This window comes from Micromonospora sp. NPDC047740, assembly GCF_043204735.1.
Taxonomy (GTDB): domain Bacteria; phylum Actinomycetota; class Actinomycetes; order Mycobacteriales; family Micromonosporaceae; genus Micromonospora.
The window spans coordinates 1-56,294 of the sequence record NZ_JBIDCT010000026.1 but is presented as its reverse complement, the minus strand read 5'-3'; the positions used below and the strand labels follow the sequence as shown (position 1 = coordinate 56,294).

Genomic DNA, 56,294 nt, shown 5'->3' with positions numbered 1-56,294 from the left:
GCCGACCGCCCGTGCCGATGAGGGGCCGCTCGGTCGAGCTAGGGCCACAACCTCAAGGAGCGGCTCAGTCCGCAGGCGACGGCCGAGCTCGGCGGGTCACGGTCTGGTCGAGTTTCTCAGGGCCGGTTGTGCACGAACCACGCGTCACCGGCGGGCAAGGCAACGGCGACCTCCCACCTGCTCAGGTCGAGGTTCGAAGCGAGCGCCTTGAGCTGGCCGGCCGCGGTCCATGCCTCGTCACCCGGTGCCGGGCGACGACCCACCTGGAACTGCAGCATGGTGCCCCACGACGCGACCAGGCGGGCGTCCCACCGGCGACGCCACTGCGCCAACACCTCGGCGAGCCTCCGCTGATACTCCCGGGTGGGCGCACCGAAGAAGTCCACCCAGTACCCCGAGCTGCGGACGTCGCTGGTGGGCAGCAACATGAGTAGGACGCTGTTGGGCGTGTACCAGTAATCGGTCTGCGTCACGAACCGCACTCTGCTAAGCACCCGGGCGTGCAGGTCAGCGTCGGCGAGCAGCCGGTCGTACAGCGCCCGCTCCAGCGCCGGGCGCGGAGTCGGCAGCGCCACATCTGACACCAAGGCCGCCAGGTCGACGCCGGCAATGCCACGCGCGTAGTACTCGACCTCGTCCTCGTCGACCTCGTCGTCCTCGCTGTAGTGGCGGTAGGTCAGCCAGGGTTCGGAAGACTCGGCGGCCTGGGCGAATGCGCGCAGCTCCGACTCCGGCGGGCCTGGCTCGGGCTCGGGCCGGATCCTCCGCGTGTCGTCGAAGTCGTCGGTGACCATGACGGGCCGCCGTCCAATGGCCGGCACCAATGCGTCGGCAGCCTGCCAGGCCTCGTGCAGGCGATTGGGGTCGATGTCGGCGACGAGGATGGTACCCGACGGGCCGTGTCCGATCGGAAGGCCGGCCAGTGGCGTGCCGACGAACGCTGCTTCGATCTGGTCGAGGTCGTTTCGCACGGTGAAAGTGTCTCCGATCATCGACGCGACGCGGCGTGGAGGTGGTCCGGGTGCACATCAGGATCCGGAGAGCAACGCATGCAGCATCCCCAAGGTCTGGTCGAGAGGTTCCTCGCCGTGATCGGATGGCTATTACCGCCCTGATGCCACCCGCAGAATCCTTCTTGACCAGACCCTGACCCGTGAAGCTCGGTAATTCCCTGACATGCCAACCAGCTGGCGAACGACTGGTCGTTCCTATCTGGTGCACCCTAAGTAGCCGCGATCCGAGCGTACGGTTGCGGAGCGACTGTGCCGGCGACATCTGAACCTGCCGAAGAACTGGCTCCGAGTCGGGCTGGAGGCGCCCAGGTTCGAGCGCCAGCGATTCCCGTCGGCCGACTCAGCTACCGGCTGCCCGGCTTGGTCTGAAACCACAGGATCACGGTCGCGGCGAAGACCAGCAACACAAAGAACGAGCACGGGCACAGCAAGAGCCACGCCATTCCTTCCATGGCGCACAGCTTCCCTGATCAGCTTTGCGATCCTGTGTCGGATGCGGTTTCCGGGATCGTTTCCCATCGTGGTGGGCTCGCGTGGGCGTTCAGGTGGAATCCTGCGCCCAGTGCGGCTCCTCGTGGCTGGTGGCCGGTGGCGGTGGGTGTGCTGGTCGTGGTCACGCTGTCGGTGGGCTGCGCGGGGCAGCCTCCGGTTCGTTGGTGCATGTCTCTCCGGACGCTTGCCCGCTTGGTTGTGGGGCCGGGCGGGGAGGGTGCCCTACGTCGCGTGGGCGCGGGCGTGGTGGCTTGTGCCGGGTGGGGCTGGTCTTCGACCGGTCCCTCCGACTGGTCTTGGAGGTGCTGGGGGTGACGACGGCTGCGGCTTCGAGCGTGTCCAGGGCCGCGCGGATCACCATCTGCCCGCTGGTCTTGTCGAGTTGTCGGGATGTCACCCTCGCCTTTCAGACTGGCGGAGCATCGCGTCTTGTTCGGGGTCGGGCATGAGTTCCCGGACCTCTTGCGCACAGCGGCAACCGGCGGCAATCTTGGCAGCCCAGGCCAGCGCCTCCTCGCGTGAGGCCACGTCGACGACCGAGAACCCGCCAATGACTTCCTTGGTCTCTGGGTAAGGGCCGTCGGTGACCGTCCCGTCCGTGGCCACGACGCTCGCCCTCTGGCGTTCGAGTCCGGCGCCGAACACCCACACGTCGGCGTTCACGGCCTCCTGGACCACCGCGTGCGAGGCCTTGCCCACGTCAGCCCACTCCTCGTCGGGGATGTGGTCCATCGCGCCGTCATTGAACGAGATCAAGTACCGGGTCATCCCACGACTCCCTTGTCCCGGCGGCCCTCTCCGGCCGCCTCACCTGTTCTACGAACGACTCGCCCCGGATCCGACGCTATGCCAAAAGAATTTCTCACGGGACCCCGCCGCTCAGCGCCTGCGGGCGTCATGTCGCCCTTGTTCGCGGGGATCATTGCCGCCGGCACCGGCTACGAATAGTCCCACACACGCATCTGGCCGCCGACCGGGCGCCGCGCTCCGTGACAGGCGCGCGATGTGGTCGAACCATCGGTGGTGCCGCGATCCCGCCGCCATGATCTTCTAGCCAGGGAACTCCGCGATGCCGAAAGCATCGCGAGGATTCCGCCACTGAACGAACCAGGGCTCTCTTCAAGTGCGGTCGCGACTCGATCGGCGCTGGCGGAGGCCAACGCAGCGGAGGAAGTCGTGACGCTCCTCGTCGCGGGCCTGCCTGACCCGGCAGCGTCTTCCTGATCCGACGCATTGATTGCGCTGCGGCGCGCCCGCGATCGTCACGCTCCGTGCGTTGCTCTGGCGACCCGATCTGCGGAATCGGTGCGCGATCGTGCCGATGTGCGCGCACCGTCGCGCCGGTGTGGCGGAACCCTGCCGATGGCCACGGGTGCTTCACCGGCTAGGTGGGCTGCGTGTCCCACCAGCGTGCAAGATCGATGCCCGGCGCTTCCGGGCTAGCGAAGTGGAACGGGACACCGACATGCTGGGCGACGGCCTGCCCCTGCTCGGTCGCCTGCCGCGCCTCCGGCCAGGGCGGCACCTGGTCGTTGAACAGGCGGATGTCACCGCTGTGCCGCAGCACCGTCAGCGGCACCTCGTCGAAGCGGTCGTGGTGCCGGCCCGGCCGCCGCACGATCGCGACCAGGTCGACGGACCAGCCATGCGTGTCACCGTCCCACAGTGCTTCGACGGCGACGACCGGTGCGGTGATGGCGGCCGCCTTTTCGATCAGCTTCGCCGTCGTCGGTGGCACTGGCTCCGCCTCGACGAGGCCCCGCCGGTCCAGTTCAGCGCGGCGCTCGATCAGCAGATCCTGCGCCTGGCACAGATCGGGCGGCGGCTCCAGTCCGCCTTCCCGACGCAGGAGGACGACAGCCGCGATCAGCCGACGCGCACACAGGAACTCGTCGATCCGGTCCCGTACCTGCGGGCTCAGCGCGTCCCACCAGGCGCCGTGCACAGACATGCCGCCATTGTCGCCGATCATGCCGGCGGCAATTCATGAGCGGAAACTCGATCAAGACAGCAGCAATCGCTTGCTCCTCACGCGGCGTCATGCCACATAGTCGGTGGCGTGGAGGAGCACCTGACCGTGGGGCGTGTGGCGGAGTTGGCTGGCGTCAGCGTCCGCACACTGCATCACTATGACGAGATCGGCCTCCTGGAGCCGTCCACGCGGACTGCGGCTGGGCACCGGGCCTACTCCGCAGGCGATGTAGAGCGACTCCGGGAGGTGCTCGCCTACCGGCGGCTCGGCTTCGGATTGCGGGAGATCGCGGATCTGGTTGACGATCCGACCACCGACGCAGTCGCGCACCTGTGCCGGCTGCGTGGCCTGCTGATGGACCAGCGCGACCGCGCTGCTGCCATGGTGACGGCCATAGACAGGGAACTGGAGGCACGAGCAATGGGAATCAGGACGACGCCAGAGGAGCAACTGAAAGTGTTCGGCGCGCAGTTGTACGACGCCATCGGATCCGCTTACCCAGCGACGCGGCGCACCGAGCCACGGATCGCCGCGCGCATCTGGGATGCGCTGGGGGACGCACGAACGGTGCTGAACGTCGGGGCTGGCACCGGCTCCTACGAACCACCCGACCGCGAGGTCACGGCGGTAGAGCCGTCGGCGGTCATGCGGGCGCAGCGTCCCGTGGGCGCGGCGCCGTGTGTGGCCGCCGCGGCGGAGAGTCTGCCGTTCGAGGACCAGTCCTTTGACGCCGCGATGGCGGTCAGCACCGTCCATCACTGGCCGGACCCGGTCGCCGGGCTGCGTGAGATGCGGCGTGTGGCCCGCCGCGTGGTGGTGTTCACCTACGACGCCGCTGACACCGGCTGGCGTCAGCGGTTCTGGCTCACCCGCGACTACTTACCTGAGTTCGCAGACCTCCTCGTCGGCTGGCCGTCCTTGGCCGACCTGACCCGCGCGATCGGAGGACGCGCGGAGCCGGTGCTCGTCCCGTGGGACTGCGCTGACGGCTTCTTCGAGGCATACTGGCGCCGGCCTGAGGCGTACCTGGACGAACATGTACGCCGCGCGGTTTCGGTATGGACCAGAGTCGGACCGCAGGCTGAGCAACGCGCAGTCAGCACACTCCGCGAAGATCTTTCCTCAGGCCGGTGGGCCGAGCGCAACCGCGACATCGTCGCCCTCGACACGGCAGAGCTCGGCCTCCGCCTGCTCGTAGCGTGAACCACCGTGTGCGAGAACGCCGCCAGGAAGCTGACCGGCGGGATCCTTAGATACTGCCGCGGCGGCGCTTGGCCTCCGTGGCGCGCTTGACCTGCAGTCCCTGCTGTACGGGTCGAGGTTGGACCTGTCGGTCCAGTTCATGGGCTGCATGAGGGAGCGACGCGCAGAGCCGGTGCACGCTCATAGTGGCAGAGCGGACCTACGCAGCGTCACAGTCGTCTGCGCGATCGGCGCCCGGACGTAGCAGATGAGCGGATGCTGGTGGCGCCACCGGCCTGCGGCGTTGGGCCTGTTGCCGTTGCGTGGCGTGGTGGGGTCTGTCGACAACCCCGTCAGGTTCAGTTCAAGGGGTGAGTCGCCTGCACGAAGGTGACCCGGCCGAACCTGTGGTCGGCGTGCGCGACCTCCCGGGCGTCGCCGAACCCGGCGTCGGCCAGGAGCGTGACGATGCCATCGCCGTGGTTACGGGCCACGACCGGGCTGTGCGCCACCCGGGAACGCATGAGCCGGGTCAGGTGCCAGAGGGCGTGGACAGGGCTGTGGCCATGGCGGTGTGTGGGGTGCCCGGCGTCCTCGACGTTGGATGCTGGGCCGCCGAAGTCGACGACGGTGACCCTTCCTCCCGGCCGGAGAGCACGCAGCGCGTCGCGCGCGAACCCGATCCGACCGTCGTCATCGACGTGGTGCAGGGCCAACGACGAGACCACATGGTCGAGCGAGGCGTCCTCGGCGGGGATCCGGTCGGCATATCCCTGAACGAGGGTAAGAGCGACGCTGCGGCGGCACGCCTTGCGCGCTGCCCTGCGCAGGGCGTCTGCGTCGGGGTCGAGGCCGGTCACCCGCGCGCTCGGCTGGGCCGCGAGCACGGCGAACGACAGGTTGCCCGTGCCACAGCCGACGTCGACCACCGTCTGGCCGGGCTCGATGCCGGCGAGCTCGACAGCACGTTCGTGCAGTGCGCGGACGCCGGCCACCCGGGTGAAGGCGTCGTAGAAGGGGAGAAGCCAGGTCTTTCCCGCGCCCGGCAGGAACGGGCGGTCCCGCTCCTGCGGAGTTCGCTGGTCGAGGATGCGGACGTGGGTCGAAGCTGCCATGGATGCCTCCTGTGCACGCGGTCGCGGGTCTGCCTCGCTGGCCCCTGACGGACCCGGTGTCGTCACCTCCAAGTCTTGGATATTCTGCGGTTACCAAGCAGGATTTAACGTGGGAACCATGGGACATTCTTCGGTCAGTGACTCGCCGGGAGTCCCGTCGAGGCTGCGCACGGTACGACCCGACGGGACGCCGGTCTACCGCTACCGGCAGCGCCCCGGCCTGCCTCCTGTCTCAGTGACCCGCTTCGACACCGAAGCCGCCCACCCCAGCCTCCCGCCGGAGCACCGGCACGCCCACGACTTCTTCGTCCTGGTCTATGTCGAGAAGGGCATGGGCTCGTTCACCGTCGACGGCGCCGAACGGCCGATGCGCGCTGGCGAGGTCCACGCTGTATCGCCCGGGCAGGTCATCGGCGTCGCGGCCGCGGCCGAGTTCGCCCGCGGCCGCGCGTGGTCGGTCGCGTTCACACCGGACGCCGTCCCCGCCCTGACCTCGGTCTCCCCACTGGCCTGGGCACACCATCCCCTCCTCGCCCTGTTCGCCTTCAGCGCGGGGCACGGTCGGATCGCAGAGCCCGACCAGGCGACCTGGTCGGCGTGGCTGGCGGACCTGGCCGAGGAACTCGCCGACCCAGGCCGTCTCGGCGCCCGCGAGGCCGTCGCCGCACTGCTCACCCGGCTTCTGGTCGCGGCCGCGCGACTGGCACCCAGCGCTCCAGCCACGCCGGACCCACTCGTCGAGCGGGTCTTCGCCGAGATCGAGGCAACGTTCCGCGAACCGGTCTCCGCCGCCGATGTCGCCCGCACGCTCGGCTACACCCCGGGGCACCTCACGACCGTGCTCCGCCGGCGCACCGGCCGCCCCCTGCTCGAATGGATCACCGAACGGCGCATGACCGAGGTCCGGCGAATGCTGCGCGAGACTGACCTGTCGCTCGACGCCGTGGCCGCCCGAACCGGCCTGCGCGACGCCACCTATCTCGTCCGCCGCTTCCGCGACCGCTACGGCATCACCCCCCAGCGATGGCGCCGCACCCAGCGAGCATGGTCATGGCAATGACCTATCCGCGGATGCCGCGATCCGCACGTCACGCAGCGTGACTCGATGCCGCTGGGCTGCCGTTCGAAACTGCCGAGAAGCCGACGCCGGCTCGGAAGCCATTACGCTGCTACAGGTAAGCCACGACCTCTCTCTACTTCTGGCCTTTCGGTATCGGCCGGCGATCCTGAGCGGCTAGGAGCCGAGGTAGTGCAGGATCGCCAAGACCCGGCGGCTGTAACCGGTCACGTGGGACAGGTCGAGCTTGTCGAAGATGGTGTTGATGTGTTTCTCGACCGCGCTCTGCGACACATGTAGGCGTTCGGCGATCGCGGCGTTGGTGTGTCCCTGGGCCATGTGGTGCAGCACGTCGCGCTCGCGAGGGGTGAGGCGGTTGAGCGGATCGGTGTGACTGGTGGCGGACACGAGTTGCCGGACGACCTCGGGGTCGAGCGCCGTTGCACCGGCGGCGACGCGGTCGAGTGCGTCGAGGAAGTCTTCGACCTGGGCGACGCGGTCCTTCAGGACGTAGCCGACGCCTTCGGACCGGTCGGCGAGGAGTTTGGCGGCGTAGCGTTTTTCGACGTACTGGGAGAGAACGAGTATGGCGATGTGGGGCCAGCGGCCGCGGATCTCCAGCGCGGCCCGCAGTCCGTCGTCGGTGTTGGTGGGCGGCATGCGGACGTCGGTGATGACGACGTCGGGGTGGTGCTGTTCGACGGCGGTGACGAGCTGGTCGGCGTCCGCGACCGCGGCCACCACCTGGTGTCCCTCGTCGGCGAGGAGGCGGGCCAGCCCTTCGCGCAGCAGGGTGGAGTCTTCGGCGAGCACTACACGCACGGCAGCTCCGCCCGGATTGTCGTGGGGCCGCCCGCTGGGCTCTGCAGGTCGAACTGTCCGTCGAGGGCGGTGACCCGGCGAGCGAGCCCCTGTAGGCCGCTGCCGTGTGGGTCGGCACCGCCGACGCCGTCGTCGCGCACGTGCATCTCGATTCTTGTACCCCGCGCCTCGATCTCGATGGTGATCAGGGTAGCTCGGGCGTGTTTGGTGGCGTTGGTGATCGCTTCGCAGGCGACGAAGTACAGCACGGTCTCGATCGGTCGGGCGGGCCGGACCGGTACGTTGTAGCTGATTTTGACGGGCGTCGCCGATCGTTGCGCCACCATGCTCAGCACCTCGTCCAGGCTGGTGTGGTCGAGCGCGGAGGGGTAAACCCGCCAGGCAACGTCCCGCAGGTCGTCGACGGCGCGCTGGACGTCCTCGTGCGCCTGCACGAGAAGTTCGCGCGCCTTGTCGGGGTCGCGGCTGCGTCGCGCCCGCCCGAGCAGCATGCCGAGTGCGACGAGGTGTTGCTGCAGCCCGTCGTGGAGGTCGCGCTCGATGCGCTGGCGCTCCACGTCGACCGCGGCGATGACGCCGGCCCGGCTGACGGCCAGTTCGCTGATCCGCCGCTCCAACGCCTGGCGCGTGTTGGATTCGAGCAGGCTGCGGGCCAGCCACCGGTCCAGCGTGGCCACGCTGGCTATCGCCTGCAGATTCACGACCAGCAGGGCTGCCCCGATGAGGCCCTGCAGCAGGAAGCCGGCCATGGTCATGGTGCCCGCCACGAAGGAGCGCACCACGATGGCAGCAAGCACCGCGCCGACCACGAGCAGGCCGGCGGTGATCACGCCGAGCACCGCCGGTAGGAGCCGGGCGGCGAGATAGCCGAGCACACGCGGTCCGCTCGCCCGAACCCGTGGCGGGGTTGGTGCCGAGGCGGTGACGGCCAGGCGTTGCCGCTCCCACTCGCCGAAGCGCCGGGCGTACCGGACGGTGGTGGTGCCGATGCGTCGGCGAGCAGCTGGCGCTGGCGAGACCGCGATCACGACGAGCCCGGCGAGGAGCAGGAACAGCAACTCGGCCGCAGCGGTGAGGACGCCGACCGCCACGCCCGCCACCGGTCGGCTCCACCGGACCATGGCGCCCATCCACGACCGCCGGCCGTGCGTCGCGCGTTCTGCCACCTGGCCGTCCCTCCACAGCTCATGATGTCTCGGACCGATGGCGGCCGGTCACGAGCACGCGTGCCCCGCCGCCCACCCAACCTAGCTACCGGTCACCGGCAGCCATGATGACCTGCGTGTCGGCGTCGCTGCCGCGCGGTGTGACATCGGTTTTACGACGGCCGGCGAGGAATCGCGGGGCCCACCAGTTCGCTTCGCCGAGCAGCCGCATGAGGGACGGCAGGACGACCGCGCGGATGATGGTGGCGTCCATCAGGATCGCAGCGGCCAGCCCCACGCCGAGTTGTTTGAACTCGACGATCGACAGGGTGGCGAAGATGCCGAAGACGGCGACCATGATGATCGCGGCGCTGCTGACCGTGGACGCTGACGAGACGATGCCCTGCTCGATTGCCTGCCGGGTCGGTACGCCGCGCTGAACCGCCTCGCGGATGCGGCTCACGACGAACACGTGGTAGTCCATCGAGAGCCCGAAGAGGATGACGAACAACATCAGCGGCAGCCACGACACGATCGCGCCGTTGGAGGTGAACCCGAGCAGGTCCTCCGCCCAGCTGTGCTGAAACACCAGTACCAGCAGCCCGTACGAGGCGGCCACGGAGATCGTGTTGAGCAGGATCGAGGTCAACGCCACCACCAGCGACCGGAACGTGACGAGCATGACCAGGAAGGTCATGCCGAACACGAACGCGACAACCGGCGGCAGCGCCCCCGCCATTCGGTCGCGGAAGTCGACATCGCTCGCGGTACGGCCGGCCACCGCCCACTGCGTATCCGGGACCGTGCCGACCGTCTGCGGCAGCAGTTCGCTGCGCAGCCGGCGCAGCGACTGGGTCGCCTCGCTGCTGTCGCTGGCACCCGCCACGTGGACGGTGGCCAGGAAGACGGTACCGTCGCCGGACCTGCGCACGGTCGGGGGACGATCTTGGGCGAACCGGCTATCCCCCTTGATCCGCGTGGAAAGCTTGGCGAGTTCTCGCTCTACCGCCGGTCCGTCGGCGACATCAGTGCGGATCGAGATGAGGTGGCTGGTTCCCAGCTTGTTGCTCGGAAACGCTTGGGCGAGACGATCGTAGGTGCGCAGGATCGGGATCGAGCGGGGCAGGTCGGTGGCGGTCGGCCGCTTGAGGTTCATTTCCAGTGCCGGGACGGCGACGATAACCAGTGCTCCGACAGAGAGTACGAACGTCGCCAGCGGCGCGCGTAGCGCTGGTCGCAGGACCGCCATCCAGAAGCGGCTATGCTCCGCCCGCTGGATTCGTCGACCGAGGAAGGGCACTCGTGGCCGGTCCACCCAACGCCCGAGGGTGACCAGGATCGCGGGTAGGACGGTGAGGGATCCGATCACCGCCACCCCGACGACCAGGATGGAGCCGGTTGCCATCGAGCTGAACGTGTTGTCGCTGACCAGGAACAGGCTGGCCATGGCGACCATGACGGCGACGCCGGAGACCAGTACCGCGTGCCCCGAGGTGGCAGCTGCGATCTTGATCGCGCTGCGATGGTCGCGCCCGCAGGCTCGTTCCTCCCGCTCGCGGCGTAGGTAGAACAGCGAGTAGTCGACGCCGACGGCCATGCCGATCAGCAGGATGATGCTGCTGACCAGTTCCCCGGCCGGGAAGATATGCGAGGCGAACTGGGCCAGCCCCATGGCACCGGCCACGGCTGACAACGCCAGCACGACGGGCACTCCGGCGGCGATCAACGCGCCGAAGCTGAACAGCAGGATCACCAGCGCGACCGGCACGCTGATCAGCTCCGCCTTGACGAAATCCGCCGCCAGCGTCTCGGTCAGCGCCTTCGCCAAGGACGCCGACCCCACCTGCTCCACCCGCAGGCCGGGGTACCGCTGCTGGACCTGAGTCGTGGCCTCCAGCAGCGGTCCGACCCGCGCGTCGGCGTCGTCCGCCAAGCCGGTCATCTCGACCTCGACCAACACCGCGTCGCGGTTGGGCGAGGTGACCGGGTCAGCGACCTTCGCCACCTCGGGCAGCGCGCGCATCCGCGCCAACAGGTCGGCCGCCACAGCCCGAGCCTGTTGGAGATCGAGATCGCCGGTCCGCGCCGTGATCAGGACACTCTCCGCCGCCGGGGCCTCCGGGAATGCGCCGGCCTGCTCGATGCGGTCCGCGCGGGCCAGTTCTCCGTGCAGGCTGTCCTGCGTGGTGGCCTTCACCGTGCCGACCAGGCTGCCACCGACCAGGCTGGCCGCCACGAAACACAGCCAGACCGTGATCGCGAGCCAGGGATGGTTGGCGCTCCATCGGCCGGCCCGCATGGTAAACGGCGCGCGCACTACATGCCGACGGCGGCGCCCCGCCGGTGCGCGGTTATCGAGGCCTGGCGTCATCGGCTCTCCCCCGATCGGCGCGGGGTTCCGTACACGGTGCCGCGTACGGCCGGGGCCGACTTGTCGGCCCCGGAGCGCCCGTACGGCTCGGCGCGTGTGCCCGACCTGTACGGCTCGGGCTTGTTCGGTGCCAGGTCCTTCTCCATCGCCGACCCCCGCCGGCGCACATTGATCACGCGGGAAACGACGAAGTACCCCACAGCGAGCGCGCAGACCGCGACGACGAGGTTCTGGAACGTCCCGACATACGACTCGACGGCATGCCAGTTCTCCCCGAGCAGGTAGCCAGCCATCACGAACACGATGTTCCAGATCAGACTGCCCAGCGTGGTGTAGAGCAGAAACGTGGCGAACCGCATTCGCTCCACACCGGCCGGAATGGAGATAAGGCTGCGGAAAATCGGGATCATCCGACCGAAGAAGACCGTCTTCACCCCGTGCCGGGCGAACCACGCCTCCGTCCGGTCAATGTCGCTCAGCCTCACCAGCGGCAGCCGCGCCGCGATTGCGCGTACCCGGTCCCGCCCGAGCGCGACGCCGACGCAGTACAGCGACACGGCGCCCACCACCGAACCAGCGGTGGTCCAAATGATCGCGGCGAACAGGTTCATCTTGCCCTGACTGGCGGTGAACCCCGCCAGCGGCAGGATCACCTCGCTCGGGACCGGCGGGAACAGATTCTCCAACGCGACCGCCAAGCCGGCCCCGGGGGCACCGAGCCGCTCCATCAGATCGGTCACCAACCCGACCAGACCGCCCTGGGACGGATCAGACTCCTGGGCCAACAGGCCAACGTGCATCGACACCTGACACAAACGGATCATGCCGAAGACGCTATGAACTCACCACGGCCCGGACCATGAGGTCAACCACCGACCTCAGCAGGCCGACCTCAACCGCCCGGAGTGCGGAAAACCGCACCTCCCACCGACACCCCTAAAGTGAGGCCGCACCTCTCAGCGGGGCAGCGGCCACCATATGGACATCAAGGTGCGAAGTTCGACCATGCGCCGCGTGATCAACATGGCAGCGGGCCGAGCACAGCGCTCGCCGTCGCTCCTGTGCAGCGGTCTGGAATGCTTTGCCCATGCCTTCCTACCCGCCTACCTTCGCCGACCAGATCGTCGCACAGCCAGCCCGTGCCCAGTTCGAGGCGTTCCTCGACGAGCACCGCGGCGCGCTCAATGGCTGCTTGGACGGGCTGACAGAGAAACAGGCGCGCCGATCGTTGGTGGCCTCCCGGACCACGCTGCTGGGTCTTGTGAAGCACGCGACTTTCGTCGAGAAGGTCTGGTTTGACGAGGCCGTCACGTGCCGGTCGCGCGCTGAGATCGGCATCCCTGCGACGTCAGAGGAGTCGTTCATCCTCGATGACGACGACACGATCGCCACCGTCCAGCACGCACATCGCGAAGCCTGCGAAGCATCACGCCATGCGACGTCATCCCTGGGTCTGGACGACATCCTTCACGGACACCGCCGGGGCCCGCTCCCGCTGCGGTGGGTGTATCTCCACGTGCTGCGCGAGCTCGCCCAGCACTGCGGGCACGCAGACATTCTTCGAGAGCAGCTCATCAACGAGTAGTGCGCGGACGTCCGCTAAGTAGGCTCCCCTCCCTGCAAAGACATCGCCGGGAGCGGGGTTCTAAGCTGGGTCTCGGCGGGTCCGGGAAGTGACTTCTCCGAAGAGCCGGCTTGGGGATGCGAGTTGGTCACGCTGGAGTCAGTAGTCGTTCCCCGGTGTCCTCCCGGGCCCGTCGCCGCGGCTACGGCGTCGTTGATCATGCGCCGGTAGACGATGCCAGGCAGGCGCCGTTTCAGAGACCGCATCGCCTCGATCGATGTCTTTCCGGAAGCTGCGTAGCACCGGATGGGGTACGGCTCCGAGTCGCGATCTCCTACCGGCCGGTGGCACCGTCGATAAGCTCTCGCAGGATGTCGGCGTGACCGGCATGCCGGATGGTCTCGCTCGTCATGTGGGCGAGCACCCAGCGAAGCGTACGAGGCGTGTCACCGACGGGTTGCGCGGTGAGGACGTCGGGGCCAGCGGCTGCGATGATGTGGGCGTCGCTCTCGGCGATCGCGGTCCGGTAGCCGACGATGATCTGATCCGGGGACCGGTCCGGCTCGACCACCATGTCGGAGTCGACGTCGGCGTAGCGCGGGTCGCCGGCGAACGTGTAGCCGAACCAGTACCGTTCGGCGTCGGTCAGGTGCTGGACCAGGCCCAGCAGTGTGGTGTCGGAGACGACCAAGCGGCGTCGCAGCTGCTCCTCGTTCAGCCCGGCGACTTTCTTCAGCATGCATGATCGAGCGAAGGACAAAAAGGCGAGGGTGGTGTCGAGCTCGCCACCGTCGTTGCGCGCCACGGCTTCGCGTTGGGATTCGATCATGCCCGGACCTTACGTGCGTGTCGTCCGGGCGAGCCGGGCGGGGACGTCATCCGACCGGTACCGACCAGGCGCCCGCTCATCGACACGACCGCGCATCGAACGCCACCGCACGTTCGTCACCGCCCTGGCTTCTGGTCGGCGGCCGGATCCAGGGGTCGACCTGGATCGGCGCGATCACAGGCGAAGATCGACGGGCGATTGGAGATGGCGCGGAGCGCGGCAAGCGGCACACGTCACCACCAGAGCCACTGGGCACCGCGGCGGTGCTGCTGGGTGGTCGGGATGGTCTCGACAACCCCGTTTCCGCGATGTTCTTTCCCGGCGTTACGGCAAGCGACCTTCGCGGCCTGACGCTCCCGGCTGGTCCAGACGGCGTTGATGAACCAGTGCGGCGGGCCGCCACCACCGGCCAGCCACCGCAGGCCGCTCCGCGGATGATGCGGACCGTCTTTGTCCGTACGAGACATGGCTGCCCCCTTTCGAGGCCGCGAACGCGGCCACCTAACGGGGGTGGAACGGGGCGCTGATCCTTGTCCGTGAGGCCATTACCGCAGGATAGGCCATTGCATCCACAGGACGGCGACCGAAGTTCAACGAGCCGCACGACCAGCGCAGATGGTGCACCTGATCATCATCGAAAATCGCGAATCAACAGTGGTGACCTTGGTCTCCCTACCCTCAGGGTGCACCTTGACCTCAACCAACCTTCAGCTTGAAGACTGGCCAGGACGCCGTCTCACGTGAAGGGTGCAACAGATGCGCGCAATCCAGGTGGCCGTGTTCGGCGGTCCGGAGGTGCTGTCCCCCGCGGAGCTGCCCGACCCGGTGCCCGGCCCCGGCCAGGTCGTCGTCGGCATGGCTGCGGCGGACGTCATTCTTCTCGATACCCTGCTGCGCAGCGGCTGGGGCCAGGACTTCTTCCCGCGGACGTTGCCGTACGTCCCAGGTGGCGGAGGAGCGGGCGCGGTGGTGGAGACCGGCGAAGGGGTGGACCCGGCATGGATCGGTCGGCGTGTGGTCGTCCGGACCAGCACCGGTTACGCCGACCGGGTTGTCGCGGATGTCGAGGAGATCATGCCGGTGCCCGACGGGCTGGCCATCGAGGCGGCGGCCGCGCTGGTGCACGACGGCGTGACCGCGCTCAGCCTGGACCGGCTGGGCACGCCGGAGAAGGGAGAATGGGTGCTGGTTTCAGCGGCTGCCGGCGGAGCCGGATCGCTGCTGGTGCAGCTGGCCGTCGACGCCGGAGCCCGGGTGGTCGCCGCCGCATCCAGCGACGTCAAACTGGCGCTGGCCGGCGAGCTGGGCGCGGAGGTTGCCGTCGATTACACGCGGTCGGACTGGATCCGCCGGGTGCGGGAGGTGACTGGCGGCGGCGCCGCGTTGGTCTACGACGGGGCGGGTGGCCCGCTCGGCACGGCAGCCTTGGAAGCGGTGGCCGACGGCGGCCGGTTCGTCACCTACGGCACGGCCGACGGCTTCGCCGCACCGGACCCTGAGTCGGCCGCGCGCCGCGGCATACGGGTGCTCGCTCCGCTACTGGACGGCCCACCGAACCAGGAGACCGTGCGCGAACTGCTGGGTCTTGCACTGGAACGGGCCGCGGAGGGACGGCTGCGGCCGACGATCGGCGCCACCTACCCGCTGGACCAGGCCACTGACGCCCACCGCGCACTTGCCGCGCGCACGACGGTGGGCAAGTCACTGTTGCTGGTCAGCGGCCAAACGGCCAGCGCCGGGCCGTCCGACTCAACCTGTTGACCAGCAACAACTCCCAAGTGACACGCGGTCGTAGGGCGTGCCTCCCGACACAACACCCCAGGTCACCCCCCACACAGACCTCCGAATCAGTCAACCGTGGGCCAAGTCGGGCCTGACAAACAACGACCCTCTCCGAGCCGTACGTCCACCAGGCGTCGCTCCGGGAACGGTAGTAGGTGCCACGCCGCCGGCGTTACTGGCAAGGGCGGCTACTGCGCGGTGCTTTGTCTCGGCCCCACTGCACCTCGAACTCCACCGGGGTGTCGAAATCTTCGTTGTTGGCATTTACGTTCGGGTATAGCCGCTTCAGCAGCACGAAACGGATCCAAACGCCGTCGCGTTGCGGTACCACGATCGATTCCCCGATCTGGGAACCTTTCACGCTGCAGCTGATCTCGGGGGTTACCACGTAGAAGAAGATGCCATCCTGGTTGACCCCTGTCAGTCCGATCACGACGGAACCGTCGGTCGTCGGGACGTCGCGGCGCCAGCTTGCGGTTACCTTCTGCGTACGCGGAAGGGTGGTGCTCGTCATCGTCGGCGCCTCTGGGGTGCGACTGCTCGTGGCAGGGCCCGCTGAGACGCCGGGAGGGGTGGAGCCGATCACCTGCGGTCTCCTCGGGTCGAGGTCGAGCGCGAAGGCGCTCGCGAGCCCGGCAGCGGCGACCACCAGACCTGCGGCTACCGACCACGGGAGAATCCGGCGCCGTCGAGGCTGCTCGTACGTCCTTGCCGGAGTCTCGGCTAGGGCGCCCGTGGCAGGGTTGCGGACCAGTGCGATCCGGTTGCCGCCGTTGCGGCTGCGGCGCTGCGGAATCGGCTGGCCCCGGCTTCGCAGCTCGGATTCGACCTGGTGAAATAGGGTGTCCATGTCGAGCGGATCGGGGCCGCCGGGTACGCCGTTCTCCAGAGCGCTCAGCAGCGCCGCGGTGAAGGCGGTGTACCTGTTTCCCGGTGGGGCCAGGGCCAGTGTCGTCTCAGCGGTGGCAGTCATCAGGTACGTGCCGTCGATGACGGCGTGATCGGCCAGCGGCCCCGGTGCGGCCATAAAGCCCGACATCGCCCGCCCGCTGAAACAGCAGTCCAGAATCACCACCTTCGCCCGGCAGCGCCGCGCGGTCGTAACCACCTCCCTGCGTACCTGGGCGAAGCGCACCGCATGATGCAGCGCGTTCGCAGCACCGCCGACCAGCGCGAGCTCCAGCTCGCCGTTGTCCAGCAACCCGTGGCCCGCGAAGTACACCACCAGCGCATCGGTGGCCTCCGCGGCCGCTTCGTGGATCGGATCGAGGATGTCCTGAGCAGTGACCGGATCCACGACCAGGCGGCAGTTCTCCGCGGGCAACCCCCACCGGTCGGCGTCGGTGAGCACGGCGGACAGGGCGGCTACGTTGGCCGCGGCGGCAGGGATGGCCGGCATCCGGGTGTACGCCGAGACACCGATCAGCACGGCCCGCGACCTCGCCGGATCGGGCAGGTAGGCGGCCGTGGTCACTGCGTGGCCTGATCCGATCCGCCGTTCTCCCCAGCCAGGAACTGCCGGATCACGTCGGCGTTCCCGGCGTCGCCGCTCGGCAGGGTCAGGGTGGCACCGTCCGCCCGCGTGATCGTGACGGTCCCGGGACGTGAGCGGGAACGACGCCATGCCTCGACGGCCAGCGCAAGACTCGAGATCGCCGTCGCCTGCCCGAGCACCACATCGATGATCTCCAGTGCGCCGAGTTTCCCCGGGTCGGCCGGACCGGGCCGTACCTCAGCGCCTCGGATCAGGCTGGCGTCGACGCGCAGCCAGTCAAAGAGCTCAGCCGAAGCTGCGGCATCGTCCATACTGATCCGTATCTGCATGCCGCCTCCTTCTCCGCTCGCCGACCATCAGTGACCATCCTTGACATCCTCCCGGTCCTGAAGGTGCCGGGATTCTCACGGTTGCCCGTGAGGTTTCCTGTTTCATCGCCGACTGCCTTTCCGGGAGGATCTTCCCTTGAGGTCTTACATCAGCTCCGCAGGCGTTTCACCTCTCCGCCAGCCCGGCGGCGAGGATGTTGCGAGCAGCGTTGATGTCCCGATCATGCTCGACCCCGCAACCCGGGCACGTCCAGACGCGGACATTGAGTTCGAGGGTGGTGTTGATCCGCCCGCACTCCGAGCAGGTTTTGGACGAGGGCAGCCACCGGTCGACGGGGATTACCTCACGCCCGTACCAGTCGGCCTTGTACTCCAGCATGCTCCGGAACTGACCCCAGCCTGCGTCGGAGATGACACGGGCCAGGCGCCGGTTGCGGAGCATGTTACGCACGCTGAGATCTTCGATCGCGACCGTTTGAGTCTCACGGACGAGTCGAGTGGTCAGCTTGTGCAGATGGTCCCGACGCCGGTCGGCGATACGGGCATGGATGCGGGCCACTCTGAGCCGGGCCTTCGCCCGGTTCGCGGAGCCCTCCTGTTTGCGGGCCAGGTTCCGCTGCGCCTTGGCCAGCTTGCGCCGGTCGGCCTGCCCGTAACGCGGGTTGGCCACCTTGCCCTGCTCGTCGCTCACCCCGCTGATCGGGCGGGACAGGGTGAGCAGACTGGTGATACCCGCGTCCACACCAACCTCCGCCGCGACCGGCGGCAGCGGCTTCACCGTCGGGTCCTCCACCAAGATGGACACGAACCAGCGCCCGGCAGCGTCCCGGGACACCGTGACCGTCGACGGTTCCGCCCCTTCGGGCAGCGGCCGGGACCACACGATGTTCAGCGGGGCGTTCATCTTCGCCAGGGTGAGCTGACCGTCCCGCCACCGGAACGCGGAACGGGTGAACTCCGCCGACGCCCGCGACTTGCGCTTGGACTTGAACCTCGGATACCGGGACCGCTTGTCCCAGAACGCCACGAACCCCGCCTGCAGATGCCGCAACGTCTGCTGCAACGGCACCGACGACACCTCGTTCAGGAACGCCAACTCCTGCGTGCGCTTCCACTCGGTCAGCCACCCCGACGACTGCACATAGGTGGTGCGCTGGCGGTCCACCGCCCACGCCCGGGTGCGGGCTTCCAACGCCCGGTTGTACACCACACGCACGCACCCGAAGGTGCGGTTCAGCTGTTCGGCCTGCTTGGGAGACGGGTAGAAGCGGTACTTGTACGCCCGCTTCACCACCTCACCCACGCCTCACACCCTACCAACCGTCCATGTAAGACGATCACTGAGGGGAGGGGCGGCGTTTCCTCCCGGCCGTAAACGACCGGGTTTCCACGCCCCAATACCGATGATATGCACGGGGCCCATTCGCGATCGCACGATCGCGGTCGGCCCTGGTCGGCTTTCACTGCATATCGGCGCTTCGCCACATAGGACGCGGATCCGACCTGGCGCACGTACGCACGCCGCGTCGAGGCGACAACCAGGGTGACGGCGTTGGGGACTGTCTTCGGCAAGACCGCGCGTTCGAGTGCCGCCGCTCCGTCCGTCACACTCGGTAACACCCGGTCGGCCGCAGACGAGGACACCGGCGCCGTCGTGCTGCGATGCCGAGGACGTCGGTCCATTACGGGGCGGGCTGACCGGCATGGCTACCATCCCCTTGTGATCGAGGACTTGATCAGGAGGACGGCCGCCGAAGAGGACGATGCGATCGAGGAGTTGTGCGCGATCGCGGACACCGATCCGCGGCGGTTGACTCCGCACCACGGCCTCCTGCTGGATCTCGACGTGTTGTGGCCGGGGAAGTTGTACCGGGCGGCAGGTGCCGACGTGGTCCGCCGGGTCATCGACCAGATCGACGGTGGGCGGACGCCGGACCGGCTCAACCACCTGCTCCTTGTCCTGGCACACAGTGCTCACCCGCTCGCCGAGAGCGCCATGCGTCGCTGGTCGACCCAGCCGCCGCCCGGCGTGGACAAGCTGCACGTCGGCCCGCTGCGCTACGCGCAGGAGGGCGGTTGGGTGGTCGGCCCGGACGGCAACCGACGTGACCTGTGCGGTGAGACCGCGTACCGGTGGGTCATGCGTGAGACATCGCGACGCGTAGAGCGTTCCCACTGTCCGTGGTGCGCATCGCCGCTCTGGACTGCCGCGGACCTCGACACCGCAGACCCCGCCACCGGTGCCGCCATGGCCCACACGGGCTGGTCCGGCCGGTTGGTGATCGAGACCTGCCACTTCTGCGCCTGCTATACGACGCTGTACAGCCGGGTCACACCTGCCGGTGCCGCTGCCTGGTGGGCCGGTAACACCCGCCCCAGCTACCTACCGGATGCGGCCGAACCGGAGGACCCGCCGGCGCTGCTGCCGGTCCCAGGACCGGCTCTGCCCAGCCCCTACCAGGCCAGCGCCTGGAATCGGGGAGGCTCGACCCTGGGCGGCAGGCCCGACTGGATCCAGGACGCCGAGCACGCCGACTGCCCCGGCTGCGGACAACCGATGGACTACGTGGGCTTGATCGGCGGCGCAGACTTGGACGAGTTCGGCGAGGGTGCCTACTACCTGCACCTGCACCAGCCGTGCGGGTTCGCCGCAGTGAACTACCAGCAGAGCTGACCGCCGCAACGGCTGTCGCCGGAAGCTGCCGGGTACCACGCCGCACGTTGCAGCATTGCCACCGAACCATGGCGGCTCTGCTTCATCAGGCATGAAGACGAGTTCGTCCGAGTTCCTCGTCGGACAAACACGGTTTTCGGCAACGGCCGGGCGCTGCGGCACCCGGGACATCACGCTCCGTTCGGCTCGGGCGGCATGAGCGAGCACCCGATCAAGAGGTCTCGCCGCCAGTGGGGCCGGCGGCGGTCCTGGCGAGGCGGCGGGCGAGGTGGCCGAAGGCGTCGACAAGCTCGGCGGGGCCGACAACCTCGATCTCGGTGTCGAACCGGGCGATGGCGGCGGCGATGCCGATGCGCCGCAAGCCGGTCACGGACCGCCGGTGCTCACGACAAGGCCCAGATCGGCGGTGATTACGGAGCAGGCATGACTGACTTCGGACGACCAACAAGACTCCTCGATGACCACCTCAACTGTCATCCCCGTCCTGCTACCCCTAGCCCGGGGCGTGCTACACCAACCGCATCAAGCCGGGCATCGGGCGACTTGCCGGGGCCCTGAGTAGACGGCCCGAAAGGTCGGCAAGGTGACGGTGGGGAACGCACGAATCTGCCGCGAGGTGCCCGCAGCCAGGCGGCGAGAGGATCAGTTGGCCGGCGGGGGCCCGCCCCACCACCCGAGGCGGACAGTCGCTCGCCCCACAGCGAGGATCCACAACGGTGCATCCCGGTGAACGCTGGGGATACCGCACCAGTGAGGCTCCGCCTCGGAGCGCCGAGTAGGTCAGTTGAGCTGCACAAACAGACGTCTGGTACCAAGCGGTCGATCATGGGCGCAGCCAGAGTGCCGGCTCGCGTGTGAAGCGGCCGGTGGCAGTGTCGCGCAGGAGCGCGATGCCGTCGACAGTCACCGGTTCGTCGGACTCGCCGCCCTCGCCGCCCTCGCCCTTCATTTCATCCGGAGCGCTGCCGTGGAGCGCAGTGGTCGAATCATGCGCGTCGCCGTTCGTTTGGTTCAGGGGCGCGGGGGCGGGCCGCAGCAGGTGGCGAGTGGGGAATCCGCGAAGTTCGTTCTGGTGTACGGCGCAGCTCACCTCGATGGTGTCGCCAGCGGTGAGTCGGAGTAGTCGGCTGGCACGTGGACCCAGCACCACCGGCTCGACGGTGGCACCGTCCTTGCCCGTTATGGTCACCCGTCCGCTGGCGAGCGGCTCGACCCGCACCCCCTCGGCCTGGAGCCACTCGGCAAAAGCCAGTACGCAGTAGCGCTCGAGCGCCTGGTCGGTCGGCTCGCCGTTCGGATGCAGATCGCCCGGCTGCACTACGACCTGGGTCCATACCCGCGGAGGCGCCTCCGGCGGCGCGGTACCTTTGCCGGCCGCCGCTGCTTCCGACCGGACCAGCAGCCGTTCGACGTTTTCCGCCGTGCAGTACGCCGAGAGTTCCAACTCATTCAGAAGATCGAGAAGTCGCCGAGCGTACTGAGCGGGGGCGGCTTTTCCGGCGGATTCGGCGGCGTCCTGGGTCTCGCTGATCTGGCGCTTCTGCCATGTGTGCAGGTGCCCGTCGAACTCCAATGCCTGGTCGCGCTGAAAGCCGAGCCACTGCATCGCCCGTACGAACTCGCTGTCCGGCACGAGGCTCTTCGGGCGGTTCTGTCGGCCCACCTTCTCGATGAACGAGTCCGGCCACGGGATGCAGAACCGGTAGAGGCAGATGAGCCGGGGCAGCACGTACTCATGTAGTTGGCGGGGACGCTCGGTGAGTAACAGGCCGTGGATTCCCCAGTGCTCGATTCGCCGGGCCAGTGCCTTTATGTCGGAACGGACCCGGTCCTGCCGCCGCACCTTCATCGGAGCCGCCCGATCCCACAGGTCGGCGAAGCGCCCGGCCAGGGCGTTGTCGAGCTCGGCCCAGCGCTGCCGGTTCTTCGGGGCGTCCTCGGGTTTGGCTGGCTGGCGCCGCACGCTGCCGAGGAAATCCTCGAGACTGTCGGTCGAGGCGTCCCTCAGGAAGTGCCACACCCCGTGGCCGTCGCGCATGACAAGCCGGCGGCGTGACCCGTCATAGAGTTGGCGAAACTGTCGAGAGCTCAGCCGACCCGAGGACCTGAACCTGACCCAGACGTACAGCGCTACGCCTAGGACGGCGAATCCGCAGGCAAGGCTGAATAGGGCTGCCTCGTTGGCGTGCCGGGCCAGCAGCCCCAGTGCCTGGTCATGCAGCCAGCGCAGCCAGTTGGCATCCGCCGGCGCGCTGGGGGTCGGCGTGGCGCCCTGCGGGGTTTTCATGTCCGTCGTGGCGTCCAGTACCGTCACCAGGCTGACCAGTCCCACCGCGAGGCTGATCACCACGCCGCCTTTCTGGATCACGTCCGCCTCGCGGACTCGCCGCTCGTCGAAGGCGGAGGTGATCGCGGCCACGAGGTCGTCGTACCGAGACTTGACCCAGGAGGATTGCTCGACGATTTCCGCGCCGTGCTGGCGTACCCGGGCGAACAGTCCGGTCTCGGTGATCGCTCCGCGCAGTCCGCGCACACTCCGCCCGTGCAACTCGGTGAGTTTCGCGTCGAAGTCGTCCTGCAACCGCTCGGCCGCCGCGTCGATGTCGGCACTGGAGGCCCGCGTCAGTGCGCGCAGATGGCCGAGGTCGGCTACGCCTTGGAGCAGGATCTGGTGCAGCAATTGCACCGCGCGGTGTGCTTCGTTGAGTGTTCGGCCGCGCCGCATCGGCAGGTGGGTCGAGAGCGCGTCCCACAGAAACGCGCCGCGTTCAGCCATCGCGGTGTAGACCTGAAGATGGTTTTTCCAGATTTCCAGGTCGCGCCCCACCGTGTACAGCTCGCTGCCGCTTTTTGCCTCGAGTTCACTGAGGGCGATGACGATCCCCGCCGCGTTCTCCTCCTGACGTCGGATGGCGGCCGCCTGCCGGTCCGAGTCCCGCTGGCCTTCGGCGTCACGGGCCGGGTAGCCGTTGCGGGACGGCAGGATCAGGTAGTGCGGAGTGTAGGTCTCGTCCTCCCGCCGGAACCGGCGCAGCACCATGAAGTCGCCGTTGATCACGGCGCGGCTCACCACGGAGTCCCGAGCGGTGCCCGTCAGTAGCAGCTCGCGCGCGAGCCGATCACCGACCCGGTCACTCTGCTCCAGATAGCGGTAGGCGTCGCTGCGCAGAGACGCCGGGACGGCCACCCAGAATGTCGGTAAGTCGTACTGCCAATCGAAGATCCGGAACTGGACCGGCAGGAGTTGCGCGGCGAGCAGCCGCTGCAGGCTCTCGCCGACCCGCAGCAGATAGCCGCGGTAGGCGGGTAGCTGCTCGGCGGGGATCTGCACGTCCTGCGCGGCGTTCACCGCCAGCAGCTCCTCAGGGGCGTGCCGACGGCTACGGGGCAGCGACGTCCATACCGAGATGCTGGCTCGGCACAGCGGCCGCTCGACAAGGTAGGAAAAGGAGATGTCAACGACCGCATACAGGGGTCGGTCCGGGTCCGCCGGATCGCGCAGCGACTGCAGCCGTCGCGGCTCCAGAAATACTTGATGCCGCAGCTCGGCTAGCTGGTCACGGGCCGTTCGGTTTTTGTCCAATGCGGCCAGACACCCCTGCCGCACCTCGTCTACCAGCTCGGTCATCAGTGACCGGCCCGCTTCACTGTCGGCACGTTGGTAGTCGACGGCATCGTCTCCATCGTGGACCCGTCCCAACCAGGCCGCGCCGTCCGGCACCCCGTCCGTGCGGAGGAGGGCGTCGAGTAGGCGACGGTGCGCGGCGAAGTCCACGCCGCCTGGTTCGGTGGTGAGACTGTCCGGGGAGCAGTTGGGGTCCCGCCGCAGCAGCTCCACTTCGGGGATGCGCCAGGCCGAGGTACGAACCATGATCAGACGGTTGAGCGCACCGTGTCGCTCGCGGCCCGTCCGCGGCTCCGAGCGTTCCTGCCGTCGCGAGCCGCCGTCCCCACCCCCAGAGGCCTCCACCGTCACGGGCGCGTCCGCTGGTGTGACCGCTGGTGCCGGCTCAGGTGCCGGCCGTGGCGACGGGACTTCGCCCAGCACCACCGAATCAGTGGGGACAGCTTGGGCCGGCTCGACGATCTCTCCATGCTGGTAAGGCTTTCCCACATTACCCTCCGGCATCGTCACCTACCCCCACGGTAAGCGGCTCCATCGACACCGGACGAGATCCGCTCGGACGATTGCTGGGGGACCGTCCGGCGGCGTGCGCACGACCTTCTCGCGAACGGCTGGGCAAATTCGTCGGACCGAGGTCCAACCGGGCTGGCACCCTCATCTGCCACAGCGCGAAGCTGAGGCGTACCTGTCGGTGGTGGACCTGATCCGCGACGCCGAGGACGTGGCACGCTCACCTACGACATCGGTGCCGGCCTCGCCGCCCAGTCGGTGCGGTACGCACCGGCCAGGGCGGGTACCGGCAGCGCGACGTCGAGGAGGGCAATCGCAGCGGGAATCTGGCGGCGTCGGCGGCGAGCAGGGTGCGGCGGCGGGGGAGTTTGTCGGCGTACTCACCAATGGGAATGGCGAAAATGAGGAAGGGGAGCGTCTGCGCGGCTTTGATCACACCCAGCTCGCCGGGCGAGGCGTGTAGCACGGAACACGCCAGGATCGGCACCGCCACCACCGAGTGCGCTGCCCGGCGCGCTGAGCGTGTCCCCGGTCCAGAACGGCGCGAAGCGGCGATGTCCCCAGACCCCGTCCGCACCCGCCATGCCAAACAGAACCGGTGGCGTCCCGCCACCCGCAAAATCCGGCGACATCGACGGCCATCCCCGCCAGGATGGCCGGTATGGAAGCGGTTGAGGTCGTCGTCGCCCACAGCCAGCGTGCGACGCTGCGCGTCGGCGACGTGTTCCTGAAGGTCGACGGCGACCCGGCGCACGCCGACGTCGAGGTGCGGGCGATGGCCATGGCGCCGATTCCGACCCCGGCGATCCTCTGGCGCGAGCCGCCGGTGCTCGCGATCGCCGCCGTGCCCGGCAGGGCGCGCTCGGCCTCCTCGGCGAACCGTCGGCCGCGTCGGCGGCGGCATGGGCTGCGGCGGGTGCCGCCATACGGAGGCTGCACGATGCGCCGTTGCCGCCGTGGCCGGGGCCCAGGCTCGACGACGTGGCGGCGGAGCTCGACAGCGAGTGCGCGTGGCTGCTCGCCAACGCCGGTCTGCCCGCCGAGGTGATCCGGCGCAACCGCGAGATCGCCGAGGCCGCGCTCCGGCCGTGGAAACCGGTGTTCATCCACGGCGACCTGCAGATCACCCACGTGTTCGTCGACGGCGACGAGGTCACCGGCGTCATCGACTGGTCCGAGGCCGCCCCCGGCGACGCCATGTTCGACCTGGCCACCCTGACGCTCGGGCACGAGGAACGCTTGGAGGACCTGCTTGCTGGCTACGGTGACGGCGCGGACCGGGACGTGATCCGCGCCTGGTGGTCACTGCGCAGTCTGGTGGCGTCGCGCTGGCTGATCGAGCACGGCTTCGATCCGGACGCGCCGGGGTGCGAATTCGACGTGCTCAGATCCCGGATGCAGGAACCCTAGGGTCTGTATCAAGCTGAGCCACGCCGCAGCGGCCTCAGCTTTGATACCGACCCTAGCCGGGTAGGCGTGCAAGCGACGCGACTGCAATGACCGTGTTTCTCGATGCTCTGGTCGCACACGACGAGGCCGCCCGCGTCGGGTTGTCGGCAAACTTGGCCTGTGGCCCCGGTTTTCCGCCAATCTGACACGGGTGTCGAGAGTGGGGTGAGCTGTGAGTCGTGTATCCGGTGCGGCGGTCCGGACAGCCGGTGTCCGGATCGCGGCAGTCGTCTTCGCGCTGACGTGGCTGGTCTTTCCCGGGTTCGGCCTGCCCGACCTGGTGGTGACGTGGGACCCGGCCTGGGCGGTGGCGCTGGAGGCCGGCTGGGGACTGCTGTTCACCGTGTTCGTCGCGGCGGCCTTCGTCCGGATCGCCGCGCGGCCTCGGCGGTCAGCACCCGCCGTCGTGCAGTTGCTGTGCGTCGCGGCGGCCCTCGCGGTCTCCGCCGCCGCCTCCCTTGAATGGGCCTTGGTGCTCGTTGCCGTGGCCGTGGCCGGGGAGGCGCTCGTCGTGGCGTTCGCGCCCGGGCGGGAGTCGCTCACGACGGGCGGTGTCCGGGTGGACCGGCCGCTGGTGGCCCTGGCCGGGCTCGCCGCGCTGCCCTGGCTGGCGTACGCCCACAGGATGTACGCGGCGAACCGGGCGGGGCTGCCCGAAGACGTCACTATCGGGATCGACCACTACGCCGTGCAGGGCGCGGTGGGCCTCGTCCTCGTGGTGCTGAGCGGGACGGCGGCGTGCTGGGTGCGGGGCCGGCGGTTCGTCGGGGCCGGGGTCGGGCTTGTGGCCGCGTATCTCGGTCTCGTCTGCCTCGTCTGGCCCGGCACGCCCGGCGGGTTCGGGCCGGTCTGGTCGGCGCTGAGCATGGCCTGGGGCATCGCCTTCGGCACACTCGCCGCCGTCCGCAGCGCGGGTCCTGGCACGACCCGAGGCGCCGGCCGGGAGGGTTTCCGCGGTTGTCGGCCCAGTTTGGGCAGGTCGGAGTCGGCGCAGCGGGCGTAGGAGCGGTGCAGCAGCCGGTGGACGTGTTCGCGGTCGGGCTGGGTGCGGGCGGTGGCGGGCAGGTCGAGAAGGTCCTCTTCGCGTTCCAGGCAGTCAGGATCGGGGCGCCGATGGCCGTGGGGCAGGGCGTCGAGGGTGTCGACCAGGCGGTCGACGTGCTTGCCGTGCGGGCGGCGGAGCGGGTGCGGCCGGCGTCGGCGACCGCCGCCCCGGCCGCCTCACGCAACCGCGTGGTGAGCCGGGAACGGGCGGGTACCTGGGCGACCTGCTCGGTGAACGACGTGCGTGGGCGAGCGGCCGTCGGGCAGTACCAGCGGCGTTTCCGCCAACGCAGCCGTACCGGCCGGCCACCCACCGGCAGATCCCGCGGCCGGGTCGTGGCCCACTGCTTCACCCGAGCCGCCCGCTGCCCACACCCCGGGCAGCATCGTGCCTGCTCATCGCCGGTCGACAGGTCCACCACCGGGACGCCCTCGGCGTCCAGCTCGACCCGCTCCACCACCAGGCCGTCCAGGCCCAACAGCCGGGTCGTATCGTTGACCATGCTCGTCCCCATGGCTCAGATCGGGGCAGGTCAGGGCTTCACCACTTCACATGGAGTTTGCCCTGGTCGTTGACCACTTCGACCTCCGCGTCCGCCACGTGGTTGCCCACCATGCATGTGCAGGTGAAACCTGGTTCCCGCCTTGACCACCACGGAACCAGGGCACGACAGCACCTTTACCGGCTCATCCCGAATGCCCTGGATGTTGGCGGCCACTGCCTGCTGCACCGCCGCCTGGTCCAGCACCCGCTCTGGTCTGATGGTGACGACCTCGTCGGCGCTCAGCACCTTGACCGTCACCACCACCGCACAGGCGGCGACCACAACCGAGGAGATCGCCACCACGGCACGTGCCAGGTTCCCTTGATCAGCCACGCGAACAGATCTATCCAGACGGACAGAGGTTGACAAGGTTCCTTGGTCAGCGGCCCTCACCCCCGAGGAACAGGACGCGCCGGCGCCATCTCCAGTGATCACATAGGTGAGGTACAACGAGAACAGCCACCTCGGGCCGACATCCATGACGCGCCGCACGGCGCCGGGGCAGCCATTTGTCGGCGTACGACTTTGGGTGCCCAGGTAGGTACGGCTGAACGCGTACCTATCTGAGCATCCGAACTCGTACGCCAACGCCATTCCTGGTGGCTGCTGGGCAACCGCCGCCGCTGCTACGCCCGCTGCGCCGCCTCCGACCTGGCCGAACTCCACCGGCTCGCCACTACGATCGAAACCTGGTGGCCACAGATCCACGCATTCCTGCATACCGGCATCACCAACGCCGGCTCAGAAGGCACCAACCGCGTCATCAAGTTAGGGCCGTGCGTTCTCGGCGATTCCGAGGATGCGGAGCACCGTGTCGGCGTGTCTGCGAGCCTGGGCGCGGGTGGGCGGTGGGGTCAGCCCGAGCAGGCGACGGCGGTGGTGCTCGCCGAGCAGTAGGCCGAAGATCGCTTCTGCCTGCTCTTCTGGTGAGCTGTCCGGTGGTCGGGGAACGTCGGCGACGCGGGTGGCGAGGAGTTGGATGTAGCCGCGGGGTCCGCTGGTGTAGAAGCGTTCGGCCAAGTCGGGAAACTGAACGGCCTCCGCGATCATCAAGCGGTGTAGTCCGATCGCCTCATCGGAGTGCAGGGTGAAGACGAGCCGTGCGCCGAGCTCTGCGAGCGACTCGTCCCGGCCGGTGAGATCGGTGAGGGCGGCAGTGCGGAAGCGCTCGATGGCTGCGGTGAACACTTCCGCCTTGTCGCCGAAGTAGGTGTAGATCGTTCTCTTGGTCACGCGGGCGGACGCCGCTAGCTCATCGATCGAGGCCTGGCCGTAGCCCTTGGACACGAACAAGGTGACCGCGGCGTCGAGTATCTGGTCGCGGCGTCGTTCGCGCTCCTGGGCGGTGGGGCGGCCGCGTTTGCGTGGTGTCGTCTCACCTTGTGCCATGTTGCGTCCCTCACTCGTGTGGTCGCGGTGGGCGACCGTGGCCTCCACCTACCCTATAATGACACGTGACCGTTTCATTCTGTCCGTGGGGCCTCTTCCCCCCGGCGGTCACCTCGGCTTCAGAAGAGCCCCAAGCGAGGAGATGCCACATGCCCACCCGGAAGTCCGCCTCACCCAAGCAGCAGAGGCGGTCGCGTCCGACGCGGGAGGGTTCGTTTCCCGCCGTTGAACGGTTGCAGGAGTTCTATCGACAGATGGTGCTCATCCGCCGTTTCGAGGAGCGCGCCGCGCGGTCGTACACGCAGGCCGAGATCGGCGGATACTGCCACCTCAACCTCGGTGAGGAGGCGACGGTCGTCGGTCTGATGTCGGCGCTCGAGCCGACGGACTACCTGTTCACGAACTATCGCGAGCACGGCTACGCGCTCGCTCGCGGTATCGCACCGGGACGGGTGATGGCGGAGCTGTACGGTCGCAGCGGCGGCGTCTCGAAGGGGTGGGGCGGGTCGATGCACCTGTTCGACGCGCAGGCGCGCCTGCTCGGCGGTTACGGCATCGTCGGCGGCCAGATTCCCCTCGCCACGGGCGCGGCTCTCGCGATCGACTACCGCGGCGGGGCGGACGCGGTGGTCTGCCTCATGGGAGACGGGACCACCAACATCGGCGCCTTCCACGAGTCCCTCAACATCGCCGCCCTCTGGGGCCTGCCGATCGTGTACGTCGTCGTCAACAACGGGCTCGGCATGGGCACCACGGTGGAGAAGGCTTCGGGCGAGCCCGAGCTGTACAAGAGAGCCACGTCCTACCGGATGGCCTCCGCCCGTGTCGACGGCACGGACCCTCTCACCGTGCGCGAGGCCATGCTCACGGCGTTGACCAGCGCCCGGGAGGGCAAACCGTTCCTGCTCGAAACGATGAGCCCGCGCCTGAAGGGTCACTCGGTGGTCGACCCGGCGAAGTACCGCACCAAGGAGGAAGCGGAGGCGCTGCAGGCAGCCGACCCGGTCGCCGCGTTCGCTGTCCGCCTGCACGAGCAGGGTCTGCTCGATGACGAGGCGATCGCGACGATCGACGAGGAGGCGATGCGCACCGTCGTCGAAGCCGTGACATTCGCGGAGCAAAGCCCGCACCCCTCGGTCGACACCCTCTTCGACTACACCTACGCCACACCGGTACCGAACGACTCCCGCCGGCTGCCAGGTGAACCGCTCTTCGAACCGGCGCCCTTGCCCCAGATCGGAGCACCCGCATGAGCATCATGACCTACCGCCAGGCCGTGCACGACACTCTCCGCGACGAGATGCGCCGCGACGAGAACGTGCTGCTGATCGGCGAGGAGATCGGCGTGTTTGAGGGCTCCTACAAGATCACGGCAGGGATGCTCGCCGAGTTCGGCGAGAAGCGCGTGCGCGACACCCCGATCGCCGAGGAAGGGTTCACCGGCGCAGCGATCGGCGCCGCCATGCTCGGCCTGCGCCCCGTCGTGGAGATCATGACGATCAACTTCTCCCTGCTCGCCCTCGACCAGATCGTCAACCACGCCGCGAAGATCTACGGCATGTTCGGCGGCCAGGCCCGCGTGCCGCTCGTGATCCGCACCCCCGGCGGCGGCGGGCAGCAGCTCGGCGCGACCCACTCCCAGAACATCGAGCTGTACTACGCGTTCGTGCCCGGCATGAAAGTCGTCGCCCCCTCCACCCCCGCCGACGCGAAGGCACTGCTCCTGGCCGCGATCCGCGACGACGACCCGGTCCTGTTCCTGGAGAACCTCGCCCTGTACAACACCAAAGGCGACGTACCCGACGACGACACCCCCGCCGAGATCGGCCGCGCCGCCGTCACCCGCCCCGGCTCTGACATCACGGTCGTCGCCTATTCACGCATGGCCGCCGTCGCCCTGGAAGTCGCCGAGAAGCTCGCCGAAACCGACGGGATCGACGTCGAGGTGGTCGACCTGCGCAGCCTCCGCCCGCTCGACCGCGACACCGTGATCGCCTCGGTACGCAGAACCCACTGCGCCGTCGTCCTCGAAGACGACTGGCTCACCTACGGCATCGGCGCCGAGATCGCCGCCACCATCTCCGACGGCGCCTTCGACTGGCTCGACGCCCCTGTGCGCCGCGTCGCCATGGCCGAAGTGCCCCTGCCCTACTCCAAGCCGCTCGAAACCGCGGCCCTGCCCTCCGCGGACGACGTCACCACCGCCATCCGCCAGACCCTCGTCGCCGTGGCACGACGCGCCGAGTAAGGAGCCGTTCCGTGATCGACATCCTCATGCCCCGCCTGTCCGACACCATGGAAGAAGGCGCCATCGCCACCTGGCACAAGAAGCCGGGCGAGAAGGTCGAGGTCGGCGACATCCTCGTCGAGATCGAGACCGACAAAGCCATCATGGAGTACGAGGCATACGAGGCGGGCACCCTGCACGACATCCTCGTCCCCGCAGGAGAACGCGCCGCCATCGGCACCGTGATCGGTCGCCTCGACGACGGCCTCGGGCAGCCGCCGAGCCCACCGGAAGAACCCGCCACCGAGACCACACCGGCACCCACCGCACCACCGAACCTGCCGGCCGACACAACCCGTCAGCCCGCAGCACCAGGGGCGCAGGTGCTCCCACCGCAGTCCGAGACGCAGCCACGCGTTCCCCACAAACGGCTGTTCGCGACCCCGCTCGTGCGCCGACTCGCGCGTGAGAATGCGATAGACCTCGATGAGATCACCGGATCCGGACCCGGCGGGCGGATCGTCCGCGCTGACATCCAGGAAGCCCTCACCGCACGAGAACAACGCCCCGCCGACTCACCACAAGCGACAGCAGCAGAACCCGCAGAACCCGGCGACAGCAGACACAGCACGGCGATCCCCTTCGACTCCACACGACAGGTCATCAGCCGACGGCTGACCGAAAGCAGCAACTCCGCACCACACTTCTACGTCACCGCCGTCGCAGACGTCGAAGAACTCCTCCAACTACGGGCCACCATCAACAGCCACCTCGACGACCTCGGACGCGGCACAGTCAGCGTCAACGACCTCATCGTCCGTGCCGGCGCCCTCGCACTGAGGCAACACCCCGGACTCAACGCCTCATACTCACCCGAAGGCCGCGGCCAGACCCTGATCCACGAACGCGTCAACATCGGCATCGCCGTCTCGTCACCGACAGGACTCGTCGTACCGGTGATCCACGACGCCGACCAGAAGACTCTCTCCCAAATCGCCGCCGACTCACAACGCCTCGCCCACGCCGCGCGAGACCGCAAGCTCACCGGGCCGGACATGGCACACGGCACCTTCACCATCAGCAACCTCGGCATGTACGGAGTCGAGCAATTCACCGCGATCATCAACCCACCCGAAGGAGCCATCCTCGCCGTCGGCGCCGCCCTCCCCGAACCCGTCGCGGCAGGCGACACCGTAGCCATCCACCGACGCATCCGATACACACTCTCCGCCGACCACCGAATCATCGACGGCGCCCTCGCCGCCCAATTCCTCACCACCCTCACCAACCTGCTCGAACGACCTATGGCACTGCTCGCCTGAACCCGCACCAGAGCCCCCCTGCCCGGCCACCAAGCGGCCATGTCTCCGCCGAGGCCGGGCAGGGACACCGGACGCAACAGTGGCCTCTTCGACGGTGCGAGATACGTGCAGCCGGCCGGGGGCCGAGCCGGAGAAGTCAGCCCAGCGTGGCCGCCTTGCGCAGCAGCACCGAGCGTTCGCGCTGGTTGGCGCACAGCCGGGCCGCCAGCTCCAGCTCGGCGCGCGCTTCCCGTCGCCGTCCGAGCCGGGCCAGCAGCTCACCGCGTACGGTCGGAACCAGATGCGAACCGGGGAGCCGGTCCGAGGCGATCAGCTCGTCCACGATGGCCAGGGCTTGCGCCGGGCCCGAGGCCATGGCAACGGCGACGGCCCGGTTGAGCTCGACCACCGGCGAGGGTGCGACCCGGCCGAGTGCCTCGTAGAGCACGACGATCCGGTCCCAGTCGGTTGCCTCGACCGAGGGCGCCGACGCGTGGGTGGCGGCGATCGCGGCCTGCAGGCCGTAGGGGCCGAGGCCGCGAGGCGATGCCCTGGCCAGCGCGGCCAGCCCACGGCAGATCGCCGAGACGTCCCACCGCCGCCGGTCCTGGTCCTCGAGCAGGATCGGCGAGCCGTCCAGGCCCGCCCGGGCCGGGAAACGCGCGGCCGTCAGCTCGCACAACGCGAGCAGGCCGTGCACCTCCGGCTCGGCCGGTTGCAGCGCGGCCAGCGTGCGGGCCAGCCGGATCGCCTCGTACGCGACGTCGGGGCGCAGCAGCCGGTCGCCCGACGTGGCCGTCGACCCCTCGGTGAAGATCACGTAGATGACGCTGAGCACGCCGCCCAGCCGTTCCCGGCGCTCGTCGGCCGGCGGCAGTTCGAACGGCACCCCGGCCGCCGCGATCGTCTTCTTGCCCCGGGTGATCCGGGCCTGCACGGTCGGCACGGATACGAGGAACGCGCGGGCGATCTCCTCGCTGGACAGGCCGCCGACCACGCGCAGTGTCAGCGCCACCCGGGCCTCGGGGGAGAGCACCGGGTGGCAGCTGATGAACATCAACGCAAGCACGTCGTCATCGATCCTGTCGGGATCGATTTCCTCGTCAACCGCTGAATTGACCGCCAAGTCGGCCGCCACCAGGGCGTATCGGTCCTGCAGAGCGGCCCGGCGGCGGATAGCGTCGATCGCCCGCCGCCGGGCCGTGGCCATCAGCCAGCCGGCCGGATTCGCCGGAGAGGCGAGCGGCCACGACACCAACGCCTCGGCCACCGCCTCCTGGGCCGCGTCCTCAGCCAGCCCGAAATCGCCGGTGAACCGGGTCAGCGCGGCGACGATCCGCGCCGACTCGATCCGCCAGACGGCCTCGACATCGGCCGTACCCATCAGATCTGGCCGTTGCTCTCGCGCCTGGCCCCATCCTTGACGATCACTCGCGGACCTGCGGGACCTCGTCGCTCCCCGGCACCCGCCGGACCTCGATCTTGGACCCGCGGGCCGCCGGGACCCGCTTGGCCCACTCGACCGCCTCCTGTTTCGAGGCGACGTCGAGCAGGAAGAAGCCCCCGAACAGTTCCTTGGTCTCGCCGTACGGCCCGTCCGTGACCACCGGGACCTCGCCGCTGAAGTCGACCACGACGCCCTGGCCCGGATCGTCCAGCCCTTCCGCCGCGAGGAGAACGCCGGCCTTGATCATCTCCTCGATGAACTGGCGGGTCGTGGCCATCATCTCGTCGATGTTGCTCATCATGGCCGCGTTCGACTCGTCGGTGCCCCGCATGATCAGCAGGTACTTCGGCATCGCGTTCTCCTCGTCCGGCGGGGCCGCCTCTCGGCCCTCGCACCCTAACGTCGAACGAGTGGCCCGCGGATCGACACGGCCCCGGAGAAATCTCTCGCCGCGACGCAGCCGACCCCGCCGATCCCCGGTTTCGCCCGTCAGAGCGGTCCCTGAGCGATGGCTGATGCGGACGCTTTGTTGATCAGACTTATCGTCGCATCTTTGCAAGGCGGCGACGCTCAGGCGATCGGGGCGTGGTCGACGCCCAGCTCGCCGAGCCCACCCCTCGGTGTTCGGCGCCAGGACAAAATGGGTGGCCTTGCCAGCCTGTCCCGCCCTACCTTGTAACTGGATCTTCTTCTCCGATCCACTCACGAGAGGACTTCACCCCGCGTGACGCCGCCTGCTCTTTAGACCCGACACCTTCCCCGTGCATCGGTCGCCGACGTTGCCGTCGGTTCTTTTCCCATGCCTACCGTCAGGTCTTCAGAGAGATCATGTCTACGCGTCCTCACCTCATGCTGTCCTGGGCCCTTCGGCCCACGCGCCTTCCCCTGCTCGCGTTCCGCTGCGTCCACCGCCATTCCGGCCTCGCCGCCACCGGCGACAGGAAGCTCCGCGTCAATGCCAACGGCAAACTCCTCGACATCTGGCGCCCGGTCGCCTGCGTTTCCTGCGACCGCACCAGTAAGATCACCGTTCACGATCGCGTCCCGGTCAGGTACCTGGATCCGATCCTTCGGGAGGGCTACTCCGGCAACTCCTCCACCCTCATCGCCCGCGTCCTTTCCGACCCGCTGACCGCCCGGCGCAACCGATTCGCCCTGGGCTCATGCTGGGAACTGCTCGCCCCGTCCCCTCCCGAAAGCCCCTGGCCCCTCCAGGTTTCGGTCATCTTCGACGACCCCGTGCCACTTCGCCCCGAACGGCTCATCGCCGAAGCGGCTGGGCATCAGCCGCGGGGAGATCGCTCCCTGCGTCAAGATCGGCATTCCGCTGAACCGCAGGACCCACAGCGACTTCTCGTACGCCCTGCAATGAGCCGCCGCCGTGGGCCTGAGCTGGGGCGAGAGGGAAGGTGGCCTTGCCCCGGACTACATCACGCGGCCGTCCGCGCGCGGGCGCTCATGACCGGGCCCGAACGAAGATCAGGGCCGGCCCGATACCGGCGACGAAGGTGAACACCCCGACTCCATCATCGACCCTGACGGGGTCGGGCCACGTAACGGCCACGCTGCTGGCCGCCGCGGGCATCGGCCTCCTGGCCGCCACGGCCCGCAGCCGGTCCAGCGTCCACCCAGCCCCCGTAGCGTGAAAGACGACCAAGCCGCGAACCCGGAGGGTGCCCGCTCCTACAAGACACGAGCCGGCAGCACATACCAGAACGCCCGCCAGCCGCCGAGCCGCCGATGGGCGGTTCGGCGGGTCCGGCACAACCGACAGGAGGACCAGCACCGACTCATCCCCACGTCGCCTCCGCACTCCGGCGCAGTCGCCTGGTGCGCCGGGTAGCCGCGATCCGAGCGTTACGGATCGTGACCGCTTGCGCCCGGAGGAACGTCCGGACATGCCGAATTGAGTGCGGTCAGCGTGTTTGGGTCTCCCAGACCGGCTGCTGGGGCTCGTCGTTGTGCACGATGATGTCGACGTGATCGGTCGGGCGGACCGTAGCGAAGTAGAACTGTTGGGAGGGGATGTAACGCTCGCGCCAGCGCCGTTCGACTTCGGCCCGAGATGACACCCGGCGCTCTCGGATCACGGCACGATCCACGGTCTTCTCGAGCGCGGTCGAGACGAAGATGCGCAGGTCCCACCGGTCAATCAGTTCCGGGCGCATGAGGAAGACGCCGTCGAAGACCAGCACGGCGTCGGCGGGGGCAGTCGTGAACGGCGGGGACAGCGCGGCATCCGCTGTGCGATCGTAGACCGCGTGTTGGAAGCGTCGATCTCCGCCCGGGCCGAGCGGATCGAGCAGAACCCGGTTCAGGGCGTCGTAGTCGTGGGTGTCGAGGTAGCAGCCTTCGGCCGAGTACTCGCCGCGCGGATAGCGCTGTGCCCGGGGGAAGAGGAAATCGTCGATCGTCGCGCGGATGACGTCGCGGCCCTGTGCGCGCAAGACGACGGCCAGCTCGTCGGCGAGCGTGGTTTTGCCTGCGGCGGGCGGTCCGTCGATGGCAACTCGCGTCGGATGTGTGACTGTGACGGACCCGACTGCCTCAACCAGGCGGCCGAGCATCTCGTCGCGGGTGCCTTGGTCCATGTCCTGCCCCGTCCTACCCGCTCGGGCCGACACCCGCGGGAAACCCGATGACCGTTTCCTGGACCCGCGTTCCTTCTGGAAGTTTGCGTCGAACCGCGCTCAGTTGATCCTCAGCCATGACCGAACAATTGTCAGCCGTCTCGCGTCGACCGGCATACGCGGATCAAAGGGCAGCAGGACGCGGCCCGGACGACATCCTCATCTGCCGCTGAGCGTGCGCGGATCTGCCCATGACAGCGCGTCCGGGCGTTGCGCTGGCAGATGGCCGCTCAGCGCCGCTTGTAGACCAGGCGAACCTTGCCGTCCTGAACCGCGTAGTCCGTGAGCCTCAGTTCGAGTGTCGGACGTTCACCGGGGAAGAGCTGCCGTCCGCTGCCCAGCAAGACCGGAACGATCCCGACGGTCAGCATGTCGACTGCGTCGGCTGCAAGGAATGACTCAACCAACAACCCGCCTCCGAAGAGGAAGCAGTGATGCCCCTGGTCTCGCGCTGCCCTGACCACCTCCACCACTCCATTACCAACAAAGTCGACTCCCTCCTCCTTCTTCTCGAGAACCGATCGCGTCAAGGTCGCAACGATGACCTTCTTGCCGAGAGCCACGTAATCCTGGTGCTGTCCCTGGTCATAGCAGCGGCGACCCATTACGACGATGTCGACACCGTCAAGGAACTCATCAAACGGCAGTTGATGGTCGGTATCGAGCGTTGGGCTCGCCACCGGAACTATCCAGTCGTAGCCGCCCTGGTCATCGGCGATGTAGCCGTCAAGACTCATGGCCAACCGTAAGCTGATTTGCCCCGATGATGCGCTCATGCCCGCGAGTGTAGTGACGAGCAGCGATGGACCTCCGGACCGCTCGGCGATGCGACTGTCCGTGCTTCGTCGCGACGAGGCAGCCGGCCAAGCTCAGGCAGAGAACGAACCAATGCCGCCAAGTCGCCATGCACGAGGGGAAGGCCGCCCAGCTCGCTGATCTCGACCCATGCGATGTCGTCATGCTCGTCAGGTGCACGGTTGGTGGGAGAGCCAACCCAGTCTCCAATTTGCCAGACGCCCACGTGAACGGCATCCTCACCACTGCCGGCATGCAAGACGCCCAACCGTGACGCGGACTCCGCCACGATGCGAACACCGAGCTCCTCGTGCATCTCACGCGCGAGGGCTTGTAGTTCCGACTCACCCGCTTCGACTTGCCCCCCGGGCAGGTCCCAGAGATCTGGGTATGCCCGGCGGGTCGGGCTGCGGTGCACTAGCAGGACCGCGCCGTTGTCAACGAGTGCACCTGTGACGACGACATGCATGACGGGATTAGAGCACAGGGATAGGACAAGCTCGCTCCAGCCAAAGAGGGCAGACGTCCGGATCTGGCCGCCGACCGGGCGTCACGCAGCGTGGCGGTGACGGTGGCTGCTCGCCGTGCGGAACTGCCGATGAGCGGATGCCGTGTCCGCGCCTGAGGGGGTGATGGGCACCCGATGCCTTGGGGCGTAGCAGCCAGTAGCGGGAACCCGGGCATCTCGCTCTTACGGAGGTGGAATGTGTGGTCGCGCTAAACAGCAATCACAAAGATCTGATGGGATGACCAGCAAGTTCAGTGACGGCTCCGTCCTGTCAGCGCGGCATGGTTGGATGCAGACCGGCGATCAGGAGTGAGAATCATGACATGCGTGACCCCACCGCGTCCGTTGGATGTGGTCTCGTTGTTTCCGGGGCTGGCAGAGATGGCCAGGACTGCCACCCGCCTTCATCCCCGCCCGGGAAACCCGACCGTGCATGACAGCTCGGTGGGCGGGCCTTTGCTGTGGCCGGTAGGCGAGGCCTGGCCGACATGCGTCGACGAGCACGAGCCGTGCGAGTTGACGACGCTGGAGGATGTCCGCACGCGTCGAGGCATCCTCGCCGCGGCGTGGCAACGGCCCAGGCCGCCCGGAACGAATCTGCTCACTCCCGATGAGAAGACGGTCGTAGACCGCATAGATGCCGGTTACGACTCGGCGCTGCTGCCGAGGGAGCCGCTGCCGCTCATCCCGCTGGCGCAGCTCTACGCCCGGGACGTCCCTGATCTGCCCTGTCCCGATGGCGCAGACATGCTTCAGGTGCTGTGGTGCCCGTTCGACGAAATCATGGATGCGCGGTCGGCGGTACACCTACGGTGGCGGCAGTCCACAAGCGTGCGAAACCTGCTGAAGCACCCGCCCGAGCCGGCCTTCATCGGCCAGGACTATTACGTGCCGGAACCTTGCGTTCTGTATCCAGAGCAGGTCATCGAGTATCCGGCTTATCACGAGCTGGATGACGAACTGGCGGAACGCATCATTTCCCGAGATAGGGAACTCCTCCAGTCACCGGACGAGAAGCAACCGGGTTACAGGAGTGATCTGTCCATCGCTCCCGGCTGGAAGGTCGGTGGCTGGTCCGCCTTCTTTACCTTTCGGAGCCCTGCGGGCCCTGATGAGCTCCGGTGCTGCGGCGCTCCGCTGGAACCCCTACTCACCATCCCCAGCGACGAATGGGACGGCGACAGCCGCAGCTGGCGTCCCATCACTGACGAGGACGAGTTGGTCGACCACACCCCGACCCAGGTGGAAATCGGTCGTGGCTACACACTCCAGGTCTACCGGTGCACCGCCTCGCAGGAGCACCCACCGGTCACCATCATGCAGTAACTGAGGATGCACGCCGCGAGTCGGGCGGGTCCGACGGCACGACCGGACCTGCCGATGAGCGGATGCTGTGACGTCATCGTTCCAATGCGGCGGTCAATGCCTCGGGCTGGCTGAGGGCCACCAGATGGCCGCCGGGCAGGGTCTTGGGCGTGACGCCAAGGCGATGCTGGGCTGTCCGGATCTGGAACTCAACCGGGAACAGTCGGTCCTCGCGGCTGCTTAGGACCTCGGTTGGTACGTCCGGCCACACGTCCAGCGGCCAGGGCTGCGCGAACGGCGTTCCTGACTGCGGTGGCTCACCGGCCATGGCCTCCTTGGTGATGTCCTCTGGTACGTCGTGGAAGAAGTACACCAGCGGATCGAAGGGCCCGTCCGGGGAACGGCCCTCGCGCAGGTCGCACTCACGGCGGGCCTGGTCCTGGCCGGTGTTGGTCCACCAATCCTGGCCGGTCTCACCGGGCGCCGGGATCATCGCGTTGACCAGGACCAGGCGTGAGACCGGCAGCCGACTACAGACCAGCGGCGCGGTCAGGCCGCCCATCGACTGGGCCACTACCACCAGGTCTTTCCGTTGACCTGCCGCGTTAACCACCGTATCTGCGTACTCCTGCAGTCCCGCGCTGTCGTCTCCGGCTGGCAGGTCGACGGCGATCGCTTCGTGACCCCGCTGACGCAGTCCGGGGACCACGCGGTGCCAGTACCAGGCGGCGCCGCCGGCGCCAGGGATCAGAATGAATGTCGCCACGGTGCGAATCTAGCACCGCGCAGTGTGATAGCGATACGCTGAGCGAGTGGCGCGAGCATATGACGATCCCTGCGGTCTGGCCCGTGCGCTCAACCTGGTCGGCGACCGGTGGGCGTTGTTGGTCGTCCGCGAGTTGCTGCTCGGGCCAAAGCGCTTCACCGACTTGCGGCGCGGCCTGCCCGGCGTTAGCCAGAGCATGCTCACCTCCCGACTTGTCGAGTTGGAGGAGGCGCAGGTGATACGCCGGCGGCGTCTCGGCCCGCCGACGAGCGCTTGGGCCTACCAGCTGACCGAATGGGGACGGGAACTCGAGCCCGCTCTGCTGCAGCTGGCCAGGTGGGGCAGTCGGAGCCCGCTGGCTTCGTCAGCAGAGCTGAGCGTTGACGCGCTGGCCCTCGCGATGAAGACCACCTTCGACCCGACCGCGGCGCGCGACTTTAGCGTGCGATGTCAGGTCCGTCTCGACGGCGACATCCTGCTCGTCACCGTCGACAACGGACGGCTCGACGTGGCGCGCGCTGACGGTGCCGATCCCGAGCTGGTGATCGAAACCAGCGTCACCGTGTTCCGCTCGCTCACCTTCGGTGGCGCGCCACTGCATGCCGCCGACGTCACCATCCGAGGTGACGGCGAAGTCGCCGCCCGCCTGCTTCGGCTGTTCAAACGCCCGGCGTCGTTTGCCGGATCTGACGGCTGACGAGCTCCAGCACACACGCTCATGCCGCGCTCCGAGCGTCACGTAACGTGAGCGTGGACGGCACGCCGGCAGGCGCCCGGAACTGCCAATGAGCGCGTGCCTGATCTTCAGCCGGTGGCCGTGCCCTGGTGCTGGCGGCGCTCGGCAAGTCGCTTCAGGTTCAGCAACTGCCGTCGAGCCATCGCCAGGTCACCGACGGACAGCCCAAGGGCAGCCCAGCGGGCCGTCTGCATGACGACCTTGAGCAGCAAGCGTGTCGTGTTCTGCTCCTCGGGCACAAGGACGTAGGACATGAAGGCACCCATGATGGTGCCCGTCAGCTGTTTGCCGGGGTCGACCGAGACGATCCTGCCCCATTTCCGTCCGCCAGCAGTGGTGAATGCTTCTCCGACTCGAGGCTCGGGTAGGCCCACCAGCTGTCGAGGTGAGCGGTGGCCGAGGTTGTCAATCCAGTCATAGGAGTACGGCGCAATCCTCACTTGGGCAACCCACGGCCACACCGCTGCGGCGGGCGCCTCAACCCGCACCCCCCGCCACGCCTGTAGCACGGGTGAGGAGACGAAGTCGTCGCACGGATAGGAGCGCAATATCTCACTGTTAGTCACGCCCCACCGGTCGCCGATCATGCACCCATCTTCCACCATGTCGGCGCCCCGACGTCCGGAGCCGGGATCCGCACGGCACGCACGGTGACGGCGACGCTTGCTGCTCGCCGTCCAGAACAGCGATTAGCGTGCGTTTGAGGCGCCATGCAGTCAGGTGTGTCGTGTCAGCGTGGCATGGCGGGGGCCAGCGCGTCGGCAAGTTCCCGCAGGCGGACTGGGTCGCCCAGTGCGCCGATTCCGCCGGGGCCCACCGAGATATCCCGTGGGTCCAGCGTGGCAGGTGCGTGCAGGGCAGGCACAGCGCGGCCAGCACGGTCGACGAGAACGAGCGCGGTGGCGAGGAAGCCCTCCAGCAAAGACCTCAGAATCGCGTGGCTGGAGGACAGGTATTGCTCGACCAGGGCGTCAACGAAGCCGACAAAGACGTCCAGATCAACTTCGTAGTCGTCGGCGTCCATCGCACCGATTCCGGTTGGCGTGGCCGCCAGCGGGGCGACTGCCTCACTGGTGCGGACGAAGAGCTCCGCCACGCGGTTGGACGGGTTCCACAGGACCAGGTGCCCACCTGGAAGTACTGACTCACCGAAGCATGATCACTGACCGGTGCCAGTCAGCCAAGACCGCGTCCGCGACTCTCATGCCGCCGGCCGCGCCGTTGGCGTCGACCTGCCGTGCGGACAGGCGGATATCCGTAAGGCGTCTGGCACCATGGTCCCGTGCAGCGAGATCCGCCTGGGCCATCGACCTCGGTGCTGGCGGGGGCCGACGTGGTGCTCGTAGGGCTGTTCTCCGCGAAGGATAAGGAGTTCGGCGCGAAGCTCGATCTGCTGGCGGCTTCGGTGAAGGCACATGGCGGGCGGGTAGTGAGCCGGCACGTCCAGCGGCGGGGTGTCTCGCACGGCGGTGCGGCCAAGATGAGCGCACCGTTCTCTCGACGGACGCTGATCAGCCCCGGCAAAGCGCGTGAAATCGCGCAAGCGTGCCGGGCCGCGGAGGTCGGGGTTGCGGTCTTCGCCAACCCGCTGACGAAACACCAACGAGCTGTCCTCGGCGACATGTTCGGGTGCCTCGTGATCAGCGGCGAGGACCTTGTTGCCCCCGGCCGATGAGCGTCCGGACATGCCGCGGAGGTGGCGCGCCAGGCTTGGAGTCACCGTCACGTGGAGCTGTTCCTATGCCCGGGTCGGCCGGGAGGTAGGTCCCGGTTTGTGCATGCCGGATGATCGTGGCGTGGAGTACCTTGAGCTGTCACCGTACGACTACCTCGGCTTTCCGCTGCCGACGCGGGCCGTCGGGGTGGCTGGGGCGCCGTTACGGGGTGCAGGGCGCCGACATGGCGCCGATGACCGGTGCCGAGATGGAGCGGCTCGAGGGAAAGTTCACTCCGGCTGCCTCGCTGGTCAATGGCACCTCCGCATGCAGGCCATGCGTGGTGGAGGTCCGAGGCAACCTCAGCTCGCTTTTGGACGGCTACCAGTAGCGCTGTGACAGCAACGGTGCTGGACGTCCACAGACCGGCGAGGACAGCGGCAGGCGAAGAACCAGGGATCCGAGTCGGATGCGGACGGCCCTGGACGGAATCGCCGAGGCTGGGGATCAGATGGCCGTACGAACATGGCGACGGTCATCGCGGGCAGACGGGTGGTCGCTGCTCACGTCGAGTGCGACGCGTGACCGCGCGCAACGTCGTGATCTTCGGAACCTCAGCTCAAGGCCATGGCATGGGTGTTGGCATACTTCACGCCGTATCGCGCCTGATCAAGGCCGGCGTCGGTCGCTGAGCCGTGTCGCCCCCGGCTGGCGATCAGGGCGGGACAGGGGGCCGGCACCGCGCTGTGCCGGCCTCCGAACGTCAGTTCTGCGGATTGCCGGGGGGAGCGGTGTTCCATTCCGGGTTGCCGAGCGATTCGACCAGTTGGCGGACCTTCACCGCGTCCCCGGGGGCGGCCGCCAGGCTCAGCATCAACAGCAGCCGGGCCTTCTGCGGCAGCAGGTCGTCGCCGTCGAAGATCGGGGCGGTGCTGCTGCCGCCACTGATCGAGCCGGAGCCGACCCGGCTGGTGCTGACGAAGAAGACGCCCTTGGCGATCGCCCCGGACCGGGCGGCGGACTGGGCAGAGGAGATGCCACCGGCTCCCGTACCCGCGGTCACGATGCCCTTGACCCCTGCGTCGGCGAACGCGGTGATCGCCTCACCGCCGGCCTGCTGGTAGTTGTAGACCACCTCGACCCGGGGCAGCGACTCCACCTTGACGTCGCTCAGCCTGAAAGGGGTCAGCCAGCGGTTCTTCTGATCGCAGTCGGCGACCCGGGACGGCGCCCGCCCGACCTTGATCTCCGAGCCGTCGATCCAGCCGAGTACGCCCAGCTCACGGGTCTGGAAGGTGTCCATCCGGGTGGTGTTGGACTTGGTCACGTCCCGCGCCGTGTGGAACTCGTCGTTGAGCATCAGCACGGTGCCGTAGCAGTACGTGGACTGGCTGGCGGCCAGGACGATCGAGTTGTAGAGGTTCGCGGGGCCGTCCGCGCCGATCACCTGCGGCCCGTCAACCGTGCCGGCCGCCCACGGGCGCATCGCCCCCGTCATCACCACCGGCTTACGGCTCTGCACGGTCAGGTCCAGCCAGTACGCGAACTCCTCCATGGTGTCCGTCCCGCTGGTGACCACCACCGCGTCTGAGGTTTGCAGCGCCTGCTCCACGGCGAGGGTGAGGGCGTGGAACTCGGCGATGGTGTAGCCGCCGGAACCCTTGTTGCCGAACTGCACGGTGGACACCTCGGCGACCTCGCCGATCTCGGGTTGGAGTTGGGCGACCATCCGGTCGATCGGAATCTGGCCGGCTCGGTAGTTGGTGAAGCTGCTCCGGGAGGTGGCGACGCCGGCGATCGTGCCGCCGGTGCCGATCACGGTCACCTTGGGCTTCTTCGTCTTGGCCTGGGCGACCGCTGTCTGGTAAGCGACGCTCTGGATTTCTGTGGCGGCGATGACACCGCCGGTGGCGGCGCCGGACGGCGGGCCGTCCGGCTCGTCGACGCCGGTCGATGTGATCGCGAGTACGGCCGCTGCCGCCAGCGCGGCGGTGACGACCGGGGCGGTCAGGGTGGCAATCCGTCGGGCTGGCAGAAGCCGGCGTTGGTCGAGGGACAAGGCAATCTCCGTAAAGGTCGGGGGCGGGGGAAGTGCCTCGGATCTTGCGGGCCGCTGCTTTCGTCGGCGTTACACCGGCATTTCTCGATACTGTCGGACGCAGTGGTGAATGCCACTCTGAACTGCGTACACGGCGTCGGAGATTGGCCCGAGTCGCCAAGAATTCGGACAGCAGTGACATTCGGCGGCGAGGGGGCCGTGTCCGCCGGGACGCGACCCCCTCGGCGTCCGGAGCCTAGGTTCGACCCCACGGCTAGCCGCGGAGCGCTCCCGGCAGTGCCGCCGCGTCCACTGTGGTGGACGAGCCGTGGTAGATCGCGTTGAACAGCAGCTTGCTCGGGTCACGAGACCACGTACGGAACGTCGGCTCGCTACCGAACGTCACGATCAGACCCTCGCCCACCTGGTGCTTGACGATGCTGGCCTTGCCGTTGAGGTGCTCCCCGCCGATGAGCCAGCCGCTCTGCAACTGCTCACCGGACTTGGGGAACGAGGAGACCACCTCGCCGCCGGTGACGTTGTACGCCTGATCGCCCTCGCCGAACCACACCGGCGTGTCCGGGCGCATACCCCAGGCCACCGGGTCTGAGGTGTCGAACCGCTGGCTGAGGATGCTGCCGGGCGAGAAGAACTGGGTAGCGGTCCCGGTTCAGGCCCGAGACGATGTCAGTCCGGCTGATCCCCGCCGGCAGCACGATCGTGGCGAACTTCGCGTTGAGGTCGCTGGCGAAGTCGGCGGCGACGCGCCATCGTTCGGCGTTGTGGTCGGCTGTAGCAAGCTGCAGAAGACCCAACCGGAGCTGCCGGAACAGCTGTCCGGGCAGCGGGTAACGGTGTTCGTCGGGGTCGGCCGCTGAACAGGGCCGACCCCGACGGGCTGCTCAGCGGATGACGTCGTAGACCAGCTTCTGGATTCCGTTGGCGTATGACTCGCTCTCGATGAGCTTGAGGTTCTGCTTGTCCTTGTCGGTGTCGCTGAACAGCCGCTTGCCCGCGCCGAGCAGGACTGGGAAGACCAGCAGGTGGTAGCGGTCGATCAGGCGGGCATCGGCCAGGTTGCGGTTCAGGGTGGCGCTGCCGTGGATGATGATCGGTCCGCCCTCGGTCTTCTTGAGTGCGGCGACGTCGTCCAGTGATCGGAGGATGTTGGTCGCACCCCAGTTGGACACCAGGTCCTTCTCCTGCAGCGTGGTCGACACGACGTACTTCGGCATCGCGTTGTAGCCGGGGAACTCCGCGGTCATGTCCGGCCACACCGGGGAGAACGACTGGTAGCTGACCCGGCCCAGCAGCATGGCAGTGGCCTCGTCCTGCTCACGGCCCTTAATCTCGTATGCGGCCTCGTCGAACTCGATGTCTTTGAAGGTCCAGCCCGAGTTGCGGTAGCCCGGTTCTCCGCCGGGCGCCTCGATGACGCCGTCGAGCGAGACGAACGCGGTGGCGATCAGGGTGCGCATTGGTAGCTCCTTGGTTGGTCTGAGATGCATTGTTCGCTACGGGCCCGGCGCTGTCCCATCGCTGCCGCTCCCGGCCTGTCCGGTCAGCCCCGGTCACGCCCTTAACGATTCGCGAACCGGCCATGCCGACCAAGCCATGATCGGACTATGACCGTTGACCCGGATTCAACGATGGAGCGGCGGATGCTGGAGCGACACGAACACGGTCACCGATCCGGCGTCGACCTCGACGGCGGGTGGCTTCCTCGGGGCCGGTGGCGAGGCCGGCAGCAGTCCTGTCGGTAGGCGCAGCGGCAGGGCCCCCGCTGGGAGCCGGTCCCGTCCTGCGCTGCTTAGAGGAAGCGGTCGGCAGGGAAGGCGTCGTCCCTGCCCTGGTGGGGCCGGTCGTAGTTGTATGCGGCGACGAACACGTCCACCGCGGCCTGGGCCTGGTCGACGCTGTCGAAGATCCGCCCGTCCAGGCATTCACCTTGCAAGCTCTGGCGGAACCGTTCCACCTTGCCGGTGGTGGTCGGGGTGCGGGGTTTGGTGTTGCGGGCCACGATGCCCTTCTCCCGGCAGATCCGCTCGAACAACACCTCACCTGGGCGCGGCTTGGTGAACCGGCCGGTGAACTGCTTGCCGTTGAGTTCCTAAGCGATGTCAGTCCCGTTAGGCGGCTGCGGGTGGGTTTGTCGTAGCGTGGACGCTGCCGCTCTGCGGCCGGTCACGCCGGATGCCCGGCGGCTGGCGCGGAACAGCGGGGAGCCCGGGGCCGCCGCAGGTGGGATAGCGGGGAGAGTGGTGGAGGTTCCTCGCCGGCACCAGGCCGCGCCGCGCCTGAGCAGCGCGGCGCAGGGAAGGGCACGCCGGGTCCGCGCGGCAAGCCCCAAGCATGGGGGCGGTGGCCGCGCGACGGCATGCCGGTCGTCCAGGAGCCGGCTCCACAGCCGCTCAGGGTCAGGTCAACCGCTCACCTGGGAGGGGAGGGGTGGCCGCCGGTGGCCAGCTCCGACTCCGGGAGCCGGATCCGTGCCGGGCGAGGTTGGGTCAACTGCACCACGGTGGCGGTGTCCGCCGGGGGCGCGGTCCGTGACACGAGAGCCGACTCAGTCTGTTCCGGCAGCGTCCGTACGTGCGTCAAGGCCGTCTTGACGTGGCGGACCGGGCGGCCCGCTCCCCAGGAGGGCGGGTCGGCCGGCATACGGGGTGGCGCAGATGTTGACTCAGGGTGCGATTGTGTGGCGAGCGCCGGAGGTCGGAGTGGAGAAACAGTTGGATAGTCCCGATATGTCCATGATCGTGGAGTCCTACAGATATCGACTGTGCGTCAGGGGGATGCGGCTTGCTTTGCTCTTCCCGGTGACGGCCTTGTTGATGCTGCTGGTCCGCCTCGGAGTCGCAGAGAGCATTCTTGTGCCGCTCGTGATGCTGCTCGTTGTCGCCATGGCGCTGGGGATCCTGGTGGGCTGGATTGGTGCGGTTCTCCTGCTGCGGGATACCTCTCGCTATCCCAGCGCAGCGGGAGGCAACGTCGACACCCGGAAGGTCGGAGCTCTCGTTCGGCAGGCAGCTCGGGATATCTGCAATCTCCGCAGGTGGTGACGAGTCCTCGCCCGGGGTGACCAGATGAGTGACGACGGGCGCGGACTGTGGCGGACGAGAGGGGACGTACCTGCACTGTTCCCGCAGGCCGCGCTTGCTGTCAGGGCAGGCCAGTGAGCCGTGCTGGTTCTTTCCCACCGAACGAGTCGCGAGCCCTCAGTCAAGGCCAACTCGCTCGACCACAACGCCCATCTCGCGGCGGTCAGGTCAAGCTCATGGATCGACCTGGGTCAGCTACCAGCAGGGGTCGGGCGGGGCGTAGCCGGCGGGCGAGGCCGGGCGCGGCAGTCCTTGGCAGCTACCCGGGGGATGGGGACAGACTGGCGACCACCTCCCGACATGGAGGGTGGACGATCTGCTCCTGCCTGACGAGGAAATCAGCTTGAGGGTGTAATGACCGCGTAGGCGGACGTGACGCCAGTCAGATCAGGTCCGAGGTTGATCTGTGTGGCGGTCGGGGGCAACGGCGTCACGTTCTTGATCCCGTGTCCGTCGCACGGCAGTTCGCCGCTGGCCACGGGCGTGTTCGAGTTGGGCTTTGAGCTGAGCAGCTCGTACTTGATGACGCGGCCCGGGGTCGCAGATATGCAGGCGGCGTCAAGCGCGTACTGCTGGCCTGCGCGGGCTATTCCGCGTGCCGAGCTGTCCATCGTCTGGGTCTTGGCGGTGTAGACGGCGCGGCTGATCTCTTCTGAGGTGACGGGGGGTACCGAAAGTGCCTGCGGGACCTCGGCCGTGGGCTGGGACAACACGGTGCTGGCGGGCTGCGCCGGGCTTGCCTGCGACGTGGGAGAGGCATCGTGGCTTGTGCAGCTCGTAGTGCCGGCCAGGAGCAGTGCCGAGAGCAATGTAAACGTGCGGTGCGAGGTCGGCCACGGACATCTTCTGCTTGGCGAGCATGACGTCGATGTCGACGGTGATCGGCATCAGATCACCTCGTTCAGCTTGGCCCTGCATCTGCGCCGTCTCGGCGTCGCGAGCATCGTTGAGCGGCGTTCCTTCCGCTCTGTGACCCGTGCCACATGCCGTTCCTGTCAGCAATCGGGGCGCCGTTCCGCTCAACTCACCGAGAGCAAGCGAACAGACAGGAGCAACACATGAAGCACCGCATCGTCGTCCTCGGCGCCGGCTATGCCGGGGCCCACGTTGCCGGGAACCTGGCCCGCCGGCTGTCCCCGGCGGACACCGAGATCACCGTGGTCAACGCCGAGCCGGACTTCGTCCAGCGGCTGCGGCTGCACGAGCTTGCGGCCGGCCACGAGATCAAGGCTCCGAAACTCGCCGACGTGTTTGCGGGCACGGGGATACGGCTGCGCCTGGCCCGTGTCACCGCCGTCGACCCCGAGCGCCAGGTCGTCGCTGTGGCCGACGCCGACGGCGGCGGCGAGCTCGGCTACGACACGCTTCTCTACGCGCTCGGCAGCCACGGCGACGACCGCGGCGTTCCCGGCGTGGCCGAGCACGCCTTCGACATCGCCGCCCGGCCCTCGGCGCTGCGCCTGCGCGAGCGCCTTGACGGCCTGGGAAGGCGGGGCGAAGGCGGGAGGGTGCTGGTCGTCGGCGACGGGTTGACCGGCATCGAGACCGCCACCGAGATCGCCGAAGCCCGGCCCGGCCTGTCGGTGGCGCTGGTCGCCTGCGGCGAGTTGGGCGCCCGGCTCTCCGCCGGAGCCCGCAGCCACCTGCGCCAGGCCTGCGCGCGGCTGGGCATCACCGTCCTAGAGCACACGAAGGTCGAAGCCGTCGAAGCGACACGGGTGCTGTGCGCCGACGGCACCGCCCTGGCGTCCGACGCCACCGTGTGGACGGCCGGGTTCGCGGTCAACCCCATCGCCGCCGTCAGCGGGCTGGAGGTCACCGAGAACGGGCGGATCGTCGTCGATCGCACCATGCGGTCGGTCTCGCACCCGAACGTCTACGCCGCCGGCGACAGCGCCTACGCCATCGGTGACAACGGCCGGCCGTTGCCGATGTCCTGCGCTTCGGCCGGCTTCACCGGCCAGCAGGCCATCGAGGCGATCGTGGGACGCCTGACCGGACGCAAGATCGCGAACACCAAGCTGGTCTACCCGGGCAACCACATCAGTCTCGGCCGGCGGGACGGGATCCTGCAGCTGGTCGACGACGAAGCGCAAGCAAAGCCGAGGTACGTGGGCGGCCGGAAGGCCGCGCGGATCAAGTCGGGCATCCTCAAGATCTCGCTGTGGGCCACCTCGCACCCGACCTTCGGCCTGCCCAAGCGCAAGCACCGCCTGGCCGCCGCGCCGAATGCGTCCGCCACGAAGGCGGTCGGCGTAGCCGCCTAGGGTGACCCGCGTGGACAGCACCGCCACTGATCGCTTCGACACCAGTCGGTTCGAGGCCAGCCGGAACCGGCTGGCCTCGCTGGCGTACCGGCTGCTGGGCTCCGCCGCCGACGCCGAAGACGCCGTGCAGGATGCGTTCCTGCACTGGCAGGCCGTCGACCGGCAGCGGATCAAGGTGCCGGAAGCTTGGCTGACCAAGGTCGTCACCAACCTGTGCCTCGACCGGCTCCGCTCGGCACAAGCCCGCCGCGAACGCACCGTCGGCGCCTGGCTGCCCGAACCGCTCCTCGACGGCGACCCGATGCTCGGCCCGGCCGACACTTTCGAGCAGCGCGAATCGGTCTCCCTGGCGGTGCTGACTCTCATGGAGCGCCTGTCACCTCTCGAGCGGGCCGTCTACGTCCTGCGCGAAGCGTTCACCTACAGCCACGCCGAGATCGCCGAGATCCTCGACATCACCGAGTCCGCAAGCCAGCAGCACCTCCACCGGGCCCGGCACCGCACCGCCGCCGCCCGCCGCCGCGGCGGCGGCGAAGTCGACCCGGCATCCGCCCGCAGGATCGTCGAGGAATTCCTCGCCGCTGCCTCCTCGGGCCGCACCGAACGCCTGGTCGCGCTGCTCACCGACGACGCGACCGCGATCTCCGACGGCGCCGGCCTGGCGAAAACGCTGCTGCAGTACCACACTCCCCAGCGCATCGCCGCCATCGCACGGGCCGGCTTCAAACCCACACCCGCGAAACGGCGACTCGTCGGCGGCACACCCGCCATCCACTACGCACTCGTCAACGGCGCCCCCGCCATCCTCTTCACGCTCGGCGACCAGGTCATCGGCGCCGTAACGTTCGACATCACAGGCGGCAAGATCGCAACCGTACGCGGCATCGCCGCACCCACCCGCCTCACCCGCCTCACCAAAGCCTGGCGGCAGCACGAACCGGATACGCCCCTCATCCACGAGTGGTGACCCGACGCCGACCGCGGCCAAGCGCGGCACCCGCCCTGCGATGAACCGCTCCCGGGCTTCGGACGCCACCAGCCGCATGCGGACAGTTGCGCTGAGCGCACGAGGTACATCGCGCCCACCATGCAATCTGGCGGGCGCGCGAGGCGTGGCTTCGAACGGGTCCGCTACTCGCATGTGCGTGACCAGCAGCAGCCTTGCCATCAGCTCAGAGTGGGTCAGGGAATGAACCGCACCTCGGGGAAGGCCGGGTTCGGGCCTTCGAGCAGGCGCTGCCGCTGGTGGCGCAGGTGCAGGTCGAAGAACGCGAGCGGGTACGCCTGCTGGATCCGCACCGCCCGGGCCGGGTCGAGGGTGCCGACCCAACTGGCGAGGTCCTCGTCACTGATCCCGATAATCGTCGCCAGTTGCGGGACCAGCCACTGGTGGTCGCAGTACGCCGCGTGGAGCGCGCCGTCGGCGTGTACGTTGAGCCGCCATCCGCGCAGGTGTGACCAGAACTGGGCGACGCTCGGCTCGGCGGCCCGGGTGAACTCCGCGGTCATCAGCATGAACGGCCGGTCGAGGTCCGTGATCGGTGGCACCGATTGCATGGGGCCGTCGAAGCCGAGCCCGGCCCGCACCCGCCGGTCCTCGTTCATGACGAGGGCGGTCGCGGTCGCGCCCTTCGACCAGCCGAACATGCCGATGCGACGCAGGTCGAGCGCGGCGCCCAGGTCGGCCGGCAGCGGACGGTGCTCGACGTCGGGGTTGCGGCCGGCGGCGAGGTCCTCGATGCGGTCGAGGACGAACCGGATGTCGTGGGCGTGGTCCCATGGCGTGAACGACAGGCCGTCGACGGGGACGGTGAGCCGGCCGTCGGCGAATTCGCTGAACGCGTCGTACGTGTGGTCCACGGTGACCACGACGTAGCCGTGGCTGGCGAGTTCCTGGACCACGATGGTGGCCTCGGAACGGTGACCGTCGTTGCCGTGGGAGAACACGATTACGGGCAGCCGGCCGGGTATCCGGAGTGCCGGAGCTCCCTCGTGGCCGGCCGTGAGGGGCGCCGCCGCGGCATCGGCGTCGAACCCGGCGGACACGAGCAGCGCGCGCATCGTCGCGGCGGGCATCCATGGGGCCACCGGATGACGCCGAACGTCGCGGGTGGCGGGGTACCAGACGTTGGCCATCAGTTCGCGGTGGTGCCCTGGGCCGGCGACGGGATCCGGTCGGGATGTGTCGACGAGGTGCAGCGACACGGTGCCGACACGGTGCGGCCCCGTGGGTGGGGGCAGGGTAAGCCGTGCCGGGCCGGGCGCGGCCTGCGCCGGGGCCGTCCACCCGCGGCCGGTGCCGAGCGGCACGGCGACCCCGGTGGCAAGCGCGGTGGTGAGCAGGTGTCGACGGGTCAGTGCGGTGGTCATCGGTCCTCCGGGGTGTCGGTGGTCTCGAGCCGCGTGATGAGCAGTTTCAGTCGTTCGATCTCCTCGGCGAGCGCGGTGCTGCCGGCGGCGGTGAGCGTGATCCAGGTGCGGCCGCGCCGGCCGGCGTAGCCCTTCTCGATTTCGACGAGGCCGGCCGTCTCCAGCACGCTCAGGTGCTTGGAGAGGTTCCCGGCGGTCAGGTCCAGCTGGGTGCGTAGGTAGCCGAACTTGACCCGGCGCGCCTCGTGCGCGATGGCGAGGATCCCCAGCCGGACCCGCTGGTGCACCACCTCGTCCAGCCCGGCGACCGGGTGGCCGGGCGGCTCGTGCGGGTCCGGGGTCCCGTTCTCGGCGGTCACCGGCGCCACCGGCGGGCCACCGCGAAGCCGACTGCGCCCAGCAGCAGCACGGTGCCGTTGATGATCTGCTGAGGCAGGAACCCCCCTAGGATCCCCCGGTATCCCCAGGAGGGATGCCAGCCGAAGTTGATCGGCACCAGGACCACCGCCAGGTACCCGACGGTGAACAGGAGCAGCGCGACGTTGCGCTCCAGCCGGGCCAGCACCAGCAGCGCGACCCCCATTGCGCCCCATGGTGCGACCACACGGTCCAGCAGCATCACCCAGTACGGGAACGGGTGCGTCGGCACCGGATGGCTGGCGAAGTACATGCGCACCAGTAGCCACGCGCCGATGAACAGGACGACGGTCAGGGCGGCGCCGGTGATCGCGTACGGCAGCACCCGGACGCCCACCCCCCTCGCCCGAGCGACCCGCACGGCGTACACGGCGATCGCCGTGTACGCCAGCAGCAGCGCCGGCGGCCAGTAGAACATCGCGCCCCGACCCGTGATGTGACACATGGAGCCGCCGTTCGCGTCCTCGATCCACGCGCTCGCGGACCCGCAGTCGACGTTGAGGGAGTACCAGTCGAACGGGATCGCCGCGAACGTCACCACGGCCAGCACCAGCAGCGCGACCCAGGTCACCCGCTGGTCAAGACGCACCCGGCGGGCGAGGGCGCGCACGTCGGACAGCAGCCGGCGGGGATCGCCGGCGGGCGGCACCGCATCAGTGGTCATGCCAATAGGTTGGCACAGGAAACCTATTGGTGCTAGTGCCAACTGGGAAGCGAGGGAGCCTCGTAGGCCCTGTTTCATGCAGTCGAGACGAGCCGAGGTCCAGGCGTCGGCTGGCAAGCCAGACGAGCGCCCCCGCACAGAGCACGCGCGCCAGCTTCTCGCCGCACCGTCACGCTGCCTGCAGCGGATTCCGCTTGTTCGACGCATGCCCATGCCGACGAGCGGGTGTTCTGCTGCCGGCAGATCAGCCTGGTGGCGATCGACCAGTGCCGTGAAACTCGCAGCATGGGATCCCCAGAACCAGCGGATCAACAGGAGCAGCTCTGGTCGCTCTACGCGGCTTTCAACCGACGGGACGTTGCTGCGGTGCTGGCAGCGCTCGCGCCTGACGTGTCGTGGCCGAACGGATGGGAGGGTGGCAGCGTACGAGGCCACGATCAGGTCCGCGCCTATTGGCGGCGCCAGTGGGCAGCGATCGACCCCGTCGTGGTGCCCACGGCATTCCATACCGAGGACGACGGTCGGGTCACCGTCACCGCGCATCAGGTGGTGCGTACCCGGCAAGGCGCTGTGATCGCCGATCAAGTGGTGACGCACGTCTACCGCTTCGCTGGCGGCCTCATCGTGGACATGGCGATCCAGGACTGACGGCCACACGATGACGAGCTGATCTGCCGCGTAGTGGGCGGCGCTGGGGGAGATAGCGCCAGCAGACCGGGAGGTGGTGCTCCTGATCGCCTGGGCGGACCTGACCTGCGAGGAGGCCCGTGCGCTGGAGATTCCCGCTGGCACCGTCCGGTCTCGGCTCCATCGGGCGCGCAAGAGGTTACGGGCGGCGTTGGGCGGCGCCGATCCCACGGCAACCGGAGAGGATTTCCAGTGAGTGTGCGGGCGGTAGGCGTAGGCGGCCGATCCGGATCGCGCTCCAGCATGAGCACCGGGGCGCGTCGCCATTCTCAATCCTGATTCTTCTCCAGCGACTCCGCTCTTTCCTTCAACGCTGCGGCGATTTCATTCCAGTCGGGACCGAAATTTCGCAGATCCGTCGCCGCTTCTCTCAGCAGAGCCACGTCGTCCGGCCTCTGTAGACAGGCCATCCGGTACGCGAGATTGCGCGCCCACACCGGTAGGCCTATCCAATTCTCGTCGATCACGGTATGGAGCACGGCGACGATTTCATCCGCCGGTGCGAATGTGACCACCTCGACGAACTCCTGCTCGATGTTTCTGACCTCGGCCAGGCCCTGCTCGCCGAACTGATCCGATGCCAGCGTCCGGGCCAGGTCAAGCAATGTTCCCATTTGGCCTCCACATCCCAGTCAGTTGAGCCAGTACGTGCTGACGCAGGGGCCATCCGCAAGAGTTCGGCGGATGGCGGGGGAGTGGTGTGAGATGGCGGGAGTTGTTTCCGCTGCTAGCGACCCATGCGACCAGGTCGGCGGGTTAGGCATTTTGATCTCGTAATCCCACGGTCGCCGTGCCCGTTGCGTGCCCGTTGGGATGGGCTACGACGGTCAACGGCGGTCAGCTCCTGGACGTGACAGCCAGCGTGGCGACGCAGGTCGAGCCAGGTCACTGCCGAGCAACTTGCGTCTGTGTCCACACTACCTAAGCCGCCCGCGCCCACATCGGCGCTTGACAACCCCATTGAGACTCGTCTGCTAGGGCGCTCCACCTTGTCCCCTTCCTGGGCGGCTGGACGGTCTACGACTGCCGGACGAGGAGATCCGCCGCACTCGCCCCTAGCAGTAGCAGTACCGCCAAGTCACCAGTCCTGGCACGAAAAGTGCGTCGACCGGTCGCAGTCCCAGTCCAGGAACAGCACCACACGGAAGCGTCCGCTGTCTGCCAGCCTCTGGAACAACCTCCTGCCGACCTCGTACTCGGCGCCCTTCTCTGTCGCCACGTCTACCCAAATGGGGTGACTGAGGTGCGGCTCCTCGTCTTCGGGGTGGAAGCTGAGCCAAACCTTAAAATCCTCCCCGTCGCCAATGACATACCGATGGTCGCCGGTTCTCAAGTCTTTGAGGTCGAGCACCCGTGCGACCTCTGGCGCGATCCGCTCCAGTGAGGGTGAACCGTCCGACTCGGCGGTACCAAGAAGCAAACCACGTCTCCGCTCACGGCCAGCGACTGTACAGCCATCCATACAGCCAAGAAGTTCCGCAGGCACCGACGCTGCCCGACAACCACGGACGGGCTGACCAGGGGAGCCGCTGCCCGACCGGCCATCCGCGATCTTCTTCTAATCCCCAGGCCGGTCAGGTCACCTGACGCACGCGGTGGACGCAAGCCCTGACGCTCAAGGCTTGGGCGCTACCTGGATGATGCTGGCCCCGCTCACTGTGTTGCCGTCGTCGACCACGGAGGTGACCAGGTTGTAGTAGCCCGGCTTGGCGTCGGGACCGATCACGATGGTGCTGACGGGTCGTTCGTCGGGCATACCGGATGGTCGGACCGGTGCGGCCGCGAAGGTGACTAGCCCCGGAACGGTTGGGGTGCTGGTGCCTTCTGTCGCGGCTTTGAGGTCACCTACGGTGGCGAACGGACCCGTCAGGAGTGCGGCCAACTCGACCTGCGGTGGGGTTCCGCCCGGTTCCTCCGGGGACTCGACAGTCCAATCCACGGTCAAGGTCTGGCCAGGCTGGTACGGCTTGTCGACGTCCAGGGCCTCACAGCAGGTGTAAGTCATCGGCATGGCCTCGGAGGGCTCGGGGCCGCAGGCCGTCAGGAGCGGGATGACCATGCAGGTAAGCAGGCGGACTCGCGACGCGTTCATGCGCAGGATCGTAGGCCCAGGTCGCCTGTCCCGTAGCCGCGCAATCGGCCACAGACGTTCAGGAGGGGCGGTCCGCATCCAGTCCGCAAGAGGATGGCGAAAGGGCAGGGGAGCGGTGTGAGATGTCGAGAACCCTTTCCGCTGCTAGAAGCCCATACGTGCAGCTCGCCGGGTTGCTCATCTTGATCTCGTAATGCGTAGGTCAGCGGTCGATCCGGATGCGGTCGGCGGGGTGCAGCTCGCGGGACCCGTCGGCGCGGAAGACCACCAGGACCGGGACGCCTTCGCCGATGTCCAACTCTTTGCGCGCGACAGGGGTGGGCATCCGCAGCACGGCCCGGGGGATGGCGCCTCGGAGGGCGAAGTGGGCGTGTGGGGGCGAGGCGCGTTGGGGCTCGACACAGCCGGCGTACTGGACGTACCAGCCGACGCGCCGCCGTAGGTTTCTGCCAGAACCGATCGAGCAGCCAGCGAAGTGCACCGCATCCCAGGCCGCGCGACGGTAGTCGTATGAGTCGCGGTCGACCGGTGTCCCGTCGGGCAGCACCCGGCCGTAGGAGTCGAGGGCGAGCGACAGCCACATGGACGGCCGGTGCTGGGTGCCGTCAGGCGCGGTGTAGACCTTCCCGACTGTGCGCTACGACGGCGGGTGGCGCGTGTGGTCCGTCGAGCTGCCTCCGTGGTGCGGGACGCATGTGCAGGCCGACGTCTATCGGCGATGAGGACCATTGCGTGAGGGGGCAAGCCGCAGTGACCTAGGTCCAACGCCGTTCAGTTAGGCGGCATGACGGGTTGTCAAGCGTGTCACGGAGACGAAGCAGCGGAGCTCCGGTATAGAGGGGGGTCACTCTAAGACGCCCTGAACACCTGGAGCTCCGCTGGCT

Annotated in this window: 55 protein-coding genes and 3 pseudogenes; 21 read left to right on the top strand and 37 right to left on the bottom strand. The window is 68.2% G+C overall.

Annotation, left to right across the window (positions count from 1 at the left end; all coding sequences use genetic code 11):
- Window positions 1-116 precede the first annotated feature (116 nt).
- From ACGF4F_RS33420 to ACGF4F_RS33410, 3 genes are all read right to left on the bottom strand, one after another.
- Window positions 117-971 (bottom strand): hypothetical protein, encoded by an 855-nt coding sequence (locus ACGF4F_RS33420; protein WP_393083948.1) that lies wholly within the window; start codon window positions 969-971, stop codon window positions 117-119.
- Between the two features lie 927 nt (window positions 972-1,898).
- Window positions 1,899-2,273 carry a YciI family protein gene (locus ACGF4F_RS33415; protein ID WP_357444769.1) on the bottom strand — a complete coding sequence of 125 codons (375 nt, stop codon included), beginning with the start codon at window positions 2,271-2,273 and terminating at the stop codon, window positions 1,899-1,901.
- A gap of 616 nt (window positions 2,274-2,889) precedes the next feature.
- A complete protein-coding gene (locus ACGF4F_RS33410; RefSeq protein ID WP_357444772.1) occupies window positions 2,890-3,477 on the bottom strand; it encodes a hypothetical protein in 588 nt (195 codons plus the stop codon).
- 87 nt (window positions 3,478-3,564) lie between these two features.
- Between ACGF4F_RS33410 and ACGF4F_RS33405 the strand changes: the two genes are divergently transcribed.
- Window positions 3,565-4,680, top strand: a complete 1,116-nt coding sequence (locus ACGF4F_RS33405; RefSeq protein WP_357444775.1) for a MerR family transcriptional regulator — start codon at window positions 3,565-3,567, stop codon at window positions 4,678-4,680.
- 338 nt (window positions 4,681-5,018) lie between these two features.
- Here ACGF4F_RS33405 and ACGF4F_RS33400 read toward each other — a convergent pair whose 3' ends face one another.
- Window positions 5,019-5,774 carry a class I SAM-dependent methyltransferase gene (locus ACGF4F_RS33400; RefSeq protein ID WP_357444778.1) on the bottom strand — a complete coding sequence of 252 codons (756 nt, stop codon included), beginning with the start codon at window positions 5,772-5,774 and terminating at the stop codon, window positions 5,019-5,021.
- A 118-nt stretch (window positions 5,775-5,892) separates the two neighbouring features.
- Here ACGF4F_RS33400 and ACGF4F_RS33395 point away from each other — a divergent pair, with 118 nt between their 5' ends.
- The gene (locus ACGF4F_RS33395) at window positions 5,893-6,834 is read left to right on the top strand and encodes an AraC family transcriptional regulator (RefSeq protein WP_357444781.1); all 942 of its coding nucleotides are present in this window, start codon (window positions 5,893-5,895) and stop codon (window positions 6,832-6,834) included.
- A 174-nt stretch (window positions 6,835-7,008) separates the two neighbouring features.
- Here the strand turns inward: ACGF4F_RS33395 and ACGF4F_RS33390 are convergent, their stop codons facing one another.
- From ACGF4F_RS33390 to ACGF4F_RS33375, 4 genes are all read right to left on the bottom strand, one after another.
- Window positions 7,009-7,653, bottom strand: coding sequence for a response regulator transcription factor (locus tag ACGF4F_RS33390; protein ID WP_357444784.1), 645 nt, complete (start codon window positions 7,651-7,653; stop codon window positions 7,009-7,011).
- Window positions 7,644-8,819, bottom strand: coding sequence for a histidine kinase (locus ACGF4F_RS33385; RefSeq protein ID WP_357444787.1), 1,176 nt, complete (start codon window positions 8,817-8,819; stop codon window positions 7,644-7,646). The genes ACGF4F_RS33390 and ACGF4F_RS33385 overlap by 10 nt, the downstream gene beginning before the upstream one ends.
- A gap of 85 nt (window positions 8,820-8,904) precedes the next feature.
- Window positions 8,905-11,115 carry an MMPL family transporter gene (locus ACGF4F_RS33380; protein WP_393083942.1) on the bottom strand — a complete coding sequence of 737 codons (2,211 nt, stop codon included), beginning with the start codon at window positions 11,113-11,115 and terminating at the stop codon, window positions 8,905-8,907.
- 50 nt (window positions 11,116-11,165) lie between these two features.
- Window positions 11,166-11,993, bottom strand: coding sequence for a DedA family protein (locus ACGF4F_RS33375; RefSeq protein ID WP_393083939.1), 828 nt, complete (start codon window positions 11,991-11,993; stop codon window positions 11,166-11,168).
- Between the two features lie 263 nt (window positions 11,994-12,256).
- On the opposite strand from ACGF4F_RS33375, the gene ACGF4F_RS33370 reads away from it, so the two are divergent.
- Window positions 12,257-12,754 (top strand): DinB family protein, encoded by a 498-nt coding sequence (locus ACGF4F_RS33370; RefSeq protein ID WP_393083936.1) that lies wholly within the window; start codon window positions 12,257-12,259, stop codon window positions 12,752-12,754.
- Between the two features lie 313 nt (window positions 12,755-13,067).
- Here the strand turns inward: ACGF4F_RS33370 and ACGF4F_RS33365 are convergent, their stop codons facing one another.
- Window positions 13,068-13,562 carry a DinB family protein gene (locus ACGF4F_RS33365; protein ID WP_393083933.1) on the bottom strand — a complete coding sequence of 165 codons (495 nt, stop codon included), beginning with the start codon at window positions 13,560-13,562 and terminating at the stop codon, window positions 13,068-13,070.
- Between the two features lie 756 nt (window positions 13,563-14,318).
- On the opposite strand from ACGF4F_RS33365, the gene ACGF4F_RS33360 reads away from it, so the two are divergent.
- Window positions 14,319-15,323, top strand: coding sequence for a zinc-binding dehydrogenase (locus ACGF4F_RS33360; protein ID WP_357444802.1), 1,005 nt, complete (start codon window positions 14,319-14,321; stop codon window positions 15,321-15,323).
- A gap of 193 nt (window positions 15,324-15,516) precedes the next feature.
- Here ACGF4F_RS33360 and ACGF4F_RS33355 read toward each other — a convergent pair whose 3' ends face one another.
- The 3 genes from ACGF4F_RS33355 to ACGF4F_RS33345 form a co-directional block, all read right to left on the bottom strand.
- A complete protein-coding gene (locus ACGF4F_RS33355) occupies window positions 15,517-16,818 on the bottom strand; it encodes a caspase domain-containing protein (RefSeq protein ID WP_393083929.1) in 1,302 nt (433 codons plus the stop codon).
- Window positions 16,815-17,168, bottom strand: coding sequence for a hypothetical protein (locus ACGF4F_RS33350; protein WP_357444808.1), 354 nt, complete (start codon window positions 17,166-17,168; stop codon window positions 16,815-16,817). Before ACGF4F_RS33350 ends, ACGF4F_RS33355 begins: the two co-directional genes overlap by 4 nt.
- 166 nt (window positions 17,169-17,334) lie before the next feature.
- Window positions 17,335-18,471, bottom strand: a complete 1,137-nt coding sequence (locus ACGF4F_RS33345; RefSeq protein WP_393083925.1) for an RNA-guided endonuclease InsQ/TnpB family protein — start codon at window positions 18,469-18,471, stop codon at window positions 17,335-17,337.
- A gap of 417 nt (window positions 18,472-18,888) precedes the next feature.
- Between ACGF4F_RS33345 and ACGF4F_RS33340 the strand changes: the two genes are divergently transcribed.
- A complete protein-coding gene (locus tag ACGF4F_RS33340; protein ID WP_357443690.1) occupies window positions 18,889-19,842 on the top strand; it encodes a hypothetical protein in 954 nt (317 codons plus the stop codon).
- Between the two features lie 211 nt (window positions 19,843-20,053).
- Here ACGF4F_RS33340 and ACGF4F_RS33335 read toward each other — a convergent pair whose 3' ends face one another.
- Both ACGF4F_RS33335 and ACGF4F_RS33330 read right to left on the bottom strand, forming a co-directional pair.
- Window positions 20,054-20,212, bottom strand: a complete 159-nt coding sequence (locus tag ACGF4F_RS33335; RefSeq protein WP_393083922.1) for a hypothetical protein — start codon at window positions 20,210-20,212, stop codon at window positions 20,054-20,056.
- A 453-nt stretch (window positions 20,213-20,665) separates the two neighbouring features.
- Window positions 20,666-23,713, bottom strand: coding sequence for a hypothetical protein (locus tag ACGF4F_RS33330; protein ID WP_393083919.1), 3,048 nt, complete (start codon window positions 23,711-23,713; stop codon window positions 20,666-20,668).
- Window positions 23,714-24,787: 1,074 nt separating this feature from the next.
- On the opposite strand from ACGF4F_RS33330, the gene ACGF4F_RS33325 reads away from it, so the two are divergent.
- On the top strand, window positions 24,788-25,387 hold the full coding sequence (locus ACGF4F_RS33325; RefSeq protein ID WP_393084007.1) for a phosphotransferase family protein: 600 nt from the start codon (window positions 24,788-24,790) through the stop codon (window positions 25,385-25,387).
- 211 nt (window positions 25,388-25,598) lie between these two features.
- A complete protein-coding gene (locus tag ACGF4F_RS33320; protein ID WP_357443697.1) occupies window positions 25,599-26,429 on the top strand; it encodes a hypothetical protein in 831 nt (276 codons plus the stop codon).
- Window positions 26,430-26,790: 361 nt separating this feature from the next.
- On the opposite strand, the pseudogene ACGF4F_RS33315 reads toward ACGF4F_RS33320, so the two are convergent.
- Window positions 26,791-26,973 (bottom strand): annotated as a pseudogene (locus ACGF4F_RS33315) (ISL3 family transposase); the annotation flags it as partial.
- A 30-nt stretch (window positions 26,974-27,003) separates the two neighbouring features.
- Window positions 27,004-27,723, bottom strand: coding sequence for a hypothetical protein (locus ACGF4F_RS33310; RefSeq protein ID WP_393083916.1), 720 nt, complete (start codon window positions 27,721-27,723; stop codon window positions 27,004-27,006).
- On the opposite strand from ACGF4F_RS33310, the gene ACGF4F_RS33305 reads away from it, so the two are divergent.
- Entirely contained in the window at window positions 27,619-27,912 is a 294-nt protein-coding gene (locus tag ACGF4F_RS33305; protein WP_393084004.1) for a transposase, read from the top strand. The genes ACGF4F_RS33310 and ACGF4F_RS33305 overlap by 105 nt on opposite strands.
- Here the strand turns inward: ACGF4F_RS33305 and ACGF4F_RS33300 are convergent.
- Window positions 27,826-28,404 (bottom strand): annotated as a pseudogene (locus ACGF4F_RS33300) (TetR/AcrR family transcriptional regulator); the annotation flags it as partial. The gene ACGF4F_RS33305 and the pseudogene ACGF4F_RS33300 overlap by 87 nt on opposite strands.
- 149 nt (window positions 28,405-28,553) lie before the next feature.
- Here ACGF4F_RS33300 and pdhA point away from each other — a divergent pair.
- Genes pdhA through ACGF4F_RS33285 form a run of 3 tightly spaced genes read left to right on the top strand, consistent with a single transcriptional unit; the run spans window position 28,554 to window position 31,953 of the window.
- Window positions 28,554-29,657, top strand: a complete 1,104-nt coding sequence (pdhA, locus tag ACGF4F_RS33295) for a pyruvate dehydrogenase (acetyl-transferring) E1 component subunit alpha (RefSeq protein WP_357443700.1) — start codon at window positions 28,554-28,556, stop codon at window positions 29,655-29,657.
- Entirely contained in the window at window positions 29,654-30,652 is a 999-nt protein-coding gene (locus ACGF4F_RS33290; protein ID WP_393083913.1) for an alpha-ketoacid dehydrogenase subunit beta, read from the top strand. Before pdhA ends, ACGF4F_RS33290 begins: the two co-directional genes overlap by 4 nt.
- Before the next feature lie 11 nt (window positions 30,653-30,663).
- Window positions 30,664-31,953: a dihydrolipoamide acetyltransferase family protein gene (locus tag ACGF4F_RS33285; RefSeq protein ID WP_393083910.1), complete on the top strand. Its 1,290-nt coding sequence runs from the start codon at window positions 30,664-30,666 to the stop codon at window positions 31,951-31,953.
- 136 nt (window positions 31,954-32,089) lie between these two features.
- On the opposite strand, the gene ACGF4F_RS33280 is transcribed toward ACGF4F_RS33285, so the two are convergent.
- Window positions 32,090-33,316, bottom strand: coding sequence for an RNA polymerase sigma factor (locus ACGF4F_RS33280; protein WP_393083907.1), 1,227 nt, complete (start codon window positions 33,314-33,316; stop codon window positions 32,090-32,092).
- Between the two features lie 43 nt (window positions 33,317-33,359).
- Window positions 33,360-33,731: a YciI family protein gene (locus tag ACGF4F_RS33275; RefSeq protein WP_393083904.1), complete on the bottom strand. Its 372-nt coding sequence runs from the start codon at window positions 33,729-33,731 to the stop codon at window positions 33,360-33,362.
- A gap of 476 nt (window positions 33,732-34,207) precedes the next feature.
- Here ACGF4F_RS33275 and ACGF4F_RS33270 point away from each other — a divergent pair, with 476 nt between their 5' ends.
- Window positions 34,208-34,891 carry a DUF1062 domain-containing protein gene (locus ACGF4F_RS33270; RefSeq protein ID WP_393083901.1) on the top strand — a complete coding sequence of 228 codons (684 nt, stop codon included), beginning with the start codon at window positions 34,208-34,210 and terminating at the stop codon, window positions 34,889-34,891.
- Between the two features lie 404 nt (window positions 34,892-35,295).
- Here ACGF4F_RS33270 and ACGF4F_RS33265 read toward each other — a convergent pair whose 3' ends face one another.
- From ACGF4F_RS33265 to ACGF4F_RS33255, 3 genes are all read right to left on the bottom strand, one after another.
- Window positions 35,296-35,970 (bottom strand): cytidylate kinase family protein, encoded by a 675-nt coding sequence (locus ACGF4F_RS33265; RefSeq protein ID WP_393083898.1) that lies wholly within the window; start codon window positions 35,968-35,970, stop codon window positions 35,296-35,298.
- A gap of 269 nt (window positions 35,971-36,239) precedes the next feature.
- Window positions 36,240-36,785 (bottom strand): dihydrofolate reductase family protein, encoded by a 546-nt coding sequence (locus ACGF4F_RS33260; RefSeq protein ID WP_393083895.1) that lies wholly within the window; start codon window positions 36,783-36,785, stop codon window positions 36,240-36,242.
- On the bottom strand, window positions 36,782-37,273 hold the full coding sequence (locus ACGF4F_RS33255) for an NUDIX domain-containing protein (RefSeq protein ID WP_393083892.1): 492 nt from the start codon (window positions 37,271-37,273) through the stop codon (window positions 36,782-36,784). The genes ACGF4F_RS33260 and ACGF4F_RS33255 overlap by 4 nt, the downstream gene beginning before the upstream one ends.
- Before the next feature lie 366 nt (window positions 37,274-37,639).
- Here ACGF4F_RS33255 and ACGF4F_RS33250 point away from each other — a divergent pair, with 366 nt between their 5' ends.
- Window positions 37,640-38,638 carry a hypothetical protein gene (locus ACGF4F_RS33250; protein ID WP_393083889.1) on the top strand — a complete coding sequence of 333 codons (999 nt, stop codon included), beginning with the start codon at window positions 37,640-37,642 and terminating at the stop codon, window positions 38,636-38,638.
- Window positions 38,639-38,711: 73 nt separating this feature from the next.
- On the opposite strand, the gene ACGF4F_RS33245 is transcribed toward ACGF4F_RS33250, so the two are convergent.
- The gene (locus ACGF4F_RS33245; RefSeq protein ID WP_393083886.1) at window positions 38,712-39,383 is read right to left on the bottom strand and encodes an alpha/beta fold hydrolase; all 672 of its coding nucleotides are present in this window, start codon (window positions 39,381-39,383) and stop codon (window positions 38,712-38,714) included.
- A gap of 46 nt (window positions 39,384-39,429) precedes the next feature.
- Here ACGF4F_RS33245 and ACGF4F_RS33240 point away from each other — a divergent pair, with 46 nt between their 5' ends.
- On the top strand, window positions 39,430-40,080 hold the full coding sequence (locus ACGF4F_RS33240; RefSeq protein WP_393083883.1) for a winged helix-turn-helix transcriptional regulator: 651 nt from the start codon (window positions 39,430-39,432) through the stop codon (window positions 40,078-40,080).
- A 107-nt stretch (window positions 40,081-40,187) separates the two neighbouring features.
- On the opposite strand, the gene ACGF4F_RS33235 is transcribed toward ACGF4F_RS33240, so the two are convergent.
- Both ACGF4F_RS33235 and ACGF4F_RS33230 read right to left on the bottom strand, forming a co-directional pair.
- On the bottom strand, window positions 40,188-40,706 hold the full coding sequence (locus ACGF4F_RS33235) for a polyketide cyclase (RefSeq protein ID WP_393083880.1): 519 nt from the start codon (window positions 40,704-40,706) through the stop codon (window positions 40,188-40,190).
- A gap of 143 nt (window positions 40,707-40,849) precedes the next feature.
- Window positions 40,850-41,236 carry a DUF6086 family protein gene (locus ACGF4F_RS33230; RefSeq protein ID WP_393084001.1) on the bottom strand — a complete coding sequence of 129 codons (387 nt, stop codon included), beginning with the start codon at window positions 41,234-41,236 and terminating at the stop codon, window positions 40,850-40,852.
- A 165-nt stretch (window positions 41,237-41,401) separates the two neighbouring features.
- Here ACGF4F_RS33230 and ACGF4F_RS33225 point away from each other — a divergent pair, with 165 nt between their 5' ends.
- Window positions 41,402-41,794, top strand: coding sequence for a hypothetical protein (locus ACGF4F_RS33225; RefSeq protein ID WP_357443724.1), 393 nt, complete (start codon window positions 41,402-41,404; stop codon window positions 41,792-41,794).
- A 743-nt stretch (window positions 41,795-42,537) separates the two neighbouring features.
- On the opposite strand, the gene ACGF4F_RS33220 is transcribed toward ACGF4F_RS33225, so the two are convergent.
- On the bottom strand, window positions 42,538-43,833 hold the full coding sequence (locus ACGF4F_RS33220) for an asparaginase (protein WP_393083877.1): 1,296 nt from the start codon (window positions 43,831-43,833) through the stop codon (window positions 42,538-42,540).
- Window positions 43,834-44,086: 253 nt separating this feature from the next.
- Complete coding sequence (locus ACGF4F_RS33215) at window positions 44,087-44,413, bottom strand: hypothetical protein (protein WP_393083874.1); 327 nt, start codon at window positions 44,411-44,413, stop codon at window positions 44,087-44,089.
- 10 nt (window positions 44,414-44,423) lie between these two features.
- On the opposite strand from ACGF4F_RS33215, the gene ACGF4F_RS33210 reads away from it, so the two are divergent.
- Window positions 44,424-44,690, top strand: a complete 267-nt coding sequence (locus tag ACGF4F_RS33210) for a hypothetical protein (RefSeq protein WP_357443730.1) — start codon at window positions 44,424-44,426, stop codon at window positions 44,688-44,690.
- Between the two features lie 24 nt (window positions 44,691-44,714).
- Here the strand turns inward: ACGF4F_RS33210 and ACGF4F_RS33205 are convergent, their stop codons facing one another.
- Window positions 44,715-45,290, bottom strand: coding sequence for a dihydrofolate reductase family protein (locus ACGF4F_RS33205; RefSeq protein WP_357443732.1), 576 nt, complete (start codon window positions 45,288-45,290; stop codon window positions 44,715-44,717).
- Between the two features lie 338 nt (window positions 45,291-45,628).
- Window positions 45,629-45,916 (bottom strand): annotated as a pseudogene (locus ACGF4F_RS33200) (integrase core domain-containing protein); the annotation flags it as partial.
- Between the two features lie 616 nt (window positions 45,917-46,532).
- Here ACGF4F_RS33200 and ACGF4F_RS33195 point away from each other — a divergent pair.
- A complete protein-coding gene (locus tag ACGF4F_RS33195) occupies window positions 46,533-46,874 on the top strand; it encodes a hypothetical protein (protein WP_393083870.1) in 342 nt (113 codons plus the stop codon).
- A gap of 377 nt (window positions 46,875-47,251) precedes the next feature.
- On the opposite strand, the gene ACGF4F_RS33190 is transcribed toward ACGF4F_RS33195, so the two are convergent.
- On the bottom strand, window positions 47,252-47,626 hold the full coding sequence (locus tag ACGF4F_RS33190) for a hypothetical protein (protein ID WP_393083867.1): 375 nt from the start codon (window positions 47,624-47,626) through the stop codon (window positions 47,252-47,254).
- A gap of 345 nt (window positions 47,627-47,971) precedes the next feature.
- On the opposite strand from ACGF4F_RS33190, the gene ACGF4F_RS33185 reads away from it, so the two are divergent.
- Window positions 47,972-49,180 (top strand): FAD-dependent oxidoreductase, encoded by a 1,209-nt coding sequence (locus ACGF4F_RS33185; protein WP_357443737.1) that lies wholly within the window; start codon window positions 47,972-47,974, stop codon window positions 49,178-49,180.
- Window positions 49,181-49,190: 10 nt separating this feature from the next.
- Window positions 49,191-50,147, top strand: coding sequence for a sigma-70 family RNA polymerase sigma factor (locus ACGF4F_RS33180; protein WP_393083864.1), 957 nt, complete (start codon window positions 49,191-49,193; stop codon window positions 50,145-50,147).
- A 215-nt stretch (window positions 50,148-50,362) separates the two neighbouring features.
- Here the strand turns inward: ACGF4F_RS33180 and ACGF4F_RS33175 are convergent, their stop codons facing one another.
- The 3 genes from ACGF4F_RS33175 to ACGF4F_RS33165 are packed head-to-tail and all read right to left on the bottom strand — an operon-like array spanning window position 50,363 to window position 52,631.
- Complete coding sequence (locus tag ACGF4F_RS33175) at window positions 50,363-51,550, bottom strand: alpha/beta hydrolase family protein (RefSeq protein ID WP_393083861.1); 1,188 nt, start codon at window positions 51,548-51,550, stop codon at window positions 50,363-50,365.
- Window positions 51,547-51,909 (bottom strand): transcriptional regulator, encoded by a 363-nt coding sequence (locus ACGF4F_RS33170; protein ID WP_393083858.1) that lies wholly within the window; start codon window positions 51,907-51,909, stop codon window positions 51,547-51,549. The genes ACGF4F_RS33175 and ACGF4F_RS33170 overlap by 4 nt, the downstream gene beginning before the upstream one ends.
- Window positions 51,906-52,631 (bottom strand): hypothetical protein, encoded by a 726-nt coding sequence (locus ACGF4F_RS33165; RefSeq protein WP_393083855.1) that lies wholly within the window; start codon window positions 52,629-52,631, stop codon window positions 51,906-51,908. Before ACGF4F_RS33165 ends, ACGF4F_RS33170 begins: the two co-directional genes overlap by 4 nt.
- 252 nt (window positions 52,632-52,883) lie before the next feature.
- Between ACGF4F_RS33165 and ACGF4F_RS33160 the strand changes: the two genes are divergently transcribed.
- Window positions 52,884-53,279: a nuclear transport factor 2 family protein gene (locus ACGF4F_RS33160; RefSeq protein ID WP_393083852.1), complete on the top strand. Its 396-nt coding sequence runs from the start codon at window positions 52,884-52,886 to the stop codon at window positions 53,277-53,279.
- 43 nt (window positions 53,280-53,322) lie between these two features.
- The gene (locus ACGF4F_RS33155) at window positions 53,323-53,514 is read left to right on the top strand and encodes an RNA polymerase sigma factor (protein WP_393083998.1); all 192 of its coding nucleotides are present in this window, start codon (window positions 53,323-53,325) and stop codon (window positions 53,512-53,514) included.
- Between the two features lie 73 nt (window positions 53,515-53,587).
- Here ACGF4F_RS33155 and ACGF4F_RS33150 read toward each other — a convergent pair whose 3' ends face one another.
- The 4 genes from ACGF4F_RS33150 to ACGF4F_RS33135 all read right to left on the bottom strand — a co-directional run bounded on the left by ACGF4F_RS33150 (window position 53,588) and on the right by ACGF4F_RS33135 (window position 55,993).
- Window positions 53,588-53,932: a hypothetical protein gene (locus ACGF4F_RS33150; RefSeq protein WP_357443751.1), complete on the bottom strand. Its 345-nt coding sequence runs from the start codon at window positions 53,930-53,932 to the stop codon at window positions 53,588-53,590.
- Window positions 53,933-54,396: 464 nt separating this feature from the next.
- Window positions 54,397-54,669, bottom strand: coding sequence for a hypothetical protein (locus tag ACGF4F_RS33145; protein ID WP_393083849.1), 273 nt, complete (start codon window positions 54,667-54,669; stop codon window positions 54,397-54,399).
- A 264-nt stretch (window positions 54,670-54,933) separates the two neighbouring features.
- Window positions 54,934-55,410 (bottom strand): hypothetical protein, encoded by a 477-nt coding sequence (locus ACGF4F_RS33140; RefSeq protein WP_393083846.1) that lies wholly within the window; start codon window positions 55,408-55,410, stop codon window positions 54,934-54,936.
- Window positions 55,411-55,612: 202 nt separating this feature from the next.
- On the bottom strand, window positions 55,613-55,993 hold the full coding sequence (locus tag ACGF4F_RS33135; protein WP_393083843.1) for a replication initiator: 381 nt from the start codon (window positions 55,991-55,993) through the stop codon (window positions 55,613-55,615).
- Window positions 55,994-56,294: the final 301 nt, after the last annotated feature.

Coding starts and splice junctions, on each gene's coding strand:
- pdhA (WP_357443700.1), top strand. CDS start 28,554: ATGCCCACCCGGAAGTCCGCCTCACCCAAGCAGCAGAGGCGGTCGCGT.
- ACGF4F_RS33235 (WP_393083880.1), bottom strand. CDS start 40,706: ATGATCGGCGACCGGTGGGGCGTGACTAACAGTGAGATATTGCGCTCC.
- ACGF4F_RS33175 (WP_393083861.1), bottom strand. CDS start 51,550: ATGACCACCGCACTGACCCGTCGACACCTGCTCACCACCGCGCTTGCC.
- ACGF4F_RS33365 (WP_393083933.1), bottom strand. CDS start 13,562: ATGATCGAATCCCAACGCGAAGCCGTGGCGCGCAACGACGGTGGCGAG.
- ACGF4F_RS33260 (WP_393083895.1), bottom strand. CDS start 36,785: ATGAGCGCATCATCGGGGCAAATCAGCTTACGGTTGGCCATGAGTCTT.
- ACGF4F_RS33140 (WP_393083846.1), bottom strand. CDS start 55,410: ATGAACGCGTCGCGAGTCCGCCTGCTTACCTGCATGGTCATCCCGCTC.
- ACGF4F_RS33400 (WP_357444778.1), bottom strand. CDS start 5,774: ATGGCAGCTTCGACCCACGTCCGCATCCTCGACCAGCGAACTCCGCAG.
- ACGF4F_RS33135 (WP_393083843.1), bottom strand. CDS start 55,993: ATGTGGCTGTCGCTCGCCCTCGACTCCTACGGCCGGGTGCTGCCCGAC.
- ACGF4F_RS33360 (WP_357444802.1), top strand. CDS start 14,319: ATGCGCGCAATCCAGGTGGCCGTGTTCGGCGGTCCGGAGGTGCTGTCC.
- ACGF4F_RS33410 (WP_357444772.1), bottom strand. CDS start 3,477: ATGATCGGCGACAATGGCGGCATGTCTGTGCACGGCGCCTGGTGGGAC.
- ACGF4F_RS33280 (WP_393083907.1), bottom strand. CDS start 33,316: ATGGGTACGGCCGATGTCGAGGCCGTCTGGCGGATCGAGTCGGCGCGG.
- ACGF4F_RS33205 (WP_357443732.1), bottom strand. CDS start 45,290: ATGCGCACCCTGATCGCCACCGCGTTCGTCTCGCTCGACGGCGTCATC.
- ACGF4F_RS33415 (WP_357444769.1), bottom strand. CDS start 2,273: ATGACCCGGTACTTGATCTCGTTCAATGACGGCGCGATGGACCACATC.
- ACGF4F_RS33265 (WP_393083898.1), bottom strand. CDS start 35,970: ATGGACCAAGGCACCCGCGACGAGATGCTCGGCCGCCTGGTTGAGGCA.
- ACGF4F_RS33165 (WP_393083855.1), bottom strand. CDS start 52,631: ATGACCACTGATGCGGTGCCGCCCGCCGGCGATCCCCGCCGGCTGCTG.
- ACGF4F_RS33185 (WP_357443737.1), top strand. CDS start 47,972: ATGAAGCACCGCATCGTCGTCCTCGGCGCCGGCTATGCCGGGGCCCAC.
- ACGF4F_RS33350 (WP_357444808.1), bottom strand. CDS start 17,168: ATGCAGATACGGATCAGTATGGACGATGCCGCAGCTTCGGCTGAGCTC.
- ACGF4F_RS33370 (WP_393083936.1), top strand. CDS start 12,257: ATGCCTTCCTACCCGCCTACCTTCGCCGACCAGATCGTCGCACAGCCA.
- ACGF4F_RS33375 (WP_393083939.1), bottom strand. CDS start 11,993: ATGATCCGTTTGTGTCAGGTGTCGATGCACGTTGGCCTGTTGGCCCAG.
- ACGF4F_RS33255 (WP_393083892.1), bottom strand. CDS start 37,273: ATGCATGTCGTCGTCACAGGTGCACTCGTTGACAACGGCGCGGTCCTG.
- ACGF4F_RS33290 (WP_393083913.1), top strand. CDS start 29,654: ATGAGCATCATGACCTACCGCCAGGCCGTGCACGACACTCTCCGCGAC.
- ACGF4F_RS33330 (WP_393083919.1), bottom strand. CDS start 23,713: ATGGTTCGTACCTCGGCCTGGCGCATCCCCGAAGTGGAGCTGCTGCGG.
- ACGF4F_RS33270 (WP_393083901.1), top strand. CDS start 34,208: ATGTCTACGCGTCCTCACCTCATGCTGTCCTGGGCCCTTCGGCCCACG.
- ACGF4F_RS33395 (WP_357444781.1), top strand. CDS start 5,893: ATGGGACATTCTTCGGTCAGTGACTCGCCGGGAGTCCCGTCGAGGCTG.
- ACGF4F_RS33275 (WP_393083904.1), bottom strand. CDS start 33,731: ATGCCGAAGTACCTGCTGATCATGCGGGGCACCGACGAGTCGAACGCG.
- ACGF4F_RS33150 (WP_357443751.1), bottom strand. CDS start 53,932: ATGGGAACATTGCTTGACCTGGCCCGGACGCTGGCATCGGATCAGTTC.